This is a genomic window from Oerskovia sp. 140933, from assembly GCF_059651515.1.
Window position 1 is genome coordinate 1 of record NZ_JAMXIO010000023.1, and the last position, 56,727, is coordinate 56,727.

The 56,727-nt window shown below is 72.8% G+C and carries 54 protein-coding genes and 1 pseudogene (1 of these 55 only partly in view); 11 read left to right on the forward strand and 44 right to left on the reverse strand.

Features of this window, described 5'->3' with window-relative positions; all coding sequences use genetic code 11:
* Positions 1-56 precede the first annotated feature (56 nt).
* Complete coding sequence (locus NHG27_RS12655; protein ID WP_497016530.1) at positions 57-797, reverse strand: DUF4352 domain-containing protein; 741 nt, start codon at positions 795-797, stop codon at positions 57-59.
* Positions 798-1,587: 790 nt separating this feature from the next.
* Here NHG27_RS12655 and NHG27_RS12660 point away from each other — a divergent pair.
* Positions 1,588-2,070, forward strand: a pseudogene (locus NHG27_RS12660) (histidine kinase); the annotation flags it as partial.
* A gap of 485 nt (positions 2,071-2,555) precedes the next feature.
* Here the strand turns inward: NHG27_RS12660 and NHG27_RS12665 are convergent.
* Positions 2,556-3,509, reverse strand: a complete 954-nt coding sequence (locus tag NHG27_RS12665) for a DUF2332 domain-containing protein (RefSeq protein ID WP_193719352.1) — start codon at positions 3,507-3,509, stop codon at positions 2,556-2,558.
* Positions 3,510-3,621: 112 nt separating this feature from the next.
* Between NHG27_RS12665 and NHG27_RS12670 the strand changes: the two genes are divergently transcribed.
* Complete coding sequence (locus tag NHG27_RS12670) at positions 3,622-4,266, forward strand: response regulator transcription factor (RefSeq protein WP_321575330.1); 645 nt, start codon at positions 3,622-3,624, stop codon at positions 4,264-4,266.
* A gap of 9 nt (positions 4,267-4,275) precedes the next feature.
* Here the strand turns inward: NHG27_RS12670 and NHG27_RS12675 are convergent, their stop codons facing one another.
* The 15 genes from NHG27_RS12675 to NHG27_RS12745 form a co-directional block, all read right to left on the reverse strand.
* On the reverse strand, positions 4,276-5,088 hold the full coding sequence (locus tag NHG27_RS12675) for a siderophore-interacting protein (protein WP_497016531.1): 813 nt from the start codon (positions 5,086-5,088) through the stop codon (positions 4,276-4,278).
* Positions 5,089-5,215: 127 nt separating this feature from the next.
* The gene (gene deoC, locus NHG27_RS12680) at positions 5,216-5,923 is read right to left on the reverse strand and encodes a deoxyribose-phosphate aldolase (protein ID WP_193719355.1); all 708 of its coding nucleotides are present in this window, start codon (positions 5,921-5,923) and stop codon (positions 5,216-5,218) included.
* Positions 5,920-7,035, reverse strand: a complete 1,116-nt coding sequence (locus NHG27_RS12685) for an adenosine deaminase (RefSeq protein WP_193719356.1) — start codon at positions 7,033-7,035, stop codon at positions 5,920-5,922. Before NHG27_RS12685 ends, deoC begins: the two co-directional genes overlap by 4 nt.
* A gap of 122 nt (positions 7,036-7,157) precedes the next feature.
* Positions 7,158-7,418 carry a hypothetical protein gene (locus NHG27_RS12690; protein WP_193719357.1) on the reverse strand — a complete coding sequence of 87 codons (261 nt, stop codon included), beginning with the start codon at positions 7,416-7,418 and terminating at the stop codon, positions 7,158-7,160.
* Positions 7,419-7,447: 29 nt separating this feature from the next.
* Entirely contained in the window at positions 7,448-8,524 is a 1,077-nt protein-coding gene (locus NHG27_RS12695; protein ID WP_497016532.1) for a hypothetical protein, read from the reverse strand.
* 43 nt (positions 8,525-8,567) lie between these two features.
* Complete coding sequence (locus NHG27_RS12700; protein ID WP_497016533.1) at positions 8,568-8,882, reverse strand: DUF202 domain-containing protein; 315 nt, start codon at positions 8,880-8,882, stop codon at positions 8,568-8,570.
* On the reverse strand, positions 8,879-9,316 hold the full coding sequence (locus NHG27_RS12705) for a YidH family protein (RefSeq protein ID WP_193719360.1): 438 nt from the start codon (positions 9,314-9,316) through the stop codon (positions 8,879-8,881). The genes NHG27_RS12700 and NHG27_RS12705 overlap by 4 nt, the downstream gene beginning before the upstream one ends.
* A 2-nt stretch (positions 9,317-9,318) precedes the next feature.
* The gene (locus tag NHG27_RS12710; RefSeq protein WP_497016534.1) at positions 9,319-10,662 is read right to left on the reverse strand and encodes a thymidine phosphorylase; all 1,344 of its coding nucleotides are present in this window, start codon (positions 10,660-10,662) and stop codon (positions 9,319-9,321) included.
* Entirely contained in the window at positions 10,659-11,102 is a 444-nt protein-coding gene (locus NHG27_RS12715) for a cytidine deaminase (RefSeq protein WP_193719362.1), read from the reverse strand. The genes NHG27_RS12710 and NHG27_RS12715 overlap by 4 nt, the downstream gene beginning before the upstream one ends.
* 4 nt (positions 11,103-11,106) lie before the next feature.
* On the reverse strand, positions 11,107-12,375 hold the full coding sequence (locus NHG27_RS12720) for an ABC transporter permease (protein ID WP_321575331.1): 1,269 nt from the start codon (positions 12,373-12,375) through the stop codon (positions 11,107-11,109).
* Positions 12,376-12,380: 5 nt separating this feature from the next.
* On the reverse strand, positions 12,381-13,646 hold the full coding sequence (locus tag NHG27_RS12725) for an ABC transporter permease (protein WP_193719364.1): 1,266 nt from the start codon (positions 13,644-13,646) through the stop codon (positions 12,381-12,383).
* A complete protein-coding gene (locus NHG27_RS12730) occupies positions 13,643-15,196 on the reverse strand; it encodes an ABC transporter ATP-binding protein (RefSeq protein WP_193719365.1) in 1,554 nt (517 codons plus the stop codon). Before NHG27_RS12730 ends, NHG27_RS12725 begins: the two co-directional genes overlap by 4 nt.
* Positions 15,197-15,307: 111 nt before the next feature.
* Positions 15,308-16,399, reverse strand: coding sequence for a BMP family lipoprotein (locus tag NHG27_RS12735; protein ID WP_407671991.1), 1,092 nt, complete (start codon positions 16,397-16,399; stop codon positions 15,308-15,310).
* 313 nt (positions 16,400-16,712) lie between these two features.
* A complete protein-coding gene (locus tag NHG27_RS12740) occupies positions 16,713-17,918 on the reverse strand; it encodes an amidohydrolase (RefSeq protein WP_193721560.1) in 1,206 nt (401 codons plus the stop codon).
* 243 nt (positions 17,919-18,161) lie between these two features.
* Entirely contained in the window at positions 18,162-19,337 is a 1,176-nt protein-coding gene (locus NHG27_RS12745; protein ID WP_497016535.1) for a mannose-1-phosphate guanylyltransferase, read from the reverse strand.
* A 336-nt stretch (positions 19,338-19,673) separates the two neighbouring features.
* Here NHG27_RS12745 and sdhC point away from each other — a divergent pair, with 336 nt between their 5' ends.
* The 4 genes from sdhC to NHG27_RS12765 all read left to right on the forward strand — a co-directional run bounded on the left by sdhC (position 19,674) and on the right by NHG27_RS12765 (position 23,208).
* Positions 19,674-20,057, forward strand: coding sequence for a succinate dehydrogenase, cytochrome b556 subunit (sdhC, locus tag NHG27_RS12750; RefSeq protein WP_193721549.1), 384 nt, complete (start codon positions 19,674-19,676; stop codon positions 20,055-20,057).
* Positions 20,057-20,527, forward strand: a complete 471-nt coding sequence (gene sdhD / locus NHG27_RS12755) for a succinate dehydrogenase, hydrophobic membrane anchor protein (RefSeq protein ID WP_193721550.1) — start codon at positions 20,057-20,059, stop codon at positions 20,525-20,527. Before sdhC ends, sdhD begins: the two co-directional genes overlap by 1 nt.
* A gap of 75 nt (positions 20,528-20,602) precedes the next feature.
* Positions 20,603-22,435: a succinate dehydrogenase flavoprotein subunit gene (gene sdhA, locus NHG27_RS12760; RefSeq protein ID WP_497016536.1), complete on the forward strand. Its 1,833-nt coding sequence runs from the start codon at positions 20,603-20,605 to the stop codon at positions 22,433-22,435.
* Positions 22,435-23,208 carry a succinate dehydrogenase iron-sulfur subunit gene (locus tag NHG27_RS12765; RefSeq protein WP_193721552.1) on the forward strand — a complete coding sequence of 258 codons (774 nt, stop codon included), beginning with the start codon at positions 22,435-22,437 and terminating at the stop codon, positions 23,206-23,208. The genes sdhA and NHG27_RS12765 overlap by 1 nt, the downstream gene beginning before the upstream one ends.
* Positions 23,209-23,275: 67 nt before the next feature.
* On the opposite strand, the gene NHG27_RS12770 is transcribed toward NHG27_RS12765, so the two are convergent.
* From NHG27_RS12770 to sigE, 8 genes are all read right to left on the reverse strand, one after another.
* Positions 23,276-23,728 carry a YhjD/YihY/BrkB family envelope integrity protein gene (locus NHG27_RS12770; protein WP_497016561.1) on the reverse strand — a complete coding sequence of 151 codons (453 nt, stop codon included), beginning with the start codon at positions 23,726-23,728 and terminating at the stop codon, positions 23,276-23,278.
* Positions 23,611-24,294 (reverse strand): YhjD/YihY/BrkB family envelope integrity protein, encoded by a 684-nt coding sequence (locus NHG27_RS12775; RefSeq protein WP_497016562.1) that lies wholly within the window; start codon positions 24,292-24,294, stop codon positions 23,611-23,613. Before NHG27_RS12775 ends, NHG27_RS12770 begins: the two co-directional genes overlap by 118 nt.
* A gap of 200 nt (positions 24,295-24,494) precedes the next feature.
* Positions 24,495-25,046, reverse strand: coding sequence for a 2'-5' RNA ligase family protein (locus NHG27_RS12780; RefSeq protein WP_193721554.1), 552 nt, complete (start codon positions 25,044-25,046; stop codon positions 24,495-24,497).
* A complete protein-coding gene (gene trpS / locus NHG27_RS12785) occupies positions 25,046-26,083 on the reverse strand; it encodes a tryptophan--tRNA ligase (protein WP_193721555.1) in 1,038 nt (345 codons plus the stop codon). The genes NHG27_RS12780 and trpS overlap by 1 nt, the downstream gene beginning before the upstream one ends.
* A 70-nt stretch (positions 26,084-26,153) precedes the next feature.
* A complete protein-coding gene (locus NHG27_RS12790) occupies positions 26,154-26,546 on the reverse strand; it encodes a Sec-independent protein translocase subunit TatA/TatB (RefSeq protein ID WP_193721556.1) in 393 nt (130 codons plus the stop codon).
* Positions 26,547-26,555: 9 nt separating this feature from the next.
* A complete protein-coding gene (locus NHG27_RS12795) occupies positions 26,556-28,241 on the reverse strand; it encodes a S1C family serine protease (protein ID WP_497016537.1) in 1,686 nt (561 codons plus the stop codon).
* The gene (locus NHG27_RS12800) at positions 28,238-29,245 is read right to left on the reverse strand and encodes an anti-sigma factor family protein (RefSeq protein WP_497016538.1); all 1,008 of its coding nucleotides are present in this window, start codon (positions 29,243-29,245) and stop codon (positions 28,238-28,240) included. Before NHG27_RS12800 ends, NHG27_RS12795 begins: the two co-directional genes overlap by 4 nt.
* The gene (sigE, locus tag NHG27_RS12805) at positions 29,242-29,880 is read right to left on the reverse strand and encodes an RNA polymerase sigma factor SigE (protein ID WP_497016539.1); all 639 of its coding nucleotides are present in this window, start codon (positions 29,878-29,880) and stop codon (positions 29,242-29,244) included. The genes NHG27_RS12800 and sigE overlap by 4 nt, the downstream gene beginning before the upstream one ends.
* Positions 29,881-30,097: 217 nt before the next feature.
* Here sigE and NHG27_RS12810 point away from each other — a divergent pair, with 217 nt between their 5' ends.
* Entirely contained in the window at positions 30,098-30,748 is a 651-nt protein-coding gene (locus NHG27_RS12810) for an O-methyltransferase (protein WP_407671992.1), read from the forward strand.
* 84 nt (positions 30,749-30,832) lie between these two features.
* Here the strand turns inward: NHG27_RS12810 and NHG27_RS12815 are convergent, their stop codons facing one another.
* The 6 genes from NHG27_RS12815 to dapE form a co-directional block, all read right to left on the reverse strand.
* Positions 30,833-32,461: a leucyl aminopeptidase family protein gene (locus NHG27_RS12815; protein WP_227748932.1), complete on the reverse strand. Its 1,629-nt coding sequence runs from the start codon at positions 32,459-32,461 to the stop codon at positions 30,833-30,835.
* Between the two features lie 6 nt (positions 32,462-32,467).
* On the reverse strand, positions 32,468-32,635 hold the full coding sequence (locus NHG27_RS12820; RefSeq protein ID WP_064506638.1) for a DUF3117 domain-containing protein: 168 nt from the start codon (positions 32,633-32,635) through the stop codon (positions 32,468-32,470).
* Between the two features lie 162 nt (positions 32,636-32,797).
* Entirely contained in the window at positions 32,798-34,204 is a 1,407-nt protein-coding gene (locus NHG27_RS12825; protein ID WP_497016540.1) for a putative hexosyltransferase, read from the reverse strand.
* Positions 34,201-35,172, reverse strand: a complete 972-nt coding sequence (locus tag NHG27_RS12830) for a dihydropteroate synthase (RefSeq protein WP_497016563.1) — start codon at positions 35,170-35,172, stop codon at positions 34,201-34,203. The genes NHG27_RS12825 and NHG27_RS12830 overlap by 4 nt, the downstream gene beginning before the upstream one ends.
* Before the next feature lie 77 nt (positions 35,173-35,249).
* Positions 35,250-36,068, reverse strand: coding sequence for an LOG family protein (locus NHG27_RS12835; RefSeq protein ID WP_193719625.1), 819 nt, complete (start codon positions 36,066-36,068; stop codon positions 35,250-35,252).
* Between the two features lie 42 nt (positions 36,069-36,110).
* On the reverse strand, positions 36,111-37,241 hold the full coding sequence (dapE, locus tag NHG27_RS12840; RefSeq protein ID WP_193719642.1) for a succinyl-diaminopimelate desuccinylase: 1,131 nt from the start codon (positions 37,239-37,241) through the stop codon (positions 36,111-36,113).
* A gap of 83 nt (positions 37,242-37,324) precedes the next feature.
* On the opposite strand from dapE, the gene dapD reads away from it, so the two are divergent.
* A complete protein-coding gene (gene dapD / locus NHG27_RS12845; RefSeq protein WP_497016541.1) occupies positions 37,325-38,308 on the forward strand; it encodes a 2,3,4,5-tetrahydropyridine-2,6-dicarboxylate N-succinyltransferase in 984 nt (327 codons plus the stop codon).
* Position 38,309: 1 nt separating this feature from the next.
* Positions 38,310-39,311, forward strand: a complete 1,002-nt coding sequence (locus NHG27_RS12850) for a hypothetical protein (RefSeq protein ID WP_497016542.1) — start codon at positions 38,310-38,312, stop codon at positions 39,309-39,311.
* 115 nt (positions 39,312-39,426) lie between these two features.
* Here NHG27_RS12850 and NHG27_RS12855 read toward each other — a convergent pair whose 3' ends face one another.
* The 3 genes from NHG27_RS12855 to fdxA all read right to left on the reverse strand — a co-directional run bounded on the left by NHG27_RS12855 (position 39,427) and on the right by fdxA (position 42,434).
* Positions 39,427-40,725: a citrate synthase gene (locus NHG27_RS12855; protein WP_193719623.1), complete on the reverse strand. Its 1,299-nt coding sequence runs from the start codon at positions 40,723-40,725 to the stop codon at positions 39,427-39,429.
* Positions 40,726-40,977: 252 nt separating this feature from the next.
* On the reverse strand, positions 40,978-42,111 hold the full coding sequence (gene dapC, locus NHG27_RS12860) for a succinyldiaminopimelate transaminase (protein ID WP_497016543.1): 1,134 nt from the start codon (positions 42,109-42,111) through the stop codon (positions 40,978-40,980).
* 5 nt (positions 42,112-42,116) lie between these two features.
* Positions 42,117-42,434: a ferredoxin gene (gene fdxA / locus NHG27_RS12865; protein WP_129429411.1), complete on the reverse strand. Its 318-nt coding sequence runs from the start codon at positions 42,432-42,434 to the stop codon at positions 42,117-42,119.
* Positions 42,435-42,525: 91 nt separating this feature from the next.
* Between fdxA and NHG27_RS12870 the strand changes: the two genes are divergently transcribed.
* Entirely contained in the window at positions 42,526-42,855 is a 330-nt protein-coding gene (locus NHG27_RS12870; protein ID WP_497016544.1) for a hypothetical protein, read from the forward strand.
* Between the two features lie 5 nt (positions 42,856-42,860).
* Here the strand turns inward: NHG27_RS12870 and NHG27_RS12875 are convergent, their stop codons facing one another.
* The 9 genes from NHG27_RS12875 to NHG27_RS12915 all read right to left on the reverse strand — a co-directional run bounded on the left by NHG27_RS12875 (position 42,861) and on the right by NHG27_RS12915 (position 55,377).
* Positions 42,861-43,262, reverse strand: a complete 402-nt coding sequence (locus NHG27_RS12875; RefSeq protein ID WP_193719621.1) for a RidA family protein — start codon at positions 43,260-43,262, stop codon at positions 42,861-42,863.
* 125 nt (positions 43,263-43,387) lie between these two features.
* The gene (locus NHG27_RS12880; RefSeq protein WP_497016545.1) at positions 43,388-44,455 is read right to left on the reverse strand and encodes a prephenate dehydrogenase; all 1,068 of its coding nucleotides are present in this window, start codon (positions 44,453-44,455) and stop codon (positions 43,388-43,390) included.
* Positions 44,456-44,478: 23 nt separating this feature from the next.
* On the reverse strand, positions 44,479-45,486 hold the full coding sequence (locus tag NHG27_RS12885; protein ID WP_193719619.1) for a prephenate dehydratase: 1,008 nt from the start codon (positions 45,484-45,486) through the stop codon (positions 44,479-44,481).
* On the reverse strand, positions 45,483-46,370 hold the full coding sequence (locus NHG27_RS12890; RefSeq protein ID WP_193719618.1) for an ACT domain-containing protein: 888 nt from the start codon (positions 46,368-46,370) through the stop codon (positions 45,483-45,485). Before NHG27_RS12890 ends, NHG27_RS12885 begins: the two co-directional genes overlap by 4 nt.
* Positions 46,371-46,610: 240 nt before the next feature.
* Entirely contained in the window at positions 46,611-49,640 is a 3,030-nt protein-coding gene (locus NHG27_RS12895) for a VanW family protein (protein ID WP_497016546.1), read from the reverse strand.
* 80 nt (positions 49,641-49,720) lie between these two features.
* The gene (locus tag NHG27_RS12900) at positions 49,721-50,179 is read right to left on the reverse strand and encodes a DUF6113 family protein (protein WP_497016547.1); all 459 of its coding nucleotides are present in this window, start codon (positions 50,177-50,179) and stop codon (positions 49,721-49,723) included.
* Positions 50,176-51,285 (reverse strand): PIG-L family deacetylase, encoded by a 1,110-nt coding sequence (locus NHG27_RS12905; protein WP_497016548.1) that lies wholly within the window; start codon positions 51,283-51,285, stop codon positions 50,176-50,178. The genes NHG27_RS12900 and NHG27_RS12905 overlap by 4 nt, the downstream gene beginning before the upstream one ends.
* Before the next feature lie 99 nt (positions 51,286-51,384).
* Positions 51,385-53,295 carry a translational GTPase TypA gene (typA, locus tag NHG27_RS12910; RefSeq protein ID WP_193719614.1) on the reverse strand — a complete coding sequence of 637 codons (1,911 nt, stop codon included), beginning with the start codon at positions 53,293-53,295 and terminating at the stop codon, positions 51,385-51,387.
* A gap of 264 nt (positions 53,296-53,559) precedes the next feature.
* Complete coding sequence (locus NHG27_RS12915) at positions 53,560-55,377, reverse strand: ABC transporter ATP-binding protein (RefSeq protein ID WP_321575352.1); 1,818 nt, start codon at positions 55,375-55,377, stop codon at positions 53,560-53,562.
* Positions 55,378-55,448: 71 nt separating this feature from the next.
* Between NHG27_RS12915 and NHG27_RS12920 the strand changes: the two genes are divergently transcribed.
* Positions 55,449-56,009 (forward strand): PH domain-containing protein, encoded by a 561-nt coding sequence (locus NHG27_RS12920; protein ID WP_497016549.1) that lies wholly within the window; start codon positions 55,449-55,451, stop codon positions 56,007-56,009.
* A 20-nt stretch (positions 56,010-56,029) separates the two neighbouring features.
* Here the strand turns inward: NHG27_RS12920 and NHG27_RS12925 are convergent, their stop codons facing one another.
* Positions 56,030-56,727 carry the 3' portion of an ABC transporter permease gene (locus NHG27_RS12925; RefSeq protein WP_193719612.1) on the reverse strand. It continues 337 nt past the right edge of the window, so 698 of the gene's 1,035 nt are visible here — the last part of the coding sequence; its start codon lies beyond the right edge, outside the window; the stop codon is at positions 56,030-56,032.

Here is a 56,727-nt window from a genome sequence, read left to right on the forward strand (position 1 = left end):
GGGAGCGGGGCGACGGCCTGCGTCGTCCGTGCTGGCGCGCCCTGCCTCGGGGCCCGTCAGCCGAGCGCGACCTGCGTCCCGCCCGACAGGAAGGAGTCGTGGAGCTCGATGCTCGCGGGCACCGCGTCGGCGGGGACGTCGAAGACCACGACGCCCTGGATCGAGTTGCCGGGGTTGATGTCGTTGAGGAAGCTGTTGGCGTCCCCCAGGTAGATCCCGGCGGTGGAGTCGGCCGAGTGCTCCCGTCCCTGGGCGTCGAACAGCTTCTGGGAGCTCGAGTCGAACATCTGGGCGGCGTCGCCGATGTTCGTCACCGTGACGTGGACCAGGACGAACTGTCCCTGGGCGTCGACCCCCAGGAGGTCGTCACCCACCCGGCCGACGCCCGGCTCGACGGCCGTGACCGTGAACTCGAACTTGCCGTCGCGCACGGCCGTGCCGATACCGGGCGCCGCGGGCGCTGCCGGCTCCGGGGCGGCGGGGGCCTCCTCACCGGTGCCCGGCTCCGCCCCCGGCTCCGCAGCGTCCGTCGTCCCGGCCGCCCCCGTGCCGCCCGCCGGGTCGTCGCCACCGAGGTTGGAGGCGACCGAGACGACGATCACCAGCGCGAGGATCGCCAGGAAGACCGTGAAGACCTTGTGCCGCGCGAAGAAGGACCTGCGCGGCGCCGCGACGGGTCCTGCCGGGTACGGGTGCTGCGGGTACGGCTGCTGCGCCGGCTGCTGGACGGGGTACGGCTGCTGCTGGACGGGCGGCTGCTGCTGGACGGGCGGCTGCTGCGCCGGGTCGTTGCTCATGGGAGGGCCTCTCGTGGTTCCGGATCGGTACGTCACCACCTCACCGCGCCGGGCCCTGCCCGGGCGTCGGCGGTCCGGGTACGGTCGGCGCACCGAAAGTCGTACGCGGACGACGGCCCGCCGCACCGGTCGGTGGACTCCCTCCGTCGGTGGCTTTCCCTACGCTGGGGCCGTGACCACCCCGTACCCGCCCTCGGGCGCCCCCTGGCCCCGCGCGACGCCGCACCGCAGCGGTCCCGTGCCGCCGGGACGGCCGGGCGCCGCCCCGGTCCCGCCGGGCGGCCGGGTCCCCCCAGGTGCTGCCCCGCACCCAGCGGGGTGGCCGCAGGGACAGGGACGGACCGCCGCGCCCCGGGGGCGTCCCGCGGTGCCGCCCCCGGCCCTCTCGCCCGGGACGGTCCCCGACCGGCCGACCGGCGGCCGGCGCTGGTGGTCCCGTGCGGCGACGGTCTGGATCGTCGCGGCCTCGTTCTTCGCCTCGTCCGCGTGCGTCACGTACGCGGGGTCGGCGGGAGGGATGGTCGACGGCGCCGCGCCCAGCGGCGGCACGGTGGTGTGGGTCATGCTCGGCTGGCTGTACGCCGTCGGGGTCGCGACCCTGCTCGTGTTCCGGCGCCGCTATCCCGTCGCGGTCTGCGTGGTGGCGTGCGCCGGGGCCCTGGTCTTCCCGCTCGACGCGATCGGGGCGCTCGTCGCGCTCTCCTGGGTGATCTCCTCCCGGCCGGTGCGGACGGGATGGCTCCTGGGCGCGGTGACGGCCCTCGCGACGGCGGTCGCCCTCGGTCGGGACATGGTCCGCGAGCCCGAGCACCAGATCTTCTCCTTCACCCCGACCGGGGCGCAGGCAGCGGTCGGGGCAGCCCCGTGGGTCTACGTCCTCCTGCTCGTCGGCGGGCTCGCGCTCTCGGTGAGCGTGGGCTGGGCCCGGCGCGCGCACTACCAGGTCGGCCGCTTCCGCGGCGAGGCGCAGCACCACGAGGTCGTGGCCGAGCACCTGCGCGACGAGGTCGCCCGCCAGGACCAGGTCACCGAGAGGCTGAGGGACGAGGTGAGCCGCCAGCAGGAGGAGGTCGCCCGGCAGCAGGAGCGCCACCTGATCGCACGCGAGGTGCACGACACGCTCGCACACTCCCTCTCGCTCGTGTCGTTGCACTCGGGGGTGCTCGAGGTCTCGGTCCCCGAGGAGGACGGACAGCTCCGCGACGCGGCCAAGGTGGTCCGTGAGAACGCCCATCGCTCGCTCGAGGACCTCCGGGACCTGATCGAGATCCTGCGCGACCCGGACGGGCTGGCCCAGCGTCAGGCTCAGCGCGCCGGCGGCACGCTGTCGGACCTGCCGGCGCTGCTCGCCACGACCCGGGCCGCGGGGACGCGCCTGGTCGCGACCGTGGTGTTCGACGAGGCCTCGTCGATCAGCCCGCAGGTCGCGCGTGCGACCTACCGGATCCTGCAGGAGTCGCTGACGAACGTGCACAAGCACGCGCCCGGGAGCGAGGTCCTCATCGACCTCGGCGGGGACCCGGCGAGCGGGGTGAGCCTGCGCGTCGCCAACCCGCTCCCGGACGCACCGGGCCCGCGAGCGCCCGGCAGCCGGGCGGGGATCACGGGCATCGCCGAACGAGCCAAGCTGCTCGGGGGCCGGTCGGCGGTCGGGCCGCGTGACGGCAGCTTCGTCGTCGAGGTGTGGCTGCCGTGGGTCAGCGACGTCGTCGACCCCCCCCCCCCCCCCCCCCCCCCCCCGGCCCGGGTGAGGCCCGCTCACAGGCGCTCGATGCTCCGTCCGTGCGGGTCGGCCCGCGCGACCGGGACGTCGTCCACGGTGAGCACGGTCCTGCCGTCGTGGGCCAGGCCCGCGGAGGACCCCAGCACCCGGGAGTCCTCGTGCGAGATCCAGGTCCCGTCGAGCCCGCGCATGCGCTCGACGAACCGCTCCCGGCCCGCCGGCTCGACGTACATCAGCACCTGGCTGTGGAAGACCACCAGGTGCGCGTCGGTGGGTGCTGACCCCAGGAGCTCGTCGAGGTCGTCGAGGAGGTCTCCGCGGACGAGGTGCGGTCGATCCGTGGCCACGAGTGCGCACGCCGCCTCGAGGCGCTCGCGGCGGTCGTGGTGCTCGGGCCACACGAGAGCCCGCAGCCAGGCGACGTCGTCGGGATCGCCGACGTCGAGAGGGTTGAGGTCGATGCCCGCTCGCCACGCCACGTCGGGCAGCCGCGTCGGTGCCGCGATCCCCGCGTCGATCGCGCACCCGATCACCACGGACGAGGGACCCGTGACCGGATCGAGCGCGACGACGCCGTCGGGCGTGCGGTAGCGGTAGGAGTACCGGTCCGGGTAGAGGCACAGGCCGGCGGAGGCGCCGACCTCGACGAGCGCGAGCGGTCCGTCGAGCCGGGCCAGCTCGGGCACGAGCAGCGCGCAGCGGGCGGCCTCGTTGGTCTGGGTGGAGCGGGCGAGCACGATGTCCGCGACCTCGGGCCAGTGCCGGACGAGCCAGGGGCGGAACCGGTGGTACTCGTCGAGCGGGGCGCCCGCGGTCCGGGCCGCCGCGAAGACCAGGTTGGGCTGCCGCTTGCGAGCGGGCAGGGCCCCGATGAGGGCGAGCACCTGGTCGTCGGCCGCGATCGCGCGCGCCCATCCCTCGTACGACGGGGAGGAACCCCGCGTCTCGACGTCGGCCCACCGGACGTAGCTCTCTGCCAGCTCCCCCATGCGCCCGGAGCGTAGCCGACGGGCCGTGCACGTGCCCGGGCTGCCCGCACCCGGCGACCGGATCGGCGGCCGCGGAAGAGGGGTTGTGGGCGGCTGCCCCTACGATCGACGCGTGATCCGAGTACTCCTGGTCGACGACGACGCGCTCGTCCGTACGGGCCTGCGACTCATCCTGTCGAGCAACCCCGGCATCGAGGTCGTCGCGGAGGCGACCGACGGGGACGAGGCCGTCCCGGCGTTCCTCGCGCACCGCCCGGACGTCGTCCTGATGGACCTGCGCATGGCGCGCGTCCAGGGCATCGAGGCGACGCGTGCGCTGCGCGCCCTCCCCGACCCTCCGGTCGTGCTGGTCCTGACGAGCTTCGAGAGCGACACCGACGTCCTGGGCGCCCTGGAGTCCGGGGCGGGGGGCTTCCTGCTCAAGGACGCCTCGCCCACCGAGCTCATCGGGGGTGTCCTGGCGGTGGCGGACGGCGAGTCGGTGCTGGCCCCGCGCGTGGTCCGCTACGTGGTCTCCCGGGTCGCTCAGGGTCAGGTGACCAGCGAGCAGCAGCGCGCCCGGGCGCTCCTCGGCCTGCTCACGGAGCGCGAGCGGGAGATCGCCCAGGGCGTCGCGGAGGGGCTGAGCAACGCGCAGATCGGCGAGCGGCTCTACTGCGCGGAGGCCACCGTCAAGACGCACCTGAGCCGCACCATGACCAAGCTGGACCTGCCCAACCGGGTCGCGGTCGCGATCGCGGTCGAGCGTGCCCGCTGAGGGCCCCCGTCAGGTCCGCAGGACGGGCTGCTCGTCGAGCGCGACGGCGGCCTTCCAGTCGGCCTTCTCGGAGCGCCAGCCCTCCTCGGTGCGCCCGCGCCGCCAGTAGCCGGACGCGGACAGCGCGGTCACGGGGACCTGACGCCCGAGGCGGACGTGGCGGCGCAGCGTGCGCACGAACCCGGCGTCGCCGTGCAGGAACACCAGGGGCGTGCCGGGAAGGAACGTGAGCGCCTCGACGGTCTCGACGAGCACGTCGCCCGGCGCCCGGTCCGGGTGGGCGTCCCGGTGGACCCAGCGCAGGTCGAGCGCGCCGGGCGAGGTCAGGGGCTGCTCCTCCGCAGCAGAGGCGACCTCCACCACCGCGAGGACGGGGACACCGTCGGGCACGGCCTCGAGGGCTGCCGCGATGGCGGGCAGGGCGCTCTCGTCGCCCACGAGCAGGTGCCAGTCGGCGGTGCCCGACGGCGCGTAGTCACCACCGGGTCCGAGGAAGGACATCGGGTCCCCGGGCCGGGCGGCGGCGGCCCAGGGGCCGGCGAGACCTTCGTCGCCGTGCGCCACGAAGTCGATGGCCAGCTCGCGCGCGACGGGGTCCCAGGAGCGGATCGTGTAGGTGCGCATCGGGACGCGGCCCTCGGGGCCTGCGGCCTCCGGGAAGAGCAGCTTGACGTAGCGGTCGGTGTACGGGCCCGCGTCGAAGCCGTCGAGCCCTTCACCGCCGAGCACCACACGGATCATGTGCGGCGTCAGGCGCTCGGTGCGCACGACGACGGCACGGGTCGCGACGCGCTCGGGCTTGCGGGGGGTGGGGTCGGTCATGCGGTCCTCCAGGCGGTGCTCCGCCCGCGATGGCGAAGTGAGGCTAGCCTAACCCGGATACGCCGAGGGGTGGCCGCCCGTCCGGGCTCGGCCACCCCTCGGTCGTCCCGCGGTCGCGGGGGTCGGGTCAGTAGCCCGACGCACCGCCCTCGGCGGGCTCGATCCCGTCGAAGCCCGCGAGGACCGCGGCCGTGCCGGACAGGCCCAGGCGCGTGGCGCCGTGCTCGATCATGGCGAGCGCGTCGGCGAGCGTGCGCACCCCGCCCGAGGCCTTGACCCCGAGGCGTCCGCCCACGGTCTCGGCCATGATCGAGACCGCGTGCGTCGTCGCGCCGCCGGCCGGGTGGAAGCCCGTGGACGTCTTGACGAAGTCGGCGCCCGCGGCCTCCGAGGCGCGGCACGCCTCGACGATCTCGTGGTCCGTGAGGGCGGCGGACTCGATGATGACCTTGAGGACCTTCGGGGCCGGGACGGCAGCCCGGACGGCCGCGATGTCGGACTGGACGTACTCCCAGTCCCCCGCCTTGGCGGCGCCCAGGTCGATGACCATGTCGACCTCGTCGGCGCCGTCGGCGACCGAGCGCGCGGCCTCCGCGGCCTTGACCTCGCTGTGGTGGGTACCCGACGGGAAGCCGCACACGGTCGCGATCTTCAGGCCCTTGCCGTCGAGCGGCAGGACCGAGGGCGAGACGCACACCGAGTAGACGCCGAGCGCGACGCCCTCGTCGACGAGCGCCTCGACGTCCGCACGGGTCGCCTCGGGCTTGAGCAGGGTGTGGTCGACGAACTGCGCGAGGGCCGCGCGGTCGAGGGGGGACGTGCCGGGGGTGCTCACAGCTGTGCTCCTTGGATCTCCTGGTAACCGGGAAGGATGACGTCGTCGACGAGCGCGCGGCGCTCGTCGTGGTGGATGAAGGCGCTCCACGCGGCCGTGGCCGTGACGTCGTAGAGGTCCTCGAGCGTCCAGCCGGCCTGCTCGACGAGCAGCGTCATCTCGTGGGTCATGGACGTGCGCGACATGAGGCGGTTGTCCGTGTTGAGCGTGACCGCGAAGTCGAGCTCCTTGAGGCGCGTGATGGGGTGCGCCGCGATCGAGGTCGCCGCCGCGCCCGTCTGCAGGTTGGAGACGGGGCACAGCTCGAGCGGGATCTGGTGGTCGCGGACCCAGTGCGCGAGCTGCCCCAGCGCTGCGGTGCCGTGGCTCTCGTCGAACGAGATGTCCTCGACGAGACGCACGCCGTGCCCGATGCGCGACGCCTGGCCCAGGTGGACGGCCTCGGCGATCGACGTGACGCCCGAGGCCTCGCCCGCGTGGATCGTCACGGGGAAGTTCTCGTCCGCGAGGTACTGCCAGACGTCGGGGAAGCGCGAGGGCGGGAAGCCGTCCTCGGCGCCCGCGATGTCGAACCCGACGACACCGTTGCCGCGGTTCGCCACGGCGAGCTCGGCGATCTCCTGCCAGCGGTCGGCGTGCCGCATCGCGGTCACGAGCTGGCCCACACGGATGGTGCGTCCCTGTGCGGCCGCGAGGGCGACGCCCTCCTCCAGCCCGGCCTGGACGGCGTCCACGGTGTCCTGCAGGCTCAGGCCGCCGCGCAGGTGCTGCTCCGGGGCCCAGCGCTGCTCGGCGTACACGACGCCGTCCGCGGCGAGGTCGAGGACCGACTCGCGCGCGACGCGCGCGAGGGCCTCGGGCGTCTGCATCACGGCGATCGTGTGGTCGAACGTCTCGAGGTAGCGCACGAGCGAGCCCGAGTCGGCCGACTCGACGAACCAGGTGCCCAGCGCGTCCGGCTCGGTCGCGGGCAGGTCGTGCCCGACCGCGGCGGCCAGCTCGATGATCGTCGCGGGGCGCAGCCCGCCGTCGAGGTGGTCGTGCAGGACGACCTTGGGGAGCGCGGCGATCGCCGCGACTGTCTCGCTCACGGAGGAGGGTGTGGAGGTCATGGGCTCACGCTACCGGGCGCGGACCGGGCGCACGCGACGGCGACCCGGTCCCGAGGTCACGGCTGCGTCACGCCCGCACGCGCGCACTCCCGGCGGTCCGCACCCGGGCCGCCGGTCGCGGGTCACTCCCCCTCGGCCGCGCCGTCCCCGTCGCCCCCCTCGTCGAGCGGCACCACGGCCGCCTGCTCGACGACGTCGGCCTCGTCCGCCTCGCCGTCCAGGTCCGGGCGCGGGGTCCGCGGGCTGTAGTCCTCGGGGTCGTCCGTGCCCGAGGGCGTGGCCGGGGGCGTCAGCTCCTCCTCGACCAGGTTCTTCGGGTCGTCGTCGTCGGGCGTGACCAGGCCCGCGTCTCGCCAGGACTCCGTGCCGGGGACGGTGCTCATGGGGGTGCTCCTCTCGTCTCACCCCATCGTCACCCGACGCGGCGCGACCCGCCAGCCCGTCCGGCGGGCAGGACCGCCCAGGTGACGTGCGGCCAGCCGCCGAGCGCACGGCGCACGGCCTTGCTCGGCTCGCGGTCGGCACGAGCTCCTTCGAGGAGGTCCGCGACGCGCAGCCGGTGCAGGGCCCCGGAGGACGGCTCGTAGACCGTGCACCAGCGCCCTCCGAACGGTTCCGCGGGGCCGCCCCGAGGCCCGGCGGCCGCCGGGCTCACCCCGGCGAGGAGCACGACGTGCCGGGGCACGGCGGTCGACCAGCCCGTCCCGACGTCGCCGCCCGTGTACAGCGGCACGGGCACTCCCGCCGCGGCCGAGCGCAGCGCGCTCGCGAGCACGGGGTCCTTGTCGCCCGCCCCCGGCACGACCCGGTGCGTGTAGCGCACGTCCGCGTAGCGCGCGTCGCGCGCGGCCGTCCACGGGGGCGTGCCGAGGCTCCCGGGCCAGGGCAGGGGGCCGAGCGCGGCGTGCGTCGTGCGCGCCTTGAGGAGGCGCTGGAGCGCGGCGAACCGGCCCGACGACGTCTCGAGCTCCCGGGCCGTCGCGCCCGCCACGCCCTCGGTCACCACGTGCGCGCAGGACCCCTGGGAGACGTCGGTACCCGCGACGAGCCACAGCGCGACCACGGGGTCGCCCGCGGCGGCGAGGACCGCGAGCACCGCCGAGCCGCACGTCGTCCCGTCGACCTGGACCGCGCGGGCCCTGCCCAGCACGAGCGGCTCGCCGAAGCGCGCGTCCGGCCCGGCCCCCGGTGCGCCGGCCGGGTCGCGGGGCGCCGCACGGTCGGCCGCCGGTCGGGGGGCCTCGGCCCGGTGCAACGGGTCGAGCACGTGCGCCCGCTCCCACGGGCGCAGCGTCCCGAGCGCGTCGACGAGCCGGTCCGCGACCGGCCCGGGGTGTCCCGCGTGGCGGGCGAGCCGACGGACCGTGGGCGCCGCGTCGTCGGGCCCGGGGACCACGTACCGGCCCGACGGCGGCACGAGCGGCAGCGGACCACGCCCCACCCCCACGGCGCGCAGGACCCGGGACACCTGGAGGTCAGCGACGATCATCCGGACAGCCTGCCATCCCGGGACGCCCGACGACGACCCGCCCTCACACCAGGCTCACGACCGCGCTCGCCGCACCCAGCAGCCCCAGGACGCCCACGAGCGAGGCGACCCGCACCAGGAAGTCCCACGACCGCAGCAGCCCGTCGCGCGGAAGACCGCCCGACGGCGGGCGCAGCACCGCGGGGACGAGGGTCGCGACCGCGAGCAGGCCCGCGAGCACCGACAGGACGGGCTGGCCCACGCGCAGGTTGACCGCGGCGAGCAGGAGCGACCCGAGCACGACCCCCAGGACCGTGCGCTGCCACGCGAGCGCGGTCCGCTCGGGCTGCAGGCCGGGGTCGCGCGCCGGGGACGTCACGCCCGCCAGACCTCCGTGACGGCGTAGCCCGCGACGAGCAGCGCCAGCACCAGGACGCCCGCCACCAGGACGGGCAGACCCGTCGGGGCGGGCAGCGGCTCCCCGCGGCGCATGGCCCGTTCGTTGCGCCGCCACGACAGCAGGGCGTACGCCGCGAAGCCCGCCCCCGCCAGGCACGCGACCGCGGCGATCACGTCGACGAAGCCCGACATCTCCGCGAGCGACGCGAACGACGTCAGCGCGACACCGCCCGCGACCAGCCCCAGGCCCGTCCGGACCCACGCGAGCGCGGTGCGCTCGTTGGCCAGGCTGAACCGGACGTCCGGCTCCTCGCCCACCCCGTACACCGAGCGCGGCCTGCGGTCGTCGGGCGCACGGGCCCCCGGACCACGCGACACCGCGTCGTCCGGGGGCTCGTGCGCCGCCGAGGTCATGCTCAGGCCAGGCGGTCGAGGATCAGCGGCGGGGTCTCGACGACCGTGCCGGGGTCCGCGACGCCCCACGCCCCGTCGAGGGCCTCGACCGCACGGTCGAACCGCTCGGGCGTGTCGGTGTGGAGCGTGAGCAGGTGCTGGCCCTTGGTCACGACGTCGCCCGGCTTGGCGTGGATCTCGATCCCCGCCCCCGCCTGCACCGGGTCCTCCTTGCGGGCACGACCGGCGCCCAGGCGCCAGGCCGCGACCCCCACCCCGAACGCGTCGAGGTGCGAGAGCACGCCGTCGCGGTCGGCGACCACGTGCTCCTTCTCGCGCGCCACGGGCAGCGGGGCGCGGGCGTCGCCACCCTGCTCCGCGATCATCTCGCGCCACTTGTCCATGGCCCGGCCGTCCGACAGCGCCCGCCGCACCTCGTCCTCGGGGACGGGCTTCCCGGCCGCGGCGAGCATCTCGACCGCGAGAGCCACCGTCAGGTCGACGACGTCGCGCGGCCCACCGCCCGAGAGCACCTCGAGCGTCTCGCGGACCTCGAGCGCGTTGCCCGCCGTCAGGCCGAGCGGCGTCGACATGTCGGTCAGCAGCGCGACCGTGCGCACGCCCGCGTCGGTGCCGAGGTCCACCATGGTGCGCGCGAGCTCGCGCGCCTGCTCCAGGTCCTTCATGAAGGCCCCCGAGCCGACCTTGACGTCCAGGACCAGCGCGCCCGTGCCCTCCGCGATCTTCTTGCTCATGATCGACGACGCGATGAGCGGGATCGCCTCGACCGTGGCCGTGACGTCGCGCAGGGCGTAGAGCTTGCGGTCGGCCGGGGCCAGCCCGGAGCCGGCCTGGCAGATGACGGCGCCCACGTGCTCGAGCTGGTTCATCATCTGCTCGTTGGTCAGCGCCGCGCGCCAGCCCGGGATGGACTCGAGCTTGTCGAGCGTGCCCCCCGTGTGACCGAGGCCGCGCCCCGAGAGCTGCGGCACCGCGACCCCGAAGACCGCGACGAGCGGCGCGAGCGGCAGGGTGATCTTGTCGCCCACGCCCCCCGTCGAGTGCTTGTCCGCGGTGGGCCGGGACAGCGCCGAGAAGTTCATGCGCTCGCCCGAGGCGATCATGGCCGCGGTCCAGCGGCCGATCTCGGTGCGGTCCATGCCGTTGAGCAGGATCGCCATGTTGAGCGCGGCCATCTGCTCCTCGGCCACGACGCCACGCGTGTAGGCGTCGACGACCCAGTCGATCTGCTCGGCCGACAGACGCCCCTTGTCCCGCTTGGTCCGGATGACGTCGACCGCGTCGAACGACTCGGTCCTGTCGGGCACCGCGCCGGAGGCGCCTGCCGGGATGCTCTTCGTGCTCATGCTCGCTCCACCAGGTCGTCGGGCCCGAACGCGTCGGGCAGTACTTCGGTCATGGGCTTGACGCCACGGGTCGTCTCGACGAGCAGCGCGGGACCGCCGTGCTCCCACAGGAGCTGGCGGCACCGCCCGCACGGCATGAGCGTGTTGCCGTGACCGTCGACGCACGCGAACGCCACCAGGCGACCGCCCCCGCTCCCGATCAGGTCGCTCACCAGGGAGCACTCGGCGCACAGCGTCACGCCGTAGGCCGCGTTCTCGATGTTGGCACCGGTGACCAGACGCCCGTCGTCGACGAGAGCGGCCGCACCGACCTTGAAGGACGAGTACGGCGCGTACGCCTTCTCCATCGCGGCCCGGGCGGCGACCCGCAGGGCCTCCCAGTCGACGCCGTCGGGCGTGCCCCCGACCGGGCCTGTCGTCGTGCCGGAGCCCTCGCTCATGCCGTCACCCCTTCACGTACGGCTCGCCGGCGGCGGCCGGGCCGCGCACGCGGCCCACGAGACCCGCGACGGCGAAGATCGTGACGATGTACGGCAGCATCAGCATGAACTGGTTGGGGATCGGCGTCTCGAGGACGCCGAGCACCTGCTGGAGCTTGTCCGCGAACCCGAAGAGCAGCGCGGCGCCGAGCGCGCCCCACGGGCTCCACCGGCCCAGGATCATCGCGGCGAGCGCGATGTACCCCTTGCCCGCCGTCATCTCCTGACCGAACGCCCCGACCGACCCGATGGTGAAGAACGCTCCACCGAGGCCCGCGACCATCGACCCGAGCAGCACGTTGCGCCACCGGGTGCGGTTGACGTCGATACCGACGGTGTCCGCGGCCTGCGGGTACTCGCCGACCGAGCGCACCCGCAGGCCCCACTTGGTACGGAAGAGCGCGATGCTGATGACGATGACCGCGACGTACAGCAGGTAGACGATGATCGACTGGCGGAACAGCACCGGTCCGATGATCGGGATCTCCGACAGCAGCGGGATCGGGAGCGTCGGCAGGCGCGGCGGCGTGTTGAGCGTGGCCGTGTCGTTCTTGAGGACCGAGCTGAACAGGAAGCTCGTCAGGCCCACCGCGAACACGTTGAGCACCACACCGACGATGATCTGGTTCACGTGGTACTTGACCGTGAACAGCGCGAGCATCGCACCGATGAGCAGGCCCGCGAGCGGGGCCGCGACGAGCCCGACGTAGGCGTTGCCCACGATCGAGGCGAGCACCGCGGCACCGAACGCCCCGGTCAGGAGCTGGCCCTCGATCGCGATGTTCACGACGCCGGCCCGCTCGTTGAGCAGGCCGCCCAGGGCGCCGAACGCGAGCGGGACCGCGAGCAGGAGCGACCCCTGGAGGAGGCTCACGATCGACGTGCTCTTGTCCGCGACGGCCCACACGAGGAACGTCAGGACCCACAGCACGCCGAACACTGCGAGCACCCAGCGACCGACCGGCTGGTCGGCGCGGACGCGCACGTACGAGTAGCCCGCGAGCAGCAGGCACAGGACCGACAGCACGATCGCGGTCGCCCGCGTCGGGACGGCCACCGGGTCGAACTGGAGCAGGTCGGCCCCGGTCGAGATGCCGAACGTCGTGACCGACCCGGCCGGGCCCAGGAGCCCGAACAGGACGAACGACAGGAGCCCGAAGACCCCCAGCGTGATGGGGAGCTTCCAGCTGCGCTTGGCCGTGACGGCGGCGACCTGGGTTGCGGGTGCAGCCATGGCGGTCATGCGCTGGCTCCCTTCATGACGACGGGGTTCGGGGCAGGCAGGCGGAAGATCGCCCGCACGAGCGGCGGCGCCGCGATGAAGAGCACCACGAGCGACTGGATGACCAGGACGATGTTGATCGACGTACCGGTCGAGGCCTCCATCGCGCGTCCGCCCACGTTGAGCCCGGCGTACAGCAGGCCCGCGAAGAAGATGCCCACCGGCTTGGAGCGACCGAGGAGGGCGACGGTGATGGCGTCGAACCCGATCGAGCCGGCGATGCCGGCCGTGAGCGCCTTCTCCGTCCCGAGGATCTGCACCGCGCCCGCGAGACCCGCGAGCGCGCCCGAGACGACCATGACGAGGACGAACGACGACGCGATGCCCATGCCGGCGGTCCGGGCGGCCTGCGGGTTCGACCCCACCGCACGGAACCGGAAGCCCCACGTCGAGCGCGTCATGAGCCACCAGACGAACACGGCGGCGAGGATCGCGACGATGAACCCCGCGTTGAGGCGGAACTGGTCGCCGAGCAGCAGCGGGAGCTGGGCGGTGTCCTTGACGCCGGGGCTCTTCGGCTGGTTCGAGCCCGGCCGCGTGAACGCGCTCGTCGTGAGGAACCAGGCCACGAGGTAGAGCGCGACGTAGTTGAGCATGATCGTCACGATGACCTCGTGCGCCCCGGTGCGCGCCTTGAGGAAGCCTGCGATGCCGGCCCAGAACCCGCCGGCGAGGATGCCGCCGAGCAGGGCGAGCAGCAGGTGGAGCACGACCGGGAGGTCCCAGGCGAAGCCGACGTAGCCGCCGATCGCGGCCCCCATGATGACCTGCCCCTGGGCGCCGATGTTGAACATGCCGGCACGGAACCCGACCGCCACGCCGAGCGCGGCGATGATGAGCGGGGTCGAGACCGTCATGGTCTCCGTGAGGGAACGGATGCCGCGGGCGAAGGTCGGTGCCTCGTAGTTGTAGACGGCACCGCGGAACATCGCCGCGTAGGCCTCGCTCACGGCGCTCCACGCCGCGGCGAAGAAGTCCATGGGCCGGGCGAAGAAGTAGGAGGCCGCAGCGGTCACGTCAGGGTCGGTGACGATGATCAGGAGCCCGCCGATGACGAGCGCCAGGACGAAGGCCAGGACCGTGACGCCGAACGGCCCGGTCGTGATCTCCCGGAAGGTGGCGCTCCAGCGGGCAGACTCCCCCGACCCCTGGGGCGTGGCCACGGCGGCCTGCTCCTGCGCGGGCTCTCCCGTCGGCGGCGGGGCGGGCTGCTGGTCGGTCACTGGGTTGCTCCCGTCGTGTCGGTCTGTTCGTCCACCTGTGCGATGGCCTCGTCGTGGGGCACGCCGGCCATCATGAGCCCGAGCACCTCGCGCGACGTCGTCGGCGGCACCACGCCGACGATCCGCCCCCGGTACATCACGGCGATGCGGTCGGCGAGCTCGACGACCTCGTCGAGCTCGGTCGACACGATGATGACGGGTGTCCCGTTGTCACGCTCCTGCACGATGCGTCGGTGCAGGAACTCGATCGAGCCCACGTCGACGCCGCGCGTCGGCTGGCTCGCGATGAAGAGCTTGAGCGGCCGGGAGAGCTCACGCGCCAGGACGACCTTCTGCTGGTTGCCGCCCGAGAGCCGGCCGACCTCCTGCCCGGGCCCCTGGGTGCGGATGTCGAACTCGGTGATGCGCTGCTGCGCGTTGCGCCGGATCTCCCTCAGGTCGAGGCCGATCCCCTTGGCGTAGGGCGCCTTGTCGTAGAGGTCGAGCACGAGGTTCTCGGCGACCGAGAAGTCGAGCACGAGGCCGTCGACCTTGCGGTCCTCCGGGACGAACCCGATGCCGGCGCCGAGGGTCGCCGCAGGTGCGAGCCCCCGCAGCTCCTTCCCGTGCAGGGAGATCGACCCCTCCGCGGAGGGCAGCAGGCCGAGGATGGCCTCGGTGAGCTCGGTCTGCCCGTTCCCCTGCACGCCCGCGACGGCGAGGATCTCGCCCTGTGCGACCGCGAAGGAGACGTGGTCGACCACGGCCTGGCCGTTCGGGTCGAGGACCGTGAGGTCGGAGACCACGAAGGTCTCCTCACCAGGCTGCGCGGGCGCCTTGTCGAGGCCGAGCGAGACCGCTCGTCCGACCATGAGCGAGGCGAGCTCGCTCTCGGAGGCGGTCGGCTCGGCCGTGCCCACGACGGCGCCGCGGCGGATGACCGTGATGACGTCGGCGACGGCCTTGACCTCGCGCAGCTTGTGCGTGATGAACACGATCGAGGTGCCCGAGCCGCGGAGCTGGCGCATGATCTCGATGAGCTCGTCGGTCTCCTGCGGCGTCAGGACCGCGGTCGGCTCGTCGAGGATGAGGACCTTCGCCTCGCGCGCGAGCGCCTTGACGATCTCGACGCGCTGCTGCACGCCGACGGGCAGGTCCTCGACGATCGCGTCGGGGTCGAGACCGAACCCGAAGCGGTCGGACAGCTCGCGCACGCGCTTGCGGGCGGCGTCCAGGTCGAGGAAGCCGCCGGCCTTGGTGTCCTCGTGCCCGAGCATGACGTTCTCGGCGACGGTGAACACGGGCACGAGCATGAAGTGCTGGTGCACCATGCCGATCCCGGCGGCCAGGGCGTCGCCCGGGCCGCGGAAGGAACGCTCGACGTCGTCGAGCAGGATCTCGCCCGAGTCGGCCTGGTAGAGGCCGAACAGCACGTTCATCAACGTGCTCTTGCCCGCGCCGTTCTCCCCGAGCAGGGCGTGGATCTGCCCCGGTTCGATGACGAGGTCGATGTGGTCGTTCGCGACGAGCGGGCCGAACGACTTGGTGATTCCGCGGAGCTCCAGCTTCACGTACGGTCTCCTTCGATGCGCGGGCAGCCTTGCCTGCGACGTTAGCCCAAGACTGGTCGAGCCGGCCCGGCGGAGGCCCGGGCCGGCTCGACCACGAGTTACTGCGTCAGATCACGGCGAGCTCGGCGACTCCACGACGATCGTGCCGTCGATGATGTCCTGGCGGAGCTGGTCGATCTCGTCCTTGAGCTCCTGGGGGACCTTGGACTCGAAGTCGTGGTACGGCGCGATGTTCACGCCGCCGTTCTCGAGCGTGCCCACGTAGGGCTCGTTGGAGAACTCGTCCTCGGAGGCCGCGGTGATGACGTCCTCGACGCCCGCGCCGATCTCCTTGAGGACCGACGTGAGGATCAGGTCGCCGCTGTCGGGGTTGGTCTCGAAGCCGTCGGCGTCGACCCAGATGACGGAGACGTCGGTCGCGTCCTTGGCGGCGGCGAGGGTGCCCACGCCGACCGGCCCGGCGACGGGCATGATGATGTCCGCGCCCTGGTCGATGAAGGTCTGCGTCAGCTGCTGGCCCTGGGACTGGTCCTCGAAGCCACCGGCGAACGAGCCGTCCTGGGTCTCCTTGTTCCAGCCGAGCGTCTTGACGTCCGTGCCGTGCGTCTCGTTGTAGTTCGCGACGCCGTCGACGAACCCGTCCATGAAGATCGTCACGGACGGGATCTCGAGGCCGCCGTACGTGGCGACCGTGCCCGTCTTGGACATGCCCGCGGCGAGGTAGCCGGCGAGGAACGAGGCCTGGGCCGTGTCGAAGCTGATCGGCTTGACGTTGTCGAGCTCGATCGGGTTGCCGTCAGCGTCCTGCGCCGTCGAGTCGACGATCGCGAACTCGACGTCGGGGTTGGCCTGGGCGGCGTCGCCCGTGGCCGTCGCGAGGAGGAAGCCGACCGTGATGATGGCGTTGCAGCCCTCGGAGATCAGGTTGTCGATGTTCGGCGCGAAGTTCGACTCGGCCTTCGACTCGGCCACGGCGGTCTGGATGCCGAGGTTCTCCTTGGCAGCCATGAGGCCGTTGTAGCCGGACTCGTTGAAGGACTTGTCGTCGAAGCCGCCCGCGTCGGAGACCATGCACGCCTTGAAGCTCGAGTCGGAGCCCCCGGCCGTGCCCGACTCGCCGCCCTCGTCGGGTGCGCTTCCACATGCGGCCAGCGCCAGTGCGGCGACGGCCGCGAGCGCCGTCATCTGCATTGCTCTCTTCACCATGAGCTCCTGTCGATCTTGTCGATGGCCCCCGGGAGAAAACCGGGACCTGCCCGTGCGGCGTTGCACGGGAAGGTCACGGGGTCCGTCGGCCTGTATTGATCGAACACTAGCCACGTCGGAGAACCTCGAACGTTACTTGCGGGTAACGCGGACGCTTCGTTATGGAAGCGTCATCTTGTGTCTCAGCCGTGACCGTCCGCCGTCCAGCGGTCGGACACTTGGTTGCACAAGGCAACATCTCGAGGGGTCGAGCCCCTGGCCAGGGCAGGGGGCCGGGACACCGGGAACACCCCTGGTGCACCCCTTCGGATCAGCCCAGCGCGACCCGGGCGAGCAGCCGCACACCCGCCCCGATCGCGGACTCGTCCACCCGCAGGTCGCCCTGGTGGATGTCGTAGGAGCGACCGCCCGGCGTCCGCGTCCCCAGCCGCGCCATCGCACCCGGCACCTTGGTCAGGTACCACGCGAAGTCCTCGCCGCCCAGGGACTGCTCGGTCAGCAGGACCGACGCGGGGCCCAGCACGTCGCGGGCCGCGGCCTCGAGCGCGCCCGTGGCCGCCTCGTCGTTCTCGACCGGGGGCACCCCGCGCGTGTGGTTGACCGTGACCTCGACCTCGTAGGGGGCCACGACCTGCTCGACCGCGTCGTGCAGCACCTGGCCCGCGAACTCCCAGGCCCGCACGTCCAGGCACCGCAGCGTCCCCCGGACCGTCCCGGTGCTGGGGATCGCGTTGTGCGCCGAGCCAGCGTGCACGGCCCCCCACGTGAGGTTCACGCCCGAGCGCGGGTCGAGCCGGCGACCGAGCACCGCAGGGACCTGTGTGATGACCTGCCCCAGCGCGTAGACCACGTCACCGGTCAGGTGCGGCCGCGACGTGTGCCCGCCGGGCGACGTGACGGTCACCGAGACCTCGTCGGAGGCCGACGTGATGGGGCCGATGCGGGTGCCGATCTGCCCCGCGTCGACCTTGGGGTCGCAGTGGACCGCGTAGATCTCGTCGACCCCGTCGAGGCCCCCGGCCGCGATCACGTCGAGCGAACCGCCCGGCTGCACCTCCTCGGCGGGCTGGAAGACCAGACGCACAGGCCGTGGCAGCAGACCCCGTCCGTCGAGAGCGGCCAGGACGAGCCCGGCCCCCAGCACGACCGCCGTGTGGACGTCGTGGCCGCACGCGTGGGCCACCCCCGGGGTGACCGAGGACCACGGGAGCTCGCACCGGTCCTGGACCGGGAGCGCGTCGATGTCGGCCCGCAGCGCGACCCGTCCACGCGGTCCGCCGTCCGCGGCCTCGTCCACCTCGCCGATGTCGCACACCAGCCCGGTGCCCGGCAGCAGGCGCGGCGCGAGCCCGGCCGCCCGCAGGCGGTCCGCGACGAGCGCCGTGGTGCGCGTCTCGGTGCGCGAGACCTCGGGGTGCGCATGGATGTCCCGGCGGATCGCGACGAGCTCGGTCTCGAGGCCCGCGGCGAGCTCGACCACCCTGTCACCGAGCGCCGTGCGGCCTGCGGCGTGCACCGTCGCGGACGGCCTGCCTCCCGTGCCGGCGGCGGTCGACGGGACAGGGGTGCTCTCGGTGCTCTCCTCAGGCGTGCTCACCAGCCGAGACTATCCCCGGTGCCCCTGGCCCGGCCGCCCGGGCCACGCACCGGGACGCGGGCGACGCGCCAGGGGCGAGCGACGTCGTCGGGCACGTGGCACCCCGTCCACGCCCGACGACGCCGCTCCCCGCGCGCGGCCACGGCGCCCTGGCGCGGCGCGTCAGAGCAGCTCGTCGAGTCCCCGCTCGCGCACCAGGTCGACCATCGACTTGACCTGCTGCGCGCGGGCGCGGGTCGTGACCAGCAGCGCGTCGGGCGTGTCGACGACCACGACGTCGTCGAGCCCGAGGATCGTCACGACCCGCTCGCTCGCCGGGACCACCACGGAGCCCGCGCTCTCGCGTCGCACCACCCGGTCCGCGTCGCCGAGCACCTTGGAGCCCGACTCGTCGGCCGAGGGGAGCAGCGCGGCCAGGGAGTTGAAGTCCCCGATGTCGTCCCACCCGAAGTTCCCCGGCACCACGGCGACCCCGCCCACGGCCGCGACGGGCTCGGCCACCGCGTGGTCGATCGCGATCTTCTCCAGGCCCGGCCACACCTCGGCGAGGACACGGTCGCGGTCCGGGGTGTCCCACGCCGCGGCCACCGTGCGCAGCCCGTCGTGCAGCTCGGGGCGCTGGTCCGCGAGGTGCCCCAGCAGGACCGACGTGCGCATGATGAACATGCCCGCGTTCCAGCGGTACTCCCCCGACCGGACGTAGCGCTGCGCCGTCACGGCGTCCGGCTTCTCCGTGAACCCCTGCGCGTGCAGCGCCGTGGGCGCGCCCGCGAGGTCGAGCGACGTCCCGCTCCGGACGTAGCCGAACGCCGTCGACGGGCGCGAGGCGGCGATCCCGACCGTGACGACGTAGCCCGCGCGGGCCGCCTCGACGCCCTCCCGGACCGCCTGCTCGAACGCCGCCCGACCCGTGATGACCTGGTCCGCCGCGAACGATCCGATCACCACGTCGCCGTGGCGCTGCTCGAGCACCGCGGCCGCGAGCCCGATCGCCGCCATCGAGTCGCGCGGCGAGGGCTCGGCGAGCAGGGCGTCGTCCCGCAGGCCCGGGAGCTGCGTGCGCGCCGAGGCGACGTGCTGGCGACCGGTCACCAGCACGATGCCGTCCTGACCCGCGAGAGGTGCCAGGCGGTCGACCGTGGCCTGCAGGAGCGACCGGCCGGACCCCGTCAGGTCGAGCAGGAACTTCGGGTTGCCACGGCGCGACAGCGGCCAGAGCCGCGTGCCGGAACCCCCGGCGGGGATCACGGCGTAGAAGCCGGGGATCGCCGGGGTCACCGGGGCGGCCCCGTCCGGCGACGAGTCAGGGCTGGGCGCGGGAACGGGGAGGGTCGACATCCTCGAAGCATAGTGACCGACGCGTGACCGACGCGTGACCCCGCGCCCGAGGACCCTCCGCGGACGGGCGTCGCCAAGTCATCGGGAGCCGTGTGGAATGGGTCACAATACGGCCCGGCCGGGCCCCTGGGAACGCCCCGCGGTCCGCACCACGATGCCGGGATCACTATGGTGGATCCCCAGAGACGGATATCGACGGACTCCGGCGAGCCCTGGATCTGCCGCTCCACCCGACTCTCCCGAGCCTCGACGTGGAGCGGTCGTGAAGGGCCACCGGCGGACGACGTCGTCCAGCTCGATATCTCACCCCTGAACTCGCCACAGGAGGCCCCTAAAGTGCCCAGTGCACCCGCTGGCACGCTGTACCGCGGCCGTGAAGGCATGTGGTCGTGGGTCGCGCATCGCGTGACCGGCGTGCTCATCTTCTTCTTCCTCCTCGTGCACGTGCTGGACACAGCGCTGGTACGAGTCTCACCCGAGGCGTACGACGCCGTGATCGGCACCTACAAGACGGTCGTCATGGGACTCGGTGAGGCCGGCCTCGTGGCCGCCATCGTCTTCCACGCCTTCAACGGTGTCCGCATCATCCTCGTCGACTTCTGGGCCAAGGGCCCCAAGTACCAGCGCACCATGCTGTGGGTCGTCGTCGGCCTGTTCGCCGTGACGATGGCGGGCTTCCTGCCCCGCCACCTCATGAACGTCTTCGGAGGTGGGCACTGATGAGCACCACGAGCACCAGCTCTCCCCTCGCGGCCCCCCGCGACCCGTACAAGCGCCAGAAGACCACGCGCTCGAACTACGAGCTGTACAGCTGGGTCTTCATGCGCGCCTCGGGCGTCGTGCTGATCGTCCTGATCTTCGGGCACCTGTTCGTCAACCTCATGGTCGGCGAGGGCGTCCACGCGATCGACTTCGGCTTCGTCGCCGGCAAGTGGGCCTCCCCGTTCTGGCAGGTCTGGGACCTGCTCATGCTGTGGCTCGCGATGATCCACGGGACCAACGGCGTGCGCACCATCATCAACGACTACGCGCAGCGCGACGGCACGCGCCTCGTGCTCAAGGGCGCGCTGTACCTGGCGTTCGTGGTCGTCACGGTGCTCGGCACCCTCGTGGTCTTCACGTTCGACCCGTGCCCCCCGAACGCCCTGGACTACCAGCTCCCGTCCTTCTGCTTCACCGGACGGCCCTGACGGTCGGCGGTCCCCCAGCCGTCGCCTGATCGTCCCGTCCCCCCTTCCCACTCGTCACAGGAGGCATCGACACCGATGCAAACCCATCAGTACGACGTCGTCATCGTCGGAGCAGGCGGCGCCGGCATGCGCGCGGCACTGGAGTCGTCCGGCAAGGTCCGGACGGCGGTCATCTCGAAGCTCTACCCCACCCGGTCCCACACCGGCGCGGCGCAGGGCGGCATGTGCGCCGCCCTCGCGAACGTCGAGGAGGACAACTGGGAGTGGCACACGTTCGACACGGTCAAGGGCGGCGACTACCTCGTCGACCAGGACGCCGCGGAGATCATGGCCAAGGAGGCCATCGACGCGGTGCTCGACCTCGAGCGCATGGGCCTGCCGTTCAACCGCACGCCCGAGGGCAAGATCGACCAGCGCCGCTTCGGTGGGCACACGCGCAACCACGGCGAGGCCGCGGTGCGCCGCTCGTGCTACGCCGCGGACCGCACGGGTCACATGATCCTCCAGACGCTCTACCAGAACTGCGTCAAGCAGAACGTCGAGTTCTTCAACGAGTTCTACGTCCTGGACCTCATCACGGACCACGACCTCGCGGCCGAGGACGTCCCCGACGGCGAGACGGTCAATGCGACCGGCGTCGTCGCCTACGACCTCGCGACGGGCGAGATCCACGTCTTCCAGGCCAAGGCGATCATCTTCGCCACGGGCGGGGCGGGCAAGATCTTCAAGACGACCTCCAACGCGCACACCCTCACGGGTGACGGCATGGCCCTCGCCTACCGCCGTGGTCTGCCGCTCGAGGACATGGAGTTCTTCCAGTTCCACCCGACGGGCCTCGCGGGCCTCGGCATCCTCCTGTCGGAGGCCGCACGCGGCGAGGGTGGCATCCTGCGCAACGGCGAGGGCGAGCGCTTCATGGAGCGCTACGCCCCGACCATCAAGGACCTCGCCCCGCGTGACATCGTCGCGCGCTCCATGGCGAACGAGGTCCGCGAGGGCCGCGGCGCCGGGCCGAACAAGGACTACGTCCTGCTCGACCTCACGCACCTCGAGCCCGCGCACATCGACGCCAAGCTCCCGGACATCACCGAGTTCGCGCGCACCTACCTGGGCATCGAGCCCTACACCGAGCCCGTGCCCGTGTACCCCACGGCGCACTACGCCATGGGCGGCATCCCGACCAACGTCGAGGGCGAGGTGCTCCGCGACGGGCACAACGTCGTCCGCGGCCTGTACGCGGCCGGCGAGGTCGCGTGCGTCTCGGTCCACGGCTCCAACCGTCTGGGCACCAACTCGCTCCTCGACATCAACGTGTTCGGCAAGCGCGCCGGCCGCGAGGCCGCGAGGTACGCCGCGACCGCCGAGTACCGCGAGCTCCCCGAGGACCCCGCCGCGGCCGTGATCGCGCAGCTCGACGAGATGCGCAACCGCCCCGACGGCGAGCGCGTGGCCGACGTCCGCAAGGCGCTCCAGGAGACCATGGACGCCAACGCCCAGGTGTTCCGCACGGGCGAGTCGCTCGACCAGGCGCTCTCCGACATCCGCACCCTCCAGGACCGCTACCGCAAGGTCTCCGTCCAGGACAAGGGACGCCTGTTCAACACCGACCTCCTCGAGGCGATCGAGCTGGGCTTCCTGCTGGACATCGCCGAGGTCACGGTCATCGCCGCGATCAACCGCAAGGAGTCCCGCGGCGGTCACTACCGCGAGGACTACCCGGAGCGCGACGACGCCAACTACATGCTCCACACGATGGCCTACCGTCGCCCCACGTCCGCCGGCGACACCGCCGACGGCCACGTCGACGGCTACTTCGACCACGTCGAGGAGTTCGATTCCTACAAGATCGTGCTGGGTTCCAAGCCCGTCACCCAGACCCGGTACGAGCCCATGGAGCGGAAGTACTGATGACTGCCACACTCGAAGCCCCCGTCGGTTCTGAGAAGACCGAGGTCGGTGCCGTGCCCTCGTTCGAGGTCACGATCAAGCTCCGGCGCTACAACCCCGAGTCCGAGCACGGCGAGGACGCGTACTGGGAGGAGTACACGGTCCTGGCCCACGGCACGGACCGCGTGCTGGACGCCCTGCACAAGATCAAGTGGGAGCACGACGGCTCGCTGACGTTCCGGCGCTCGTGCGCGCACGGGATCTGCGGCTCGGACGCGATGCGGATCAACGGCCGCAACCGCCTGGCGTGCAAGACGCTGCTCAAGGACGTCAACCCGAACAAGCCGATCACCGTCGAGCCCATCAAGGGCCTGCCGGTCATCAAGGACCTGGTCGTCGACATGGAGCCGTTCTTCGCCTCCTACCGCGAGATCATGCCGTTCCTCATCACCTCCGGGAACGAGCCGAGCAAGGAGCGCCTGCAGTCGGCCGAGCAGCGCGAGCGCTTCGACGACACCACCAAGTGCATCCTGTGCGCCGCGTGCACGTCGTCCTGCCCCGTGTTCTGGACCGACGGCCAGTACTTCGGCCCGGCCGCGATCGTCAACGCGCACCGCTTCATCTTCGACTCGCGTGACGAGGGCGCCGCCCAGCGCCTGGAGATCCTCAACGACAAGGAGGGCGTGTGGCGCTGCCGCACGACCTTCAACTGCACCGAGGCCTGCCCTCGTGGCATCGAGGTCACCAAGGCGATCCAGGAGGTCAAGCGCGCGATGATCACCCGCGCGTTCTGACCCACCCCGCACTGCCCGACGGCGGTCCCCGGCTCCGGCCGGTGGGCCGCCGTCGGCGTCGGACGGCTCAGATCTTGACGGACACCCTGGGCTCCCGGCCCCGCCGGACGCCCCGGACCACCGGGCTCCAGGGGTAGCCGTACCCTGCCCCTCGGCGGACGCGCTCCTCGAGCCGCTCGTCCTGCTCCGCCTCGGCCCGCTCCCGCAGCTCGTCCGCGGTCGGCTGCGCAGGCGGGTCCGCGATCCAGGCCGCGACCATCAGCAGGATGCGCGTGACGAAGTTCGCGAGCAGCAGGATCGTCACGAACGTCGCGAACGAGCCCAGCAGGGCGTTGCGCGACGAGCTCCCGACGATGATGCTCGTCCCGAGGTAGCGCAGCACCCCGAAGGCAGCGGCCGCGGTCATGGCGCCGATGTACAGGTCCTTGCGCGGCGGCCGTACACCCGCGACGAAACGGATGATGAGCAGCACCACGACCGCGTCGAAGAAGAGCGCGACGAAGATGCCCACCACGGGCACCAGCACCGACGCCAGGGCGCCGTGACCGAAGAGCGCGGGCCGAGCGTCTGGACCACGACCGTCGCGGCCGCGGAGATCACGACGCTGATCCCCAGCACGACGAACCCGCCCAGCTCGCGCAGCTTGGACAGCACAGGGTTCTGGCCGACGTCCGTGAGCGAGAACATGGCCCTGGTCGAGGTGCGCAGGGCGGCCATGAAGGAGATCGCGCTGAACAGCAGCACGAAGACCGCGATGATGCTCGACAGGTCGAAGCCCCGGTCGAGGATCAGCTGGTCGGGCGAGATGATGCCCGCGCCGTCCGGGGTCTGCTTGATCAGTCCCGGGATCGCCTTGTCGATCTGGGCGAAGACCTCGTCGCGCAGCTCCTCCCTGTTGCCCAGGAAGGCCATGAAGGCCGTGTAGAAGATCGTCAGCCCGGCGAACAGCGAGAAGAGCGCGGAGTAGGCCATCCCGCCGCACAGGAGCGCCCCTCGCTGGACCCCGTACTGCGCGAGAGCTCGCGCGGGACGCGTCGCGTTCCACCAGGCCAGCACGGCCTGCCCGCGGGACACGAGACGAGCCACGGCCCCGGGAGCCTCAGGGGCGCCACGGTCGGACGCCGGGCGGCCGGTGACCTGTCCGGGCGTCCTGGCGTCACGCACGGTGGGCCGCCGGTCGTCGGCCTCGGAACCGTCGCGATGCGGGCGCGGGCGCCTGCCTGGGCCTGCACGCTCGGTGGTGGTCGGCTGGGTCATCGCCCGAGCCTAGAAGAGGAGGGTGTCGTTCACCCGTCCGACAGCCCGGTGAGGTCGAACCGACGTGCCGGACGCCACACACCGTCGTCGCCGTGCTCGTACAGGTGGATCCCGGTCACGTCGAACGAGGCCTCGAACCCGGCCATCTCCTCGAACGCGAGGTCGAGCGCCTCGTCGTCGACCTCGTGGGCGACCGTGACGTGCGGGTGGTAGTTGAAGCGCAGCTCCTGGTCCAGGATGCCGGACCGCACCGCCCCCTCGAGCCCCTCGCACTCGGCGATGCCCTGCGCCACGATCACGAAGACCACGGGTGACACGGGCCGGAACGTCCCCGAGCCACGCAGGATGACCCGGAACGGGGCCGCGTGCGCCGCCACGCCCTCCAGGTGGGCGTAGACCTCGTCGAGGTCGTGCTCGTCCACCACGGTCGGCCCGAGCAGCGTGATGTGCGGAGGGATGTCTCCCGCGAACGGGTCGCCGAACGCGGCCCGCGCCTCCTGGAGCGCGGTGCCGTAGGGCTCGGGGATCTCGATCGCGATACCGATCCGCACCTGGTGCGGACCCCGCTCGGGGAGGTTCATCAGCGCGTCCGGCGAGCGGGCAGCAGACCGACCCGGTCGTAGATGCGGTCCAGGGTCACCTGCGCCAGGCCGCGCGCCCGCTCTGCACCGCGCGCGAGGACCGCGTCGAGCTCGGCCGGGTCGGACAGGTACTCGTCGGCCCGCGCCTGGAACGGGGTCAGGAAGTCGACCACGACCTCGGCCAGGTCCACCTTGAGGTGGCCGTAGCCCTTGCCCTCGTAGTCCGCGGCGATCTGCTCGACGGGCCGCGACGTGAGCGCGGAGAAGATCGTCAGCAGGTTCGAGATGCCCGGCTTGGCGACCGGGTCGTAGCGGATCTCGTTCTCGGAGTCCGTCGCGGCCGACCTGATGCGCTTGGCCGCGACCTTGGGGTCCTCGAGCAGCCAGATGACGCCCTTGCCGCCCGACGAGGACTTGCTCATCTTGGCCGTGGGCTCCTGCAGGTCGTAGATCTTCGCGACCGCCTTGACGATGTGCGGCTCAGGGACGACCGCGGTGTCGTCGCCGAACCGCGAGTTGAGCCGCTCGGCCAGGTTTCGTGCGAGCTCGAGGTGCTGGCGCTGGTCCTCACCGACCGGCACGAGGGCCGCGTCGTACAGAAGGATGTCCGCTGCCATGAGCACGGGGTAGGTGAAGAGGCCGACCGTCGTGCCTTCCGTGCCCTGCTTGGCGGACTTGTCCTTGAACTGCGTCATGCGCCCGGCCTCGCCGAACCCCGTCTGGCACGAGAGCACCCAGGCGAGCTCGGCGTGCTCCGGGACGTGCGACTGCACGAACAGCGTCGAGCCGTCCGGGTCGACGCCTCCGGCCAGGTACTGGGCCGCGGTGCGACGCGTCCGCTCCCGCAGCTTCTCCGGCTCGGGGTTGACCGTCAGGGCGTGCATGTCGACGACGCAGTAGATCGCGTCGTACGACTCCTGGAGGGCGACCCACTGACTCAGTGCCCCGATGTAATTGCCCAGCTGGAGCGAATCCTCCGTGGGCTGCATCCCCGAGAAGATGCGTGGACGCCGTACGCCGGGAACCTCGTTGACCATTGCCCCATTCTGACAGGTCGACGTGCACCGACCGAATCCGGGCCACCCTCCGGGACACGGAGGACCGGGCTCAGGTCGCCTCGTCGTCGAACGGGGCGGGCACGACCGGCGCAGGCGCCCCGGCTGGCACCGCCGCACGGCCCGCGGCACCTCCGGGCGGCGGCGGCACGGGGGCTCCCGGGCGGGGACGCGACGGCACGGAGGGCCCGTCGTCGTCGAGCAGCGCGTCGCGGACGATGCGCCGGGGGTCGTACTGGCGCGGGTCCAGCTTGGCCCAGTCCACGTCGCCCACCTGCTCGCCCAGCTCCTCGTCCACACGCGCCTTGGCGTCCTTCAGGAAGCCGCGTGCGGTGCGGACGAACCCGCCGAGCTGCTCGGCGTACCGGGGCAGCCGCTCCGGACCGATGACGACGAGCGCGATCACCAGAATGATCCCGAATTCCCAGCCGTTGATTCCGAACACGCGGTCAGACTACTCGCTCGTGGCTTCGTCGAGCACGACGCGGACGTCGCGCTCCTGGTCGCCCGTGCGCACGCGCAGCGTCACGGTGTCGCCGGGGGCCTTGGCCCGGATCGCGACGATGAGCTCGTCGCTCAGGCTCACGGGCCGACCGTCGATGGCCAGGATGACGTCCCCGGCACGGATCCCCGCGACGTCCGCGGGGCCGTCGGCGGTGACCGGGTCCTGCGCCCCCTGCGGCTCGGTCGTGACCTGGACGCCCTCGCCCTGGTACCGCGAGTCGAGCAGCACACCGATCACCGGGTACGTGGCGGTGCCGCTCTCCATGAGCTCCTCGGCGGTACGCCGGGCCTGGTTCGACGGGATCGCGAAACCCAGGCCGATGCTGCCCGTCGCCGCTCCCGTGCCAGGTGGTTGCGCGATGGCCGAGTTCACCCCGACCACCTCTCCGGCGCCGTTGACGAGGGGCCCGCCCGAGTTGCCGGGGTTGATCGCCGCGTCCGTCTGGATCGCGTCGATGAAGGCCGTCTCGGCCGAGTCGCCCGCGGCGACCGGCCGGTGCAGCGCGCTCACGATCCCGGTCGTGACCGTCCCGTTGAGACCGAGCGGTGCCCCGATCGCGACGACCGGGTCGCCCACGACGACGCCGTCGCTGTCCCCCAGGACCAGAGGCTTGAGACCGGACTCGTCGACCTTGACGACCGCGAGGTCGTAGTCCGGCGTCCGCCCGACGACCGTCGCCGGACGTTCGCTGCCGTCGGCGAAGAGCACCGTGACCTCGCCACCGTCCGCGCCACCGGCGACCACGTGGTTGTTGGTGAGGATGTAGCCGTCCTCGCGGATCACGAACCCGGACCCGGTCGAGACGCCGTCGGCACCCTCGACCTGGAGCGAGACGACGCTCGGCAGGACGCTCGCCGCGACGGCCGCGACCGAGCCCGCCGGTCGCGCCTCGTCCGGCGCTGTGCCTGCGACGGGCAGCGAGACGTCGACGGGCCGACGGTCCGCCCCGTCGACGATCCTGTCGGCAGCCACTCCCCCGACCGCGCCGGCCACCAGCGCGATCGCGGCGATCCCCGCGACGGCCCCCGCCCCGAGGCGACGCCGCTTCCTGGGCGCGGGTGCCGCGGCCGGTCCCTCCTGGCTGTGCTCGGCCGGATGCCCGGGCAGGCCCTGCTGCTGGGGGTGCTGCCCCGGCGGGTAGGCACCGGGCGGGCGCACCGGGTAGGAGGGCGGAGGCGGTACCGGCACCGACGCACCGTGGGGTGCGCCGTAGCCGGGAAGCCCCTGACGTGCGACGGGCAGAGCACCGAGCGGGGGGCCGTAGGGGCGGGTGTCGTGCTGTGCCGCCCCCGGGACGGCGCCGACGGGAGGGGACGCAGGACCGTCGCCGGCACCCGCAGCCGTCAGGGGGACGCTCGCCGTGGGCCGGTAGGACGACGGCGGTGCGAAGGGGTTCCGGGGCTCGCGGGGCCGCTCCTCGCGCGGGGCGGTCGGCGGCGCCTGCTGCGGCGCGGTCTCCTGCGGCCGCACGGGCGGCGTCGACACCGGCGGTGCGGGCGGCGAGGGTTCCCCGGCCGCGTCCGGCTGGACGGGCGCGGGCGCGGCGGACGGCACCTCGGGCTGCGGCGCAGGCTGCGGCTCGGGCGTGGTCGGCTGCTGATCCGCAGGCTCGGGCGCTGCGTCGTGTGCGGTCATGGGGTGCCCAAGGCTCCTGTCATGGTCGTCCATCCCCGGGAGATGCGGGCCGGGACCCCCTCGTCGAAGTCGTGCGCAGGGAACGTCGCCACGAACGCGACGAGCACCTCCTTGCGCGCCTCGGCCACGACGTCGATCACCGTGTCCCCAGCCTGCCACACGACGTGCCACGGTTCGTCGGACAGGACGTAGACGGACCTCCCGTCGAAGCCCTCCGAGCGCGTGAGAGACGTGGTGTCCAGCCGCCCCACCTGCTCCCGGACCACGATGGTGCCCTCGGGACCCGTCAGGTCGACCTGGAGGACGTCCCGCCTGTCACCGAGGAGGCGGACGCTCGTCACGTCGAAGCCCTCGAGGATCCCCGACGGGCTGGTCCAGCCGTGCTCGGACATCCAGACGAGCGCCGCGGAGTCCGACAGGTCCACGGCGTCGCCGGTCGAGGCGCCCCGACCCCCGGCGGCCGTCGTCCCGCCGACCGTCGGCAGCACGGGCACCAGGTCGGCCTCCATGCTCTCGCCCGGGCTGCGCCCGGCCTGGGCGAGGAGCGTCAGCGGCGCGGCCACGTGCCGCTCCGGGACGACGACCGGCCGGTCGCCCAGGGTGAAGAGAGCGACCGCGAGGACCGCGACCCCGCTCGAGGCCGCGACGACGGCTCGACGCGAGCGCCGCCGTCGGGCATGGGCCACGAGGTCTCCGGTGAGGGCGTCACGCAGCGCCCCCTCCTCGGGGGCCGCGGCCCACGGGTCCCGGGCCGGCGGCGCCTGCCGCAGCGGGTCGCCCTGCGCACCCGACATCTCCGACGACAGCGCGAGCAGCCGTGCCGTCAGGTCCGTCGTCGGGAGCACGTCGCGCGCGCACGACAACCGCTTGCGCACGGCCCGGGCCACCGCGAGCTCGGCCGCGCACTGGTCGCACGCCGCGACGTGCGCGAGCGCGCGCTCACGCGTCGCGGACGAGAGCTGGTCGTCCGCGAGAGCGCTGACGAGTGTCCCGAGGTGCGTCATGGTCCCCCCGGTGCGTTGCGGGCCCCGAGCGCCGTCAGCGCGCCGACGGCGGCGTCCTCGGACGGCGCACCGTCGACGCCGCCGCGGTCGGACGGGTCCCGGTGGGGCAGCGCCGCGCGGAGCTGCGTGCGTGCGCGGTGGATGCGCGAGCGCACCGTGCCCAGCTTGATGCCGAGCGTGACCGCGATCTCCTCGTAGCTCAGCCCCTCGATGTCGCACAGCACGACCGCGGCCCGGTACTCGGGCGAGAGGGCGTCGAGCGCCCGCTGCACGTCGTGGTCGAGGTTCGTGTGCTCGTACCCCCGCTCGGGGTGCGTCATCTCGCCCGTCGCCGGGTACAGCCCCGAGTCGTCGCCCATGGCCTCCATGCGGATGCGCTGCTTGCGTCGCACCTGGTCCAGGAAGAGGTTGGTCGTGATGCGGTGCAGCCACCCCTCGAACGTCCCGGGCGTGTAGCTCGACAGCGAGCGGAACACGCGGATGAACGTCTCCTGCGTGAGGTCCTCCGCGTCGTACTGGTTCCCGGTCAGGCGGTACGCCAGCCGGTACACGCGCGCGGAGTGCTCCCGCACGATCTGGTCCCACGAGGGGGGCGTCCAGGGCTGGGCACTCACGTCACTGCTCACACGATCCATTGTCCCCTCTCAACGCCGCACGGCCCCCATCGGTTCCAGCCCCCCGCCCGGACGTCGACACGACGTGCACGAAACCTCCCCCCGGAACCGCGCCAACCAGCGCCTCCGGGCCCGTCGACAGGTACGATCGCCTCACCTGCACCGCGCGGAACCACCGCACCCCGGCAGTCCGTCCGGGCCACCGGGGACGCGCGGCACCCAAGACCAGGAGGGCCCTATCACCACCGACATCGGCCGGACCAACGCCAAGGCGTCGAGCTGGACCTACTGCGAGGAGTTCGTGCCGGAGGACGACGTCCTCCTGCGCGCTCGCGAGCGCGCCGCCGAGCTGGGTTGTCCCGCCGTCCTGCCCGGCGTGGGAGCCGTCCTCCAGGCCCTCGCCGCTGCGCTCGCCGCGCGCGCCGTCGTCGAGATCGGTACCGGCACCGGGGTCGCCTCGCTCTGGCTGCTCCGCGGCATGCCCGAGGACGGCGTCCTGACCACGATCGACGTCGAGGTCGAGCACCAGCGTGCCGCCAAGGAGGCCTTCGCCGAGGAGGGGATCCGCGCGACGCGCACCCGGACCATCCCCGGCCGCGCGAGCGACGTGCTGCCGCGGCTCACCGACGGCGCGTACGACCTCGTGCTCGTCGGGGCCGACAGGCACAGCTACCCCGAGTACGTCGAGCAGGCCCTGCGCCTCCTGCGCCCGGGCGGGATCCTCGCGGTCGACGGCGCGCTCGTCGGCGACCGCGTGGCAGACCCCGCCCGTCGTGACGAGGTCACGGCGATCGTCCGCGAGGTCGGCCGGTCCCTGCGATCGGACGAGCGGGTCCTGCCCGCACTGATCCCGAGCGGCGACGGGCTGCTGCTCGGCGTGCGCCGGTAGCAGCGGGGCTCGTCCGCCCCGGACCGGCCGCAGACGACGAGAGGGCCCCTCACCGGTTCGGTGAGGGGCCCTCTCGTGTCGGCCTCAGTCCAGGTCGCGCAGGAACTGCAGCAGGAGGCGGGCACCGTAGCCCGTCGCCCCCTCGGTGACCTCGTGCCGTGACGCCGTGGCGCGCGCCGGTCCCGCGATGTCCAGGTGGACCCACGGCAGCCCACCCGTGAACTCGCGCAGGAACAGTGCTGCCGTGATCGAGCCGCCGCCGCGCGCCTCGAGCGGGACGTGACGCAGGTCCGCGACCTCGGACCGCAGGGCGCTCCCGTAGTCCTCGACGAGCGGCATGTGCCAGACCCGCTCACCCGTCACGGCAGCCGCGGCCTCGAAGCCGCTCACGAGACCGGGGTCCGTGGCGTACAGCGCCGCGTGGCCACGTCCGAGGCCGATGCTTGCCGCGCCCGTCAGGGTCGCGACGTCGACCAGCAGGTCCGGTGCGAGGCGGTCGACCGCGTACCCGAGGGCGTCCGCGAGCACCAGGCGCCCCTCGGCGTCCGTGTTCGCGATCTCGACCGACGTGCCGGAGTAGGTGTGCAGGACGTCGCCCGGCCGGTAGGAGTCTGCGCCGAAGTGGTTCTCCGCGAGGGGGAGGACGGCCGTGACCTTGTGCCGCACCCCCGACTCCGCCGCCGCGAGGACGGCGGCCAGGGCCACCGCGGCTCCCGCCATGTCCGTCTTCATGGGGACCATGGCCTCACGGGGCTTGATGGAGAGCCCGCCCGTGTCGTAGGTGATGCCCTTGCCGACGACGACGACGTGCCGCCCGGCCTCCTCCGGCTCGTACGTGACCGTCACGAGGCGGGGCGGGCTGGCCGACGCGGCGCCCACGGCCAGGAGGGCGCCGAACCCCTGGGCCTCGAGCTCCTTGGGACCGAGGACCTCGACGGCCAGACCGGCGGCCCCGGCCAGCGTCGTCGCCTGCTCGGCGACCCACGCGGGGTCCTTGATGTTGGAGGGCGTGTTCGCGAGGTCACGGACGAGCCAGGTCGCCGTGGCCCCGACGTGCGCGGCCCGGAGCTGCGCCTCGCGGCTCTCGCCGAGGAGCACGAGCTGCTCGGCCGGGGCGTCGGACGCGCCGGCCGTCTCCCCGCGGTCCGGTGCAGGACGCCCGAAGCGCGGGGTGCGGTAGGCACCGAGGAGGTAGCCCTCGACGAACGCCTGGACGCCCGTCGCGGACGCGTCCGCGGTGACCGCGCTCACGACCCGCTCGAGGCCACGCGTGGCACCCGACAGCGCCGCGCCGGCGCGACGCAGGTCCTGATCGGTCCCCGCCCCGATCCCGAGCAGCACGATCGTGGACGGCAGCCCTGCCCACGGCAGGTGGTGCGTCGAACCCGCGTGGGTGCGAGGGAGGTCGACCGTGGCGACCTGGCCTGCCGCGCCGCGGAAGGCCGTGCCCCCGCTGCGGTCCGCCAGCTCGGCCAGGTCGATCCCGTAGCGGGCGGTGGCGTCCACGGTGCCTGCACGCGGCTGGAGGCCGTCCTCCTCCTCGAGGGGAGGAGCGACGGCCACCACGAGTGCGGCGACCGCGTCGTCGGTGAGGAACGGACAGTCCAGGACCGTGCCCGGTGCCTCGACGACCTCGGGGAGGTGTCGAGGAGTGCCGCCCACGGGCGGGAGGTCGGGGACTGGCTGTGCTGCCTGGGCTGCGCGCGCGGTCAAGGTGTCTCAGCCCACGACGGCTTGGAGAGCCTCGCCCAGCTCGCTGGCCTCGGTCGCGTTGAGCTCCACCACGAGTCGACCGCCACCCTCGAGCGGGACGCGCATGACGATGCCGCGACCTTCCTTGGTGACCTCGAGCGGGCCATCCCCCGTACGCGGCTTCATCGCAGCCATTGTGGGCTCTCCATTCCGTAGTCCAGTACTGCTGTGGTCGACGTCCCGGCAGGGCGGTGGCGCGTTCCCGCGCCGACCGTCCAGAGGACGTCCAGGTACCATTCTAGTTCACCGATACGACACGCCGTGGCCGCAAATGCGCAGATCGTGCCGACGGAGGCGCTAGGGCGGCCAGCCGCTCGGCGGCGTGAGCCGCCAGAGCGACCAGACCCACCACGCCTGCCCCGCCACGCCGGCCGCCAGACAGCCCCAGAACCACCACCTCGACCGGGTCCACCCGAGGGTGACTGCCCCGAGCGGGAAGGCCAGCAGCAGGAACCTGACGATGCTCGTCCACGGCTCGATCACGGCGACCAGGTAGCCCAGGTACGCCAGGGGCCAGGCCTGGAGCTCGGGGCCCAGGCGCCGGGCCACAGGGCTCAGGCCGACGGCGGCCACGGCCGCCAGGACCAGCACCAGGACCCACGGCCCGACCGTCCCGAAGAGCGCTCGCGAGACGTCGACCCACGGCAGGAACGGCACCACGGGCCCGGTCCCCCGCCAGGCGCCCTGGGTGAGGAGGTACGCGTCGGAGCGCCCCGTGGCGATCCCGCACAGGACCTGCCAGACCAGGCCGCTCAGCACGGCCACCACGAACAGCCCTCCGACCCGGGCGACCTCGCGCCACGGCACGCGCGTCCGCGGCAGGACCGGTGGCCCGCCCGAGGGCTCGACGCCCGTCGCCCGTCCCCCTCCCGCCGCGGCGACCGGGGAGACCGGGGCGACCGGGGCGACCGGGGCGGCCGTGCCGCGCTCGCGCTTCCACTCCCGGTACCGCACGACCGCGTGCCATGCCACGACCAGGGCCAGCGGCAGCGCGACCGCGCGCGTGAACCCGAGCAGCAGGATCACGAGGCCGGCCCACTCGTAGCGCCGCGCCCAGAGCAGGTACAGGGCTCCCGCGACCAGCAGCAGCGCGAGCGCCTCGGTGTAGGCGACCTGCAGCACGACCGACGACGGGAAGGCGCTCACGAGCGCGACCGTCGCGAGCGGCAGGCCGGGGCGCCGCTCGACGGCCAGGTGCCCTGCCCGCTCGACCAGGCGGTAGATGACGAGCATGGCCCCGGCGCCGCACAGCAGGGCGACCGTGGGAGCCACGACGTCCCATCCCAGTCCCGTGACCTGCTGCACCGCGCGGACGAGGAACGGGAAGAGGGGGTAGAACGCCCAGACGTTCTGCTGCACGTTCCCGTCGGCGTCGACGGGCAGCTCGGACGGGTACCCGTGGTCCGCGATCTGCTGGTACCACGAGGCGTCCCACATCCGCCCGGTCCACGCGGTGTACGACGGCGCCGCGTCCGTCCAGAGGTTGGCCTCCTGCCAGCGCGAGACGACCACGAGGACCAGCGCGGTCACGAGCCTCGCCACCGCGTAGACCGCCAGGACCTGGACCGCCCACGGCCACCGTCGAGGGGCGAGCACCGCGGGTCGGCGCCGGGAACCGACCGCCGCCGACGGCGCCGTCCCGGTCTCCTCGGCGCGACGTCCGAGGGCCTTTCCGGACCCGCCGGCCTCGTCACCCGCGCTCATGCGAGGCCGCGCAGCGCGCGGGCCGGCGGTGCGTCTCCTCGGATCGCCGCGACGGTCTCCAGGACCCGGCGCGTCGCGGCGACGTCGTGGGCGCGGAAGACGCGGGCTCCGAGCCACGCGGCGACCGCGGTGGCCGCGAGCGTCCCCTCGAGCCGCTCGTCGACGGGCAGGTCGAGCGTCTCACCGACGAAGTCCTTGCGCGAGAACGCCATGAGCAGCGGGAACCCGAGGCCCGCGAGCGCCTGCGTGCGCCGCACGAGGTGCAGGGAGTGCCAGGTGTTCTTGCCGAAGTCGTGGGTCGGGTCGACGAGCACCGACGCCGCGGGCACGCCGCACGCGACGGCTCGGGCGGCGGCCGTCGCCAGGGTCGTCACGACGTCCTGCACGACGGCGTCGCGCGGGTCCCGCGGTGGGGTCCCGGCCGCGCCGAGGTCCCCGCCCCGGGCGCCGCTCGCCACGGAGGGGTAGGCGACGCGGTACGGGTCGGTGCGTGGCACGGCGCCTCCCGTGTGCGAGCACACGACGCCCACGCCCATCTCGCCCGCGACCTCGACCAGCCGCGGGTCGTGCCCCGCCCAGGTGTCGTTGATGAGGTCCGCCCCGGCGAGCGCGGCCTCGCGGGCGACGTCGGCCCGCCAGGTGTCGACGCTCACGAGCAGGTCGGGGAACTCCGCACGGACCCGTTCCACGAAGGGCACGACGCGGCGGATCTCCTCCGCGGGGGTGACCTCCGGTCCCGTCCCGGCGCGCACCCCCCCGACGTCGACGATCGCGGCGCCCTCCGACCACGCGCGCGCGACGGCATCGAGCGCGGCGTCGTCGTCGAGCTGGCGGGCTGGGGCGTAGAACGAGTCCGTCGTGCGGTTGACGATCGCCATGACCACGGGACGCTCAGGTCGCCCCGGCGCGGACTCGTCGACCCCGACCGCGCGCCCGCGCAGCACGAGCGGTGCGCTCTGCGCGGGCACCCCGGCGTCGGGCGTCTCAGGGACGGGTGAGGGGGCCCCGGTCTCCCGGTCCCCCTCCTCCCGCCGGGCGGGGTGGCTCACCGGTCGCCGGACGCCCGCCGCTGCGCGACCTCGGTGTCCACGACGGCCTCGAGCTCTTCCGCACGGAGCTGCTCGCCCCGCTCGCAGACGTACTCGACGGCGTCCGCGGGGTCGTCGGTCAGGTACAGCAGGTCGAGGTCGTGCGGGCTGATCATGCCGCGACCGGCGACGGTCGTCCGGGCCCAGTCGATGAGGCCCTGCCAGTACTCGGTGTCGACGAGCGCGATGGGGAACTCGGTGACCTTGTGCGTCTGGACCAGGGTCAGCGCCTCGAAGAGCTCGTCGAACGTGCCGAACCCGCCCGGGAGGACCACGAAGCCCTGCGCGTACTTGACGAACATGGTCTTGCGGGCGAAGAAGTACCGGAAGTTCACGCCGAGGTTGACGTACTTGTTCATGCCCTGCTCGAACGGCAGCTCGATCCCGAGGCCGACGGACAGGCCGCCCGCCTCGTTGGCCCCCTTGTTGGCGGCCTCCATCACGCCGGGGCCGCCGCCCGTGATGACGGCGAGGTCACGCTCCGCGAGGAGCCGCCCGACCTGCTCCGCGAGCGCGTAGTCCGGGTGGTCCGCGGGCGTGCGCGCCGACCCGAAGACCGACACCGCGGGGCCGACCTCGGCGAGCGCGCCGAAACCCTCGACGAACTCGCTCTGGATCCGCATGACGCGCCACGGGTCGCTGTGGACCCAGTCGGCGCTGCCTGCGGTGTCGAGCAGGCGCTGGTCGGTGGTCTGCTTCGGGATCTGCTTGCCCCGCAGCAGCACCGGCCCCTTGCGGTAGCCCGTGCCTGCCTGGGGAACTCCGTCGTCGCTCATGCTTCCGAGCCTAAGCGTTCCCGGGACCCGTGGCGGGGACGATCAGCGGGTGAGCCACGCGCGCAGCGCGTCGTGGCACAGCGCGAGGTGACCGACCGGGCACCGCTCGTCGTCCTTGTGCGCGAGCACGGGGTCGCCGGGACCGAAGTTCACGGCCGGGATCCCCATCTCGGCGAAGCGTGCGACGTCGGTCCAGCCGTACTTGGGCGCGGGTGCCCCACCCGTGAGGGCCAGCACGGTCGCGGCGAAGTCCGCCGCGGACGGGTCGTCGAGCCCGGGGCGCGCCCCCGGGGCGGCGTCCGTGACGACCACCTCGAAACCGGAGAAGAGGTCGCGGACGTGCGCCTCGGCGTCGGGCAGCGAGCGCGAGGGCGCGAACCGGTAGTTGACCGTGACCACGCACTCGTCCGGGATGACGTTCCCCGCGATGCCGCCACGGATGCCGACCGCGTTCATGCCCTCGCGGTAGACGAGGCCCTCGACCTCGATCGACGCGGGCTCGTAGGCCGCGAGGCGGTCGAGCACGACCGACGCCGAGTGGATCGCGTTGGAGCCCATCCAGGCGCGTGCCGAGTGGGCCGTGACCCCGGGGACGCGGACCTCGACCCGCAGGGTCCCGTTGCAGCCGCCCTCGATCCCCGCGGCCGTGGGCTCGCCGAGGATCGCGAAGTCGCCCTGGAGGAGCTCGGGGTGGTTGCGCGCGAGGCGTCCCAGGCCGTTGAGGTCGGACGCGACCTCCTCGAGGTCGTAGAAGACCCAGGTCACGTCCTGGTTGGGCGCCGTGAGCGAGGCCGCGAGCGCGAGCTGGATCGCGACACCGCCCTTCATGTCGACCGTCCCACGCCCCCAGACCTCGGCCTGCGCGCCCTCGCCGACCACACGGGTGGGGAGGTTCGGCGGGTCGGTGAGCGGCACCGTGTCGATGTGCCCGGCGATCACGACCCGGCGCGAGCGCCCGAGGTGCGTGCGGGCGACGACCGCGTTGCCGTCGCGCGAGACGTCGAGGTGCGCGAGCGGTCGCAGCGCCGCCTCGATCGCGTCGGCCAGGGCCTTCTCGTCCCCGCTCACGGACGGCACGTCGCACACCGCGCGGAAGAGCGCGGTCAGGTCACCGTCGAGGTCGAGCCGGGTCGCCGGGGCCGACGTCGACGGCGCACTCTGGTCGGAGGTCAGGTCGGGAGTCTCGTCGCTGGTCACACGCAGACCCTACCCGGACAGTTCACCGCCCGGACGGGAGTGACGGATAGGGTGAAGGCATGACTTCAGCGACCCCCACCGGCGCCGCACCCGGCCCCCGCACCGCCTGGGCCTTCGGCCTCGCCACCGTGACCGACGAGGGCACGGTCCTCGACGTCTGGTACCCGTCCCCCGCGCTCGGGGAGGCCCCCTCGGACGAGACCGTCCCCGCCTCGCTCGAGGCCCTCACGGAGCGCGACGACGCGCGCCGGGTGGACGTCGTGGCCGTGCGCACCGTGATCGACCTCGACGCCGCCCCGGTCGGCGCGGCCGACGCCTACCTGCGGCTGCACCTCCTGTCGCACCGCCTCGTGGCCCCCCACGGCCTCAACCTGGACGGCGTGTTCGGCGCGCTGGCCAACGTCGTGTGGACCAACCACGGACCGTGCGCGGTCGACGGCTTCGAGGAGACGCGCCTGCGCCTGCGCGCGGCCACCGGTCAGCCCGTCCAGGTGCTCGGGGTCGACAAGTTCCCCCGGATGGTCGACTACGTCGTCCCCTCGGGCGTGCGCATCGCCGACGCCGACCGCGTCCGCCTGGGTGCGCACCTCGCGGCCGGCACGACGGTCATGCACGAGGGCTTCGTCAACTTCAACGCCGGCACGCTCGGGACCTCGATGGTCGAGGGCCGCATCTCGGCGGGGGTCGTCGTGGGTGACGGGTCGGACATCGGCGGCGGCGCGTCCATCATGGGCACGCTGTCGGGCGGCGGCCGCGAGGTCATCTCGATCGGCCAGCGCTCGCTGCTCGGCGCCAACGCCGGGCTGGGCATCCCCCTCGGCGACGACTGCGTCGTCGAGTCCGGCCTCTACGTGACCGCGGGGACCAAGGTGACGCTCGTCGGTCGCAGCGGTCCCGACGGCGCACCGGTCGTGGTCAAGGCGCGCGACCTGTCGGGCCAGGACAACCTCCTCTTCCGCCGCAACTCCCTCACGGGTGGCGTCGAGGCCGTGTCCCGGACGGGTGTCGGCATCGAGCTCAACGCCGCCCTGCACGCCAACTGACATGACCTCCCCCTTCGAGCCATCGGGCCCGCGGGACGTCTCGACCGCTGGCGGGCCGGGCGTCCCGCCGTCGGGCTCGCGCGAGCAGCGTCGCTCCCGGCGGCGACGTCGTCCCCTGCGGTTGGCCGTCACGGTCGTCGCGGTGCTCGCCGTCGCGACGACAGGGGTGGTCGTCGCCCTCAACCGGCTCGACGACCACAGCCCGGTCGCCGAGAGGTGCGCGGCCACGGCCGACGGGCAGGCCTGGCACCTGTCGCCCGCGCAGTCCGACAACGCCGCGCTCATCGCCATCACCACGGTGCGACGAGGGATGCCCGCACGCGCGGCGACCATCGGCCTCGCCACGGCCCTGCAGGAGTCACGCCTGATCAACATCGACTACGGCGACCGCGACTCGGTGGGCCTGTTCCAGCAGCGCCCGTCGCAGGGCTGGGGCTCGATCGAGGAGATCATGGACCCCGTCTACTCGACGAAGGCCTTCTACGACGGCCTCGACAAGGTCGACGGGTACACCGAGCTCCCGGTGACGGTCGCCGCCCAGGCCGTCCAGAGGTCGGGCTTCCCCGACGCGTACGCGCAGCACGAGTCCCGCTCGCGCGCCTGGGCCTCGGCCCTCACGGGGAACTCGGAGGGGACGTTGACCTGCGACCTCGCCCCCGTGGACCCCGAGACGCTCGTGAGCACCGAGCAGTCGGTCGCGGACGTCGAGGTCCGGATCGAGCGGGACCTCGGCCCTCTCCCCGTCACGGTCGACGGGGCGACGGTGACCGTCGAGACGTCGTCCCTCTCGGGAGACCCGTCGGTGAGCGGACGAGCCGCCTGGGCGGTCGCGCAGTGGGCCGTCGCGAGCGCCGACGCCACGGACGTCCTCCAGGTCGACGTGGGCGACCGGACGTGGTCGCGGGAGTCCCCCGAGTGGTCGGTCACCGAGGCGACCGAGGACGTGCCGCACCCCCGGGCGGGCCAGGTCCGCCTCACGGTCGCCACGGTCGACGAGTCCTGAACCCTGGCCCTGAGCCCGGGCCACCGTCGGGGGCTCCGGTCGCCCGGGTCCCTCGACGCGGACGGCGCCCCGCACCGTGAGGTGCGAGGCGCCGTCGGGCATGGGAGGCGAGCGGTCAGCGGCCCTCGACCGGCAGGTACGAACGCTCGGTAGCGCCCGTGTAGACCTGGCGCGGGCGCCCGATCTTGGTCTGCGGGTCCTTCATCATCTCGCGCCACTGCGCGATCCACCCGGGCATGCGGCCCAGGGCGAACAGCGGGGTGAACATCGCCGGCGAGAAGCCCATGGCCTTGTAGATCAGGCCCGTGTAGAAGTCGACGTTGGGGTACAGCTTGCGCTCGATGAAGTAGTCGTCGTTGAGCGCGATCTCCTCGAGACGCAGCGCGATGTCGAGCAGCTCGTCCTTCTTGCCGAGCGTCGAGAGCACCGCGTCGGCCTTGGCCTTGACGATCGCAGCACGCGGGTCGTAGTTCTTGTAGACCCGGTGCCCGAACCCCATGAGGCGGACGCCGTCCTCCTTGTTCTTGACCTTCTTCATGAAGGTGTCGACGTCGAAGTCGCTGTTCTGGATCTTGTCCAGCATCGACAGGACGGCCTCGTTGGCACCGCCGTGCAGCGGGCCCGAGAGCGCGTTGACGCCGGCCGCGACGGAGGCGTACAGGTTCGCGTGGCTCGAGCCCACGACGCGCACGGTCGAGGTCGAGCAGTTCTGCTCGTGGTCCGCGTGCAGGATGAGGAGCTTGTCGAGCGCGTCGACGACGGTGGGGTCGGACTCGTACTTCTCGTAGGGCGTCGCGAACGTCATGCGCAGGAAGTCGTCGACGTAGCCGCGCGAGTAGTCCGGGTAGAGCAGCGGCTCGCCCACGGCGCGACGGTGCAGGTAGGACGTGATGGTGCGCGTCTTGGCGAGGAGCAGGACCGTCGCGAGCTCGACCGTGTCGTCGTCGAACGGGTCGAGCGACTCGGGGTAGAACGTCGACAGCGCGTTGATCGCGGACGAGAGCACCGCCATGGGGTGCGCGTTGCGGGGGAAGGTCCCCATGAACGTCCGGAAGTCCTCGTGCACCAGGGTGTGGCGGTTGACCCGCTCGACGAACGCGTCGAGCGTGGGGCCGTCCGGCAGCTCGCCGTGGATCAGGAGGTACGCGACCTCGAGGAACGTCGACTTCTCCGCGAGCTCGTCGATCGGGTACCCGCGGTAGCGCAGGATCCCCGCGTCACCGTCGATGTAGGTGATCTCCGACTCGCACGAGGCGGTGTTCATGAACCCGGGGTCCACGGTGACGAGCCCGGTCGACTTCAGCAAGGAGGAGACGACGATGCCGTCGTTGCCCTCGGTCGCTGCGACCACGGGCAGGTCCTGGCTCGATTCGTTGACGACGAGCCGAACTGTCGCCTGCTGGGTGGTGGTCATGTCTTCCTTCCTTGCGCGCTGCCGCTCCCCCTGCGGGTGGCTGCGCGTGTCTTCCGTGGTGTCGCTGCGAGATCGCCACCTGTCCGGCCCAGGATGTTCGAAGACCGAAGTGTCGGACAGCGTTGGCCTGGGTCGACGGTACTCGCTTCACCCACACGTGACCAATCTGGAACGGTCACGAAACCGTCACGCGGGTGTGATGCGGGTCACAGGCGAGAACGGGGAGTGATTAGCCCAACAAACTCCCGGCGCTCATGCCCCGGACAGTCGGGCCGCGGCCTCGTGCACCCTCTCGTCGGTCGCGGTGAGCGCCACGCGGACGTGCCCCGCCGCCGCAGGGCCGTAGAACGCGCCCGGGCCCACCAGGATGCCCAGGTCCGCGAGGTCCCCCACGGTCCGCCAGCAGTCCTCACCGTCGGCCGCGCCGGCAGGGCGCGACCACAGGTACAGCCCGGCCTGCGAGCCGTCGACCTGCAGCCCGACCTCCCCGAGCGCGGGCAGGAGCACGTCCCGCCGGCGCCGGTACACCTCACGCTGCGCCGCGACGTGCGCGTCGTCCGACAGGGCCGCGACCATGGCCGCCTGGACCGGCGCCGGCACGATCATGCCCAGGTGCTTGCGCGTCGTCAGCAGGTCCGCGACCACCGCGGGGTCACCTGCGACGAAGGCCGCGCGGTACCCCGCCAGGTTCGACTGCTTGGACAACGAGTAGGCCGCCAGCAACCCGTGCGTGGACCCGCCGCTCACCCTCGGGTCGAGGATGCTCGGCACCCCCTCGGTCGCGAACGGCTCGGCCCACGCGAGCTCGGCGTAGCACTCGTCGCTCACGACGAGCGCACCGATCTCCCGGGCGGCCGCGACGATCCGTGCCAGCTCCTCGACCCCCAGGACCTCGCCCGTCGGGTTCCCTGGCGAGTTGACCCACACGAGCCGCACGTCGCCGCGGCCGGCCCAGTCCTCGACCCGGTCGGTCGCGAGGGGCGTGGCCCCCGCCAGGCGAGCCCCCACGTCGTACGTGGGGTAGGCAGTGGCCGGGTGCACGACGACGTCCCCCGGGCCGAGCCTCAGGAGCGAGGGCAGCAGGCCCACGAGCTCCTTGGAGCCGACGGTGGGCAGGACCGCGTCCGGGTCAAGGCCGGGCACGCCGCGGCGACGCGCGAACCAGTCGACGACGGCCTCGCGCAGGACGGGCGTCCCGTGCGTGGTCGGGTAGCCGTGCGCGTCGCCGGCCGCCGCGAGAGCGTCGCGCACGACGGCAGGGGTCGGGTCGACCGGCGTACCGATCGACAGGTCGACGAGGCCCCGCGGGTGCGCGCGAGCACGTTCGGCGAAGGGCGTGAGCGAGTCCCACGGGTAGGCGAGGCCTCCCAGGTCGGCGAATCCCATGCCGTTCAGGCCTGCGGGGCCAGGGCCGCGATCATCGGGTCGTCCTTGTCGATCATGCCCATCTTCGCCGCACCACCCGGCGACCCCAGGTCGTCGAAGAACTCCACGTTCGCCCGGTAGTAGTCGCTCCACTCCGACGGCACGTCGTCCTCGTAGTAGATCGCCTCCACCGGACACACCGGCTCGCACGCACCACAGTCCACGCACTCGTCAGGATGGATGTACAACGACCGCTTGCCCTCGTAGATGCAGTCCACCGGACACTCCTCGATGCACGCCTTGTCCTTCACGTCCACACAAGGCTGAGCAATCACGTACGTCACGTCGGAGGTCCCTTTCACCTGCTGCACCGAGCACTTCCCCCTAGTATCGCTCAGGAGCCGGGCATCCCGGCCATCGGCGGACGAGGAGAGCATGAGCAGCACCAGTTCCCCGACCCCACGCCCGGCGCTCGAGGCGTGGTCGACCTGGCCCGTGGGTACGCGCGTCGTGGTCCGGCGGCGACTGACCGAGGCCGAGGCCCTGGCGACGCGCGACGACGCGGGCGGCGAGCGCGGGAAGTCGGTCACCGACGTGATCGGGATCGTGCTGGCGGTCGCTCCCGGCGAGTCGATCACGCTGCGGACCGACGCGGGCGGGTCCCGCGAGTCGGTCGAGGTGACGATCCCCGCCGCCGACGTCGTGGCCGCCAAGCGCATCCCGCCCCGACCGCCACGCCGCCTGCCGCGCCGACCGGTCGACTGACCGCCTCAGGCAGGCGCGATCGCGGCGATCGCGCTCACCTCGATCAGGGCCCCGGGGACCCCCAGCCCGGCGACGCGGGCCGCCGTGACGAGCGGTGGGACGCCCGGTCCGGCGAGCCGTGGCGCGATCGCGCCGTACGCCGCGCCGAGGTCCGCGTCCTCGACCAGCAGGACCGTCCACTGCACGACGTCGGCCAGGGTGGCCCCCGCCGCCTCGAGCGCGACGACCACGTTGTCGATCGTCCGGACCGACTGCTCGGCGACGTCCTGCGAGACGACCGCGCCGGTCTCGTCGACGCCGTTCTGGCCCCCGACGTAGATGGTCGCGGCACCCGCGGGCACGATCGCGACATGGCTGAACGCCGGGCTCACGACGAGCCCGGCAGGCTGAATCCGTGTGATCTCCATGACACCCACGGTTCCACGGACCTCCGACACGTGCGCGACGGCTCGACGCGAGCGGCGACCCGTCGCACGGCACGAGGTCCCGGCGAGGGAGTGACCGTGGCCGCGGCCCGGCGCCGGCCAGTGGGCTACGCCCCGGACGCCGCCCCGCCCAGCTCGAGCACGGTCCCCCGCACCGCGACGACCGCCCACCCCGCGAGACAGAGGTCGATCAGCTCGGAGCGCCATCCGGCGTCCGCGAGATCGACGGACAGCCGCTCGACCGCGCCCTCTCCCCCGTGGCCGGAGACGGTCGTCGCTGTCTGCGACGCCGCCCGACCCAGCCGCGCGACGGCCGCGTCGTGCGGTCGCCAGGTCGCCCGGACGTCGTCCGCCCGGTCGAAGAACTCCGCGGTCGAGGCGTTGGCCTCGAGGGCCGTGGCGAGGGCCTCGAGGTCGCGAGCGGCGAGCCGCAGCGCAGGGGCCACCCACCCCGCGTTCTCCGCGAGCATGGCCTCGGTCCGTCGAGGATCCGTCCGGCCCACCCTGGTGCCGTCCCTGAAGCTCCCCGCGGCCAGCGCGAGCGCGACGTCCCTGACGGGTGCGGCGGAGACCAGGTTGAGCAGCTCGATCGCGAACGCGTGCGGGACGTGGCTCACCAGTGCGGCCGCCTCGTCGTGGACGTCGTCGGTCAGCACGTAGGCGCACCCTCCGGCGGGCCCCGTCACGAGCGAGAGCAGCGCGGCGAGCTGCTCCGGACGGGTGCCGTCGGTGACCGTGACGGCCCACCTCGCACCGTCCAGCAGCTCCGCCGACGACGACGCGAACCCCGACTGCTCGGTCCCTGCCATGGGGTGCGCGCCGACGTAGCGGTCGCCCAGGCCGCACCCGACCAGGACGTCGCGCACCGGCCCCTTGACCGACCCGACGTCCGTGACGAGGGTCGAGGCCGGCAGGAACCGGGCTACCTCGGTGGCCACGGGGCGCATGGCCCGCAACGGGACCGCGAGGACCAGGACGTCCGGGGCGGCAGCGCACAAGGACTCGACGTCCTCCGCCACGACGATCCCGGCCGTCGCCGCCTCGGCACGGGTCGCGGCCGACGAGTCGAACCCCGTGACGTCCAGCCCCTGCGCGAGCAACCGACGTGCCAGCGACCCCCCGATGAGGCCCAGCCCCAGGACGGCGACGGTCGGACGGCCCTCGCCGGCCGTCACCCCCACCTCGACCGCCGTCGCCCTCAGGCCCACAGCAGCCCCCGGTCGAGCTCCTCGGGCGAGGCCCCGGCGCGCACCGATCCCACGGGCACGTGGTCGGAGGACAGCGCCTCGTCGAGCTCGCCCCGGGCGGGGAAGACCCCCAGCGTCTTCACGGAGTCGCCCGCAGCGAGCAGACCCTCGAGCACGTCCCGCACCGCGGGCTCCCACGGCGCGGCATCGACCGTCACGACGAACACGTACCGGCCCTCGAGCGCCTTGAGCGGACGCGTGATGAGGCTCGACAGGTTGACCCCACCCGCCCCGAACGCGCGCGTGATCCTCGCGAGGACCCCCGGCCCGGTCACGTGAGGAGTCAGAGCAAGCATGGTGCGCCACTGCGCAGGAGCCCCCTCCTGCGCGGTTGCGAGCGCGGCCCGGGCCCGGTCGCGCCGGACGATCGTCAGGAACCGCGTCCGCGCACCGTGGAAGTCCTCGACCCCGGCCTCGAGCACGTCGAGCCCGTAGAGCTCGCCGCAGATGGGCGGCCCGAGGGCGATCTGGTGAGGGGACGCGTCGCGGCACGCCGCCGCGTTGGACGACGAGGGCACCGGGACCGCGCCCGACCTCGCCACGAAGTCCTGGCACTGGGCCAGGCCGTGCGGGTGGGCGGTGACCTCGGTCAGGTCGCCGTGCCCCGGACGGACGAACGCGTCGAACGTGATCTCCAGGACCACCTCGTCGATCGCCACGACGTCCTCGCTGCCGACGATCGCGTCGAGCGAAGGGACCACGTAGCCCTCGACCGAGTTCTCGATCGCCACGATCCCGTGGTCGTACGCACCCGAGGCGACCCCCGCATAGACGTCTCCGACGGTCTGCGCGGCGACGAGGTCCACCTCCACCTCCCCGTCCCGGCCGGGGGCGGCCGCGGCGCCCGACGTGGGGGACGTCGTCGGGCCTGCGTCCTGCCGCGCCTGTGCCCGCACCCAGCGGACCGCGGCCTGGTGCGTGAACGTCCCCTCCGGCCCGAGGTAGGCGACCCTGCTCACGAGCCCGCGTACCCCGGTGCCCACTGCGGCGCCAGCGCGTCCGGACCGGGGACGAAGTCCCGCCCCGGGAGGACCGCGAGCACCCGGTGGGCGACGTCGCGCGAGGCCAGCTCGGCGATGAGTCCCGTCAGGACCGACGCGTCAGGGCACGAGAACGACGAGAAGAAGATGTGCGGCCCCGCGGACGAGCGGTGGCTGCGCAGGTGCTGCATGTCGATCCCGCTCTGCGCGATGACCGACAAGGTCTGCTGGAGCGACCCACGGTGGTCGGCGCGCGGGCCGAACGCGAACCAGACCTGCGCCTCGCCCTCGAACTCCGGGGCAGGACGGCGGGCCTCGACCAGCCCGTACCAGATCGGTGCGCCCTCGCTCAGCCGAGCGGAGCCGGGGATCTCCTCCCAGCCGTCAGGGATCTCCGAGCGCTCGACCACGAGCGTGCCGTCCGGGCCGGCGAGCGCGATCCGCTCGTCGAGCGCGGTGCGCGACGGGACCAGCCGGGGGTTGGCCCCCAGGGTCCGCAGGACGTGCCGGCAGTCGCGCATGCCCGCCTCGTCGACGACGACGCTCCCCGTGGACTTGCCCGGGCGGCCGGCCCACACCCACTGGGCGGGAACCGCGACCGCCGAGGTGATGACCAGCGACGGCGAAGCAGCCAGCAGGGCCCGCTCGAGGTCGTGGGACGGCTGGGCCGGGTGGCCGATGTGCACCACCGCGGCCAGGTCGTCGATGCTCGCGACGGTGGCGAGCGTGGTCGAGGTCGACCCCAGGTCCAGCAGGTCGTCCGCGCCCGTCCCCGCAGGCCAGCCGTCCGCACCGTGCCACTTCGCGATCTGTGCGGCGAGCCGTGCGTGGGCCCCCGACTCGCGTTCACTACGTCCGAGCATCGAGTGTCCTCGCCCTGCCTCTCGCGGTGGCCGCGCGCACGCGGCGCCTGTCAGCGTCCGCCGAGCAGTCTATCCACGGGACCGGTCCCCCAGCCCGGAGCGCACGACCCCTGGGACGCGCACGCGCAGGCCGTGGGACGACCGAGCGGGCCGGGACCCGAGGGTCCCGGCCCGCTCTGCGAAGACCGCGAAACACCGTCCCCGTCGGCCCGCCAGTTCGGTGGCACGCCCCGGTGGACGTCAGGGTTCGCAGACCACCTGGTTGTCAGGCTTGTACGTCCACGTGTCCTTCTCGTCTTTGACGACCTCCCCGTTGAGCAGCACCTTGCGGGGCGTCGTGATGGTGAACCCGGGGTTGCCCTTGGGCTGCGGCACGCAGTCCGCTCCGGAGTGCGTCACCGTGGTCGGCTGGACGACGTTGCGCATCTCGCCCTCGGTCGTCTGCACCTCGTAGTACTTGGTGCTCCAGATCGCGACGTGCAGCTTGCCGCCCCCGACCCACGACTGCATGAGCACGCCGTACGGGGTGTCGTTCTTGAACTTCATGTCGATCGACCCGACGAAGATGGTCGCTTCGCGTCCGGCCGGGTAGCGGCTGAACCAGTAGCTGTGCTGCCGGTGCTCGACGTCCTCGAGCCCCGCGAAGAACCCCGCGTTGTAGGTCGTGGTCGCCATCTGCGAGAGACCGCCACCGATCCCCTCGACGTGCTTGCCGTCCTGCACGATGCCCGAGGAGTGGTAGCCCCCCGCGGTCGTGATGGGCGACAGCGTCTCGATCAGGGAGAACGTCTCCCCGGGCTTGACCAGGGTCCCGTTGACCTTGCTCGCCCCGACCCGCAGGTTCTCGGTGCGCAAGGAGTCGTTGGTCAGAGGCGTCGAGAACTCGGAGATCTTCTCCTTGACGCCGAGCGCCTCGAGAGCGGCGACCGACTGCTCGGGGTCGGACTCGACGAGCTCGACGGCTGCGGTGCGGTCCGTGCCCAGAGCGGCCGTCGAGACGGCCGAGCTCAGGGCAGCAGGGTCGATCGTCGTCCCCGGTGCGCCGCCCTCGATGGCGGGGGCGCCGTCGACGAACACGAACTTCGCGTCCGCGGCCTCGTTGAGCAGGTCGTCCGTACGGTCGACGACCGCCTCGAGCAGGGTCGCGCCGTCGAACGCGAGCTGGAGCGAGCCCTCGACCGCGTTGAACGAAGCGGCCGACACGAGGACGTCCGGCGTGAGCTCGGCCTGCTGCCCGCCGACCGCGACCGTGACCGGTGCGGAGACCACGGACTCGGCCTGGGCGAGCGCCGCGTCGGTCTCCTCCTGCGTGATGTCCGGAGCCTGGGGGGTCGTTGGGAGCTCGAGCGGCTCCGAGGACGTCAGCCACGACGTGCTGATGATCTCGATCGACTCGTCCTCGATGATCGACGCGCCGTCCTGGGCCAGGGTCGCGACGGGCTTGCCGTCCGTGAAGACGACGTTCCCGTCGACCGGCTCGACGGTGAGACGCGCCTTGAGCTCGGCGACCTGTGCCTCGAGCTTCGCCGGGTCGGTCGTCGTGACGGGCTCCTCCTCACCGCCTCCGAAGACGTGCTTCCAGAGCTGGGCGGGGCTCATCGAGAAGGACGTGAGCTCGTCGGCCGTCGCCTGCGCGTCGAACGCGAGTCCCGCCGCCGCAGGGTCGAGCGTGGTCGTCGAGCCGGCGGCCTCGAGCGTGATCGGCTCCGCGGCGCGTCCCCCGAGCCCCTTCTCGAGGGCAGCGACCGCCGCCTGCTCGTCGAGCCCGCCGATGTCCACCCCCGCCACCGTCGTCGAGGGCGGCACCTTGTCGGAGTAGAACCACTGCGCCCCCGTGTAGAGGCCGCCGAGCACGAGGACCCCGACCCCCGCCCACAGGGCGACCTTCGGCAGGCGGCTGGGGGCCTTGTCGCCCGAGAAGCCGTCGAGGGGGGACCCGCCGTCCGACGGCCCGCCGGAAGAGGGAGCGGTCGAGGACGCGGTCGAGGGCGTCGAGGCACCGACCGGCGTGAACGCCGAGGCGAGCGTGGGACGGGTGGGAGGAGCCGGCGCAGGCGTGGCGTCGGGCACGCCCTGGGCGGTCGTCGCCGCTCCCGACGTCGCCGCGTTCGTCCACGCCGACGCCGCCGGAGCGAAGGACGGCTCAGAGGACGCGCTCGCGGCCGCGACCGGCTCGACCGGCGGCATGACCTGCGTGGCCTGCGAGTCCGCTCCGGGGGTCGAGGACTCGGACCTCGCGGGCTCGGCAGGCTGCGCCTGGACCGGAGCCGTTGCAGCAGGTCCGGTGGCCTCGTCGGCGGGCCGGGCCGCGGTGGGCACCACCGGGACGGGGACCGGCTGCTCGAAGGCGAAGACACGCGGCGAGTACGGCACGTCGTCGTCGTCGAACGACGGGTGACGCGCCTCGGCAGGCGACGTCGGCGAGGCGTCGCTCGCGGCAGCATCCTCGGCGGGGGCCGGCGAGCTCGGCGCGGCGGGCTCGGCGGGCGTCACCGCGCTCGGCGCGACAGGCTCGGCGGGCGTCACCGCGCTCGGCGCGACAGGCTCGGCGGGCGTCACCGCGCTCGGCGCGACAGGCTCGGCGGGCGTCGCCGCGCTCGGCGCGACAGGTTCGGTGGACTCGGCGGGCTCGGTGGACTCGACCGGCGTCACCGCGCTCTGCGCGACAGGCTCGGCGGGCGTCACCGCGCTCGGCGCGACAGGCTCGGCGGGCGTCGCCACGCTCGGCGCGACGGGCTCGGCGGGCTCGGCGGACTCGACCGTCGTCGCCGCGCTCGGCTCGTTCGACGCAACAGGCTCGGCGGACTCGACCGGCGTCGCCGCGCTCGGCTCGTTCGACGCAACAGGCTCGGCGGACTCGACCGGCGTCACAGCGCTCTGCGCGACAGGCGCAGCAGACTCGACCGGCGTCACGGCGCTCGGCTCGTTCGACGCAACAGGCTCGACCGGCGTCGCCGCGCTCGGCTCGTCCGACGCAACAGGCTCGGCAGACTCGACCGGCGTCGCCGCGCTCGGCTCGTTCGACGCAACAGGCTCGGCAGACTCGACCGGCGTCACGGCGCTCGACGCGCTCGGCTCCTCGGCGTCCACCGGCGCAGCGGCACCGCTCGCGCGGTCCGGCGTGGGTGCCTCGTCTGCGACCGTCGGCACGCCCTCGGCCGGCGTGGCGTCATCCTCGAGGGGTGTTTCCGGGGTCGGCTGCGGCGGCGTCGAGACCTCGTCGGTCGTGGTCGGTTCCTGCGCGTTCTCACGCTCGGTCGGGTGGCCCATCGACTGTCTCCGTGATGATCTGGTGCGCGGCAGAGGAGCCGCGACGAAGGAGGGGTGCGGACTGCCCGCGAGGGGCAATTCTATGCGTCTGTACCGAACCGTCCGGTCGGCGTCGGTGAAGAACCGGTGTGCGTCTCGGGGTTCGTCCCGACTTCCGGCGCCCGCCTCACGGGCTGGTCGCTGAACCAGGACCACGGGAGGAACGCGGCGACCGCGACGACGGCCATGCCGCCGTAGACCCAGACGAGCCCGACGCTCTGGTTCGGCACCAGGAGATCTCCCCCCGGTCCGTCCGACGCGAGGACCTGCACCGCCACGACCCAGCCGAGCGCATAGCCGACCAGGCCGGCGTACCCGGCCCAGGCACGCGCGAGCGTCCCACCGGCGAGCACGGCGAGCAGTGCGACGACGATCCCCACGGGAAGCAGGTGGTCGGTCACGACGACCCGGTGCATCACGGTCCCGACGGCGCCCACCACGAGTCCGAGGACCACGCACAGCAGCGCGCGTCCGATCGTGCGGGCTCCGGTCTTCTTCACTGTGTCCACGCTACTGGTCCTGTCTGATCATTTCCCGTGAACCTGCGAGGGCCTCCCGCAGAGTCCGGGGTCACGGTGTAGAACTCACGTGAAGGGAGGGCAGCAAGGACGTCGTTGCTCAGTGCGTACCACCCGAGCACCCCGCCGGGCGTCGCGCCCGGCGGCCCGTTGCCGGTCGTCCCGTCGCCGAGCGAGGTCGTCGTCCCGACGTGCTGGACCTGCGTCGCGTGCGCACGCAGGGCGCCGACCACGGCGTCGAGCACGGGGGCCACCTCGACCACCACGACGTCCGTCAGTCCGGTCTTGGCGACGGGCGGCAGCTCCTCGTCCGGGTCCGGCAGCGAGACCTCGGGGTGCTCGGCGAGCAGGGCGCGCACTCCCGGCAGGTCGGGCAGCTCGCGACGGGCGGCACGTGCCACCTCGGCGGGCACCACGGACTGCCACAGCTCGGGCCCCTGCTCGCCCGCACCCTCGCCCAGCGACGCCCGCGCTCCCGCGGGCACGACGCCGTCGGGCCGTGGCTGCGGGCCCGTGCGGGCGGCGAGCTCGATCGCGCGGACCGCGATCTCGTGCGCCCGGACGTGGTCCGGGTGCCCGTAGCCCCCCGAGGGCTCGTACGTCACGACGACGCGCGGCCGGCGGTCGCGCAGCACCCGGGCGAGCCTGCCCGCCGCCTCGTCGAGCGGTGCCCCCACGAGCGCCCCGTCCGGGAGGTCTGCCTCGGCGGCGGCCCGCGCGATGCCCGGTGCAGCCCAGGCCATGCCGGAGTCGCGGTAGCGCACGCCGACGACGTCGTCCGCCGCACCGGGCGCAGGGTCCAGCGGGACCTGGTCCAGGAAGAGGTGGTCGGTGACCCCCAGGCTCGTCAGCGCCGCCGAGAGCTCCTGCTCACGGTGCGCGGCCAGGGCAGGTCCGTCCCCCTCGAGGTGCGCGAGCCCGGCACCGATGACCTCACCCTGCTCGCCGCGCGTGCACGTCACGAGCGTCACGGGCTCCCCCGCCGCCGCCCAGGTCGCCAGGAGCGCACCGGTCGCGAGGGTCTCGTCGTCGGGGTGGGCGTGCACGGCGAGCAGCCCACCGCGGGGCTGGACCGGCTCGAGCCTCATTCGTCCTCCAGAGGTGCAGGTAGAGCGGAGCCCGCACCGCCGGTCACGAGGACCGGCGGCACGGGCTGCGTGCTCAGCGGGAGTACCGACCTGACGCGGTCAGGACTTCTTCGCGCGGGAGAAGGCGCGGGCGCGCTCCGTCTGGTCGAGGATGACCTTGCGGATGCGCACGACCTCGGGGGTGACCTCGACGCACTCGTCCTCGCGGGCGAACTCGAGCGACTCCTCGAGCGTGAGGTGCTTCGGAGGCGTGAGGTTCTCGAACGTGTCGGAGGAAGCCGCACGCATGTTCGTGAGCTTCTTCTCCTTGGTGATGTTGACGTCCATGTCCTCGTTGCGCGAGTTCTCGCCGACGATCATGCCCTCGTAGACCTCCTGCGTGGGGTCGACGAAGAAGGAGCCGCGCTCCTGCAGGTTGATCATCGCGAACGGCGTCACCACACCGGCACGGTCCGCGACGAGCGAACCGTTGACGCGGGTCTCGATCGGGCCGGCCCACGGCTCGTAGCCCTCGGCGATCGAGGACGCGATGCCCGTGCCGCGCGTGTCCGTGAGGAAGCGCGTGCGGAAGCCGATGAGGCCACGTGCCGGGACGACGAACTCCATGCGGACCCAGCCCGTGCCGTGGTTCGACATGGTCTCCATGCGGCCCTTGCGCTGCGCGAGGAGCTGCGTGACGTTGCCCAGGTACTCCTCGGGCACGTCGATCGTCATGCGCTCCATGGGCTCGTGGCGCTTGCCGTCGATGACCTTGGTGACGACCTGCGGCTTGCCCACGGTCAGCTCGAAGCCCTCGCGGCGCATCTGCTCGACGAGGATGGCGAGCGCGAGCTCGCCACGGCCCTGGACCTCCCAGGCGTCGGGACGCTCGGTCGGCAGGACGCGCAGCGACACGTTGCCGATGAGCTCCTTGTCGAGACGGTCCTTGACCTGGCGGGCCGTGACCTTGTGGCCCTTGCCGCCCTTGCCCGCGAGCGGGGAGGTGTTGATACCGATCGTCATCGAGATCGCCGGGTCGTCGACCGTGATGAGCGGCAGCGGCCGCGGGTCGTCGGGGTCCGTGAGGGTCTCGCCGATCGTGATGTTCTCGATGCCGGCGACGGCGACGATGTCACCGGGGCCCGCCGAGTCGGTCGGCACGCGGTCGAGCGCCTTGGTCTCGAGGAGCTCGGTGATCTTGACGTTCTGCATGGTGCCGTCGTGACGCGCCCAGGCGACCGTCTGGCCCTTGTGGATGGTGCCGTTGAAGATGCGCAGCAGCGCGAGGCGACCCAGGAACGGCGACGCGTCGAGGTTGGTGACGTGAGCCTGGAGGGGCGCGCCCTCCTCGTACGTCGGCGCGGGGATCTTCTCGAGGATGGTCTCGAACAGCGGCTCGAGGTCCTCGGAGTCCGGGACGCCGCCGTCCGCGGGCTGGTTCTTGGAGGCGCGGCGCAGCTTGGCGGCCGCGTACACGACGGGCACGTCGAGGATCGCGTCGAGGTCGAGGTCGGGGACCTCGTCCGCGAGGTCGCCCGCGAGGCCCAGCAGCAGGTCGGTGGCCTCGGCGACGACCTCGGTGATGCGGGCGTCGGGGCGGTCGACCTTGTTGACCACGATGATGACGGGCAGCTTCGCGGCGAGCGCCTTGCGCAGCACGAAGCGCGTCTGGGGCAGCGGGCCCTCGGACGCGTCGACCAGGAGCACGACGCCGTCGACCATGGACAGGCCGCGCTCGACCTCGCCACCGAAGTCGGCGTGGCCCGGGGTGTCGATCACGTTGATCGTGATGCCCTCGGGGTGCCCCGCCGCGGCGGCCGCCGGACCGGCGTAGCGCACGGCGGTGTTCTTCGCGAGGATCGTGATGCCCTTCTCGCGCTCCAGGTCACCGGAGTCCATGGCCCGCTCGTCGACGTGCGCGTGCGCGCCGAACGCGCCGGACTGGTGCAGCATCGCGTCGACCAGGGTCGTCTTGCCGTGGTCGACGTGGGCGACGATCGCCACGTTGCGCAGGTCAGAGCGCACAGACATACAGAACTCATTTCGGGAGAGGAGCGAGCGACGGAGGTTTCCGCCCCGGAGTTGGTGGCCAGCAGACGGGCGCCGCCCGCGCAGAGCACGCGCGCGCCGTCGTCCGGGCACGGCTATCTTACCGGGTGCCAGCCAGTGCGTGGAGAGGGTGCTCCGTCACACTCCGGCTCCCGCCCGCAGACGCGAGATGCCCGACGTCGGCGCGCGCCGTCGTCGGGCATCTCACCCGCCCGTCCGGCAGGACGGGTCAGGGGCGTGCTGCTGCTACTGGTTGGACGGCGGGATCCGGTCGTTGTCGAGGTTCCCGAGCTGCGCGGCCTGGGAGCGACCGATCGCGTCGACCTGGGCGGCCTCCTCGGCGTCGATCTCCCGCGCCGCCGCCACGAGCAGCGCGTCGCGCGTCTCGCGTCGGATCTTCTGGGCCACCGGGTCCGGCACGGGCACGGCCGCGAGCAGCCGCTGCGTGTACGGGTCCTGCGGCGCGTGGATGATCTGCTCGGTCGGGCCGACCTCGACGAGCCTGCCCTGGTGCATGACCGCGATGTGGTCCGAGAGCATCTCGACGACCGCGAGGTCGTGCGAGATGAACAGGCACGCGAAGCCGTGCTCACGCTGCAGGTCCTTGAACAGGTCGAGGACCTTGGCCTGGACGGACACGTCGAGCGCCGAGGTGGGCTCGTCCGCGACCAGGATCTTCGGCTCGAGCGAGAGCGACCGGGCGATGCCCACACGCTGACGCTGACCGCCCGAGAGCTCGTGCGGGTAGCGGTTGCGCATGGCGCGCGGCAGCTCGACCTGGTCCAGCAGTCGCTCGACCTCGTTGCTCAGCGCCTTGCCCTTGATGCCCTTGTGCAGCATGAGCGGCTCGCCGATCGACTCGCCGATCGGCAGGCGCGGGTTGAGCGAGGAGCCCGGGTCCTGGAACACGATCCCGACGTCCTTGCGCAGCGGGCGCAGCTTCTTGGGCGAGACGCCGACCATGTCGGTGCTGGCGACGCGCAGCGCACCACCCGTGACCGGCAGCAGACCGACCACGGCACGACCGATCGTCGTCTTGCCCGAGCCGGACTCGCCGACCAGGCCCATGACCTCGCCCCGGCGCAGCGAGAACGAGACCCGGTCGACCGCACGGAAGGCCTTCTGCCGACGGCGGGCCGGGTACTCGATGACCATGTCCTTGGCCTCGAGGACGATCTCGTGGTCGACCACGGCCGCAGGGGCCGCGCGGTGACGGACCTCGGTCGCCGACTTGCTCGTGCCGAGGTGGGGGACGGCGTCGAGCAGGCGCTGGGTGTACGGGTGCTGGGGCGAGCCGAAGACCTCGGCCGAGGTCCCCCGCTCCACGACGTGCCCGTCCTTCATGACCATGATCGTGTCGGCCATGTCGGCCACGACGCCCATGTCGTGCGTGATGAGGATGATCGCCGCGTCGACACGGTGGCGCAGGTCGCGCAGGAGCTTGAGGATCTCCGCCTGCACCGTGACGTCGAGCGCCGTCGTCGGCTCGTCCGCGACCAGCAGCTTGGGGTCGCACGCGAGTGCCTGGGCGATCATGGCGCGCTGGCGCTGACCGCCCGAGAGCTGGTGCGGGTACGCGTCGAACCGGCGCTCGGGCTCGGGGATCTCGACCAGGCGCAGGAGCTCGATCGCCCGCTTCTTGGCGTCGGCCGGACCGACGTTGAAGTGCGTCCGGATCGTCTCGACGATCTGGAAACCGACCGTGTACACGGGGTTGAGCGCCGTCATGGGCTCCTGGAAGATCATGGAGATCTCCCGTCCGCGCACGTGCCGCAGCGCCGAGTGCGACATGCCGATGAGCTCACGCTCACCGAGCTTCGCGCTTCCGCGCGCGCGGCCGTTGGCCGGGAGCAGGCCGAGCAGGGCGAGCGACGACTGGGACTTGCCCGAGCCGGACTCCCCCACGATCGCCAGCACCTCACCCGCGTAGAGGTTGTAGCTGATGTCCGCGGCGGCCGGGTACCAGGATCCGTCGACGAAGAAGTCGACGCCCAGCCCCTTGACGGCGAGGACCGGGGTCCCGGTCGCGGTGAACTGCGTCTCGGAGGACGTGTCGATGGCCACGATGATCAGTGTCCTTCCTGCTGGAGGGAGTGCCGGCGCTCGTGACGCCGCAACTCTGGGAACATGGGCACATGGGTCCCACGAAGGTCTTCTGCTCGATGTACGGACGCGTCCTGACGATCGCCACGGCGGTCATCGCCGTCCTGGCGACTGCCGTCCAGGTCCGCGAGGACGCCGGCGGCGCGCTGCTGACGCTGGCGTGGGGGGCGCTGGTCACGTGCGGCGTGTGGGTGCTGTTCTGGCGACCCCGCGTCGAGGTGTCCGACGGCGGGATCGACGTCCGCAACCCGCTGCGCACGGTGCACGTGCCCTGGACGGCCTACGAGAACGTGCGCACCCAGTGGTCGCTCGAGGTGGGCTACACGGGCGGCAGCGTCACCGCGTGGGCTGCTCCCCGCTCGAGCAGCTCCGGTCAGTGGCTGCGTACCTGGCGCCGTCGCCCCACCGAGGCGGGCAGCACCCGCGTCGGAGGGGCGAGCGCCGAGGTGGTGGCCGCCGAGATCACCGAGCGCCACGCGGCGCTCGTCATGGCCGGCTACCTGGCGGAGGCCCGACCGGGCGCTCCCGGGGCACGCTCGACCTGGAACGTGGTCGAGCTGGCCGCGCTGGGCAGCCTGGCGGTCGCGACCTGACAGGCTGCCCGGCGCCAGGGTCATGACGCTCCCGGCTCGGGCAGCGCGTCACCGGTGGCGGACGGCTTGGGGCGCTCGATCCGCTTGGCGCGCGCCATCTTCCGCTCGGACGGGATGTTCTTCTGGCGGGGGTCGAACGCGTCGCGCAGACCGTCACCGATGAAGTTCACGCACAGCGCGATCCCGACGATGAAGGCACCCGGCCACCAGAACAGCCACGGCCGGGACGCGAACGCCTCCTGGTAGTCGCTGATCATCAGGCCCAGCGAGACGGCAGGCCGCTGGATGCCGACGCCGAGGTAGCTCAGCGACGTCTCCAGGAGGATGGCCGAGCTCAGGAGCAGCGTCGTGTTGACGATGATCACGCCCACGGCGTTCGGGAGCATGTGCTTGAAGATGATCCGTCCGCTGCTGGCACCCGCGACGCGCGCGGCGTCGACGAACTCCCGCTCGCGCAGCGAGAGGAACTCGCCACGGACCAGGCGGGCGAGCGGGGGCCACAGGACCAGGCCGAGGAACGCACCGAAGACGATCGCGTTGTCGCCACCCGAGAGCAGGCCCAGCACGGCGCCGATGACGATGACCGGCATCGTGATGATGAGGTCCGTGAAGCGCATCAGGAACGAGTCGGTGCGGCCACGGAAGTAGCCGGAGAGCGCACCGACGACGATGCCCATCGCCAGGGCGATCAGGCCCACCGTCGTCATGATGACGAGCG

What these genes read in the sequence shown, in the direction of transcription:
- NHG27_RS12695 (WP_497016532.1), bottom strand. Translation starts at nt 8,524, where the DNA reads ATGATCGTCGCTGACCTCCAGGTGTCCCGGGTCCTGCGCGCCGTGGGG.
- NHG27_RS12855 (WP_193719623.1), bottom strand. Translation starts at nt 40,725, where the DNA reads ATGACCACCACCCAGCAGGCGACAGTTCGGCTCGTCGTCAACGAATCG.
- NHG27_RS12745 (WP_497016535.1), bottom strand. Translation starts at nt 19,337, where the DNA reads ATGTCGACCCTCCCCGTTCCCGCGCCCAGCCCTGACTCGTCGCCGGAC.
- NHG27_RS12765 (WP_193721552.1), top strand. Translation starts at nt 22,435, where the DNA reads ATGACTGCCACACTCGAAGCCCCCGTCGGTTCTGAGAAGACCGAGGTC.
- NHG27_RS12875 (WP_193719621.1), bottom strand. Translation starts at nt 43,262, where the DNA reads ATGGAGATCACACGGATTCAGCCTGCCGGGCTCGTCGTGAGCCCGGCG.
- NHG27_RS12890 (WP_193719618.1), bottom strand. Translation starts at nt 46,370, where the DNA reads ATGCTCGGACGTAGTGAACGCGAGTCGGGGGCCCACGCACGGCTCGCC.
- NHG27_RS12835 (WP_193719625.1), bottom strand. Translation starts at nt 36,068, where the DNA reads ATGAGCGACGACGGAGTTCCCCAGGCAGGCACGGGCTACCGCAAGGGG.
- NHG27_RS12665 (WP_193719352.1), bottom strand. Translation starts at nt 3,509, where the DNA reads ATGGGGGAGCTGGCAGAGAGCTACGTCCGGTGGGCCGACGTCGAGACG.
- NHG27_RS12905 (WP_497016548.1), bottom strand. Translation starts at nt 51,285, where the DNA reads ATGAGGCTCGAGCCGGTCCAGCCCCGCGGTGGGCTGCTCGCCGTGCAC.
- NHG27_RS12920 (WP_497016549.1), top strand. Translation starts at nt 55,449, where the DNA reads ATGGGTCCCACGAAGGTCTTCTGCTCGATGTACGGACGCGTCCTGACG.
- sdhA (WP_497016536.1), top strand. Translation starts at nt 20,603, where the DNA reads ATGCAAACCCATCAGTACGACGTCGTCATCGTCGGAGCAGGCGGCGCC.
- NHG27_RS12710 (WP_497016534.1), bottom strand. Translation starts at nt 10,662, where the DNA reads ATGAGCACGAAGAGCATCCCGGCAGGCGCCTCCGGCGCGGTGCCCGAC.
- typA (WP_193719614.1), bottom strand. Translation starts at nt 53,295, where the DNA reads ATGTCTGTGCGCTCTGACCTGCGCAACGTGGCGATCGTCGCCCACGTC.
- NHG27_RS12850 (WP_497016542.1), top strand. Translation starts at nt 38,310, where the DNA reads ATGACCTCCCCCTTCGAGCCATCGGGCCCGCGGGACGTCTCGACCGCT.
- NHG27_RS12800 (WP_497016538.1), bottom strand. Translation starts at nt 29,245, where the DNA reads ATGACGCACCTCGGGACACTCGTCAGCGCTCTCGCGGACGACCAGCTC.
- NHG27_RS12780 (WP_193721554.1), bottom strand. Translation starts at nt 25,046, where the DNA reads ATGAACCTCCCCGAGCGGGGTCCGCACCAGGTGCGGATCGGTATCGCG.
- NHG27_RS12795 (WP_497016537.1), bottom strand. Translation starts at nt 28,241, where the DNA reads ATGACCGCACACGACGCAGCGCCCGAGCCTGCGGATCAGCAGCCGACC.
- NHG27_RS12720 (WP_321575331.1), bottom strand. Translation starts at nt 12,375, where the DNA reads ATGGCTGCACCCGCAACCCAGGTCGCCGCCGTCACGGCCAAGCGCAGC.
- sigE (WP_497016539.1), bottom strand. Translation starts at nt 29,880, where the DNA reads ATGGATCGTGTGAGCAGTGACGTGAGTGCCCAGCCCTGGACGCCCCCC.
- dapC (WP_497016543.1), bottom strand. Translation starts at nt 42,111, where the DNA reads ATGGGATTCGCCGACCTGGGAGGCCTCGCCTACCCGTGGGACTCGCTC.
- dapD (WP_497016541.1), top strand. Translation starts at nt 37,325, where the DNA reads ATGACTTCAGCGACCCCCACCGGCGCCGCACCCGGCCCCCGCACCGCC.
- NHG27_RS12715 (WP_193719362.1), bottom strand. Translation starts at nt 11,102, where the DNA reads ATGAGCGAGGGCTCCGGCACGACGACAGGCCCGGTCGGGGGCACGCCC.
- NHG27_RS12655 (WP_497016530.1), bottom strand. Translation starts at nt 797, where the DNA reads ATGAGCAACGACCCGGCGCAGCAGCCGCCCGTCCAGCAGCAGCCGCCC.
- NHG27_RS12685 (WP_193719356.1), bottom strand. Translation starts at nt 7,035, where the DNA reads ATGACCTCCACACCCTCCTCCGTGAGCGAGACAGTCGCGGCGATCGCC.
- trpS (WP_193721555.1), bottom strand. Translation starts at nt 26,083, where the DNA reads ATGGTCAACGAGGTTCCCGGCGTACGGCGTCCACGCATCTTCTCGGGG.
- NHG27_RS12705 (WP_193719360.1), bottom strand. Translation starts at nt 9,316, where the DNA reads ATGACCTCGGCGGCGCACGAGCCCCCGGACGACGCGGTGTCGCGTGGT.
- NHG27_RS12825 (WP_497016540.1), bottom strand. Translation starts at nt 34,204, where the DNA reads ATGAGCGCGGGTGACGAGGCCGGCGGGTCCGGAAAGGCCCTCGGACGT.
- sdhD (WP_193721550.1), top strand. Translation starts at nt 20,057, where the DNA reads ATGAGCACCACGAGCACCAGCTCTCCCCTCGCGGCCCCCCGCGACCCG.
- NHG27_RS12675 (WP_497016531.1), bottom strand. Translation starts at nt 5,088, where the DNA reads ATGACCGACCCCACCCCCCGCAAGCCCGAGCGCGTCGCGACCCGTGCC.
- NHG27_RS12870 (WP_497016544.1), top strand. Translation starts at nt 42,526, where the DNA reads ATGAGCAGCACCAGTTCCCCGACCCCACGCCCGGCGCTCGAGGCGTGG.
- NHG27_RS12690 (WP_193719357.1), bottom strand. Translation starts at nt 7,418, where the DNA reads ATGAGCACCGTCCCCGGCACGGAGTCCTGGCGAGACGCGGGCCTGGTC.
- NHG27_RS12895 (WP_497016546.1), bottom strand. Translation starts at nt 49,640, where the DNA reads ATGGGCCACCCGACCGAGCGTGAGAACGCGCAGGAACCGACCACGACC.
- NHG27_RS12820 (WP_064506638.1), bottom strand. Translation starts at nt 32,635, where the DNA reads ATGGCTGCGATGAAGCCGCGTACGGGGGATGGCCCGCTCGAGGTCACC.